This is a genomic window from Rhodococcus sp. NCIMB 12038, from assembly GCF_002165735.1.
In the GTDB taxonomy this organism is placed as follows: Bacteria; Actinomycetota; Actinomycetes; order Mycobacteriales; family Mycobacteriaceae; genus Rhodococcus_F.
In genome coordinates, this window is sequence record NZ_NHML01000014.1 from 1 (window position 1) to 56,927 (window position 56,927).

At 68.1% G+C, this 56,927-nt stretch carries 54 protein-coding genes and 3 pseudogenes (1 of these 57 running past the window's edge); 29 read left to right on the forward strand and 28 right to left on the reverse strand.

From position 1 onward, the window contains the following. Nucleotides 1-150: 150 nt before the first annotated feature. Nucleotides 151-972: a formate dehydrogenase accessory sulfurtransferase FdhD gene (gene fdhD, locus CA951_RS21575; RefSeq protein ID WP_087558766.1), complete on the forward strand. Its 822-nt coding sequence runs from the start codon at nt 151-153 to the stop codon at nt 970-972. Between the two features lie 47 nt (nt 973-1,019). Here fdhD and CA951_RS21580 read toward each other — a convergent pair whose 3' ends face one another. From CA951_RS21580 to CA951_RS21595, 4 genes are all read right to left on the reverse strand, one after another. Continuing rightward, a complete protein-coding gene (locus CA951_RS21580) occupies nt 1,020-2,255 on the reverse strand; it encodes a LuxR C-terminal-related transcriptional regulator (RefSeq protein WP_087558982.1) in 1,236 nt (411 codons plus the stop codon). A 101-nt stretch (nt 2,256-2,356) separates the two neighbouring features. Continuing rightward, nucleotides 2,357-2,848 carry a Clp protease N-terminal domain-containing protein gene (locus CA951_RS21585; protein ID WP_087558767.1) on the reverse strand — a complete coding sequence of 164 codons (492 nt, stop codon included), beginning with the start codon at nt 2,846-2,848 and terminating at the stop codon, nt 2,357-2,359. After that, nucleotides 2,845-3,060, reverse strand: a complete 216-nt coding sequence (locus CA951_RS21590) for a hypothetical protein (RefSeq protein ID WP_087558768.1) — start codon at nt 3,058-3,060, stop codon at nt 2,845-2,847. The genes CA951_RS21585 and CA951_RS21590 overlap by 4 nt, the downstream gene beginning before the upstream one ends. A gap of 60 nt (nt 3,061-3,120) precedes the next feature. Then, nucleotides 3,121-3,891, reverse strand: coding sequence for an IclR family transcriptional regulator (locus CA951_RS21595; RefSeq protein ID WP_087558769.1), 771 nt, complete (start codon nt 3,889-3,891; stop codon nt 3,121-3,123). A gap of 227 nt (nt 3,892-4,118) precedes the next feature. Here CA951_RS21595 and dctA point away from each other — a divergent pair, with 227 nt between their 5' ends. The 15 genes and pseudogenes from dctA (at nt 4,119) to CA951_RS21670 (ending at nt 23,154) form a co-directional block, all read left to right on the forward strand. Continuing rightward, nucleotides 4,119-5,552 carry a C4-dicarboxylate transporter DctA gene (gene dctA, locus CA951_RS21600; protein ID WP_087558770.1) on the forward strand — a complete coding sequence of 478 codons (1,434 nt, stop codon included), beginning with the start codon at nt 4,119-4,121 and terminating at the stop codon, nt 5,550-5,552. Beyond that, entirely contained in the window at nt 5,545-6,327 is a 783-nt protein-coding gene (locus CA951_RS21605; RefSeq protein ID WP_087558771.1) for an MTAP family purine nucleoside phosphorylase, read from the forward strand. The genes dctA and CA951_RS21605 overlap by 8 nt, the downstream gene beginning before the upstream one ends. Before the next feature lie 4 nt (nt 6,328-6,331). After that, entirely contained in the window at nt 6,332-6,739 is a 408-nt protein-coding gene (locus CA951_RS21610) for a gamma-glutamylcyclotransferase (protein ID WP_072951000.1), read from the forward strand. A gap of 26 nt (nt 6,740-6,765) precedes the next feature. Then, on the forward strand, nt 6,766-7,587 hold the full coding sequence (locus CA951_RS21615) for a hydroxypyruvate isomerase family protein (RefSeq protein WP_087558772.1): 822 nt from the start codon (nt 6,766-6,768) through the stop codon (nt 7,585-7,587). 37 nt (nt 7,588-7,624) lie between these two features. Further along, a complete protein-coding gene (locus CA951_RS21620) occupies nt 7,625-8,509 on the forward strand; it encodes a 2-hydroxy-3-oxopropionate reductase (RefSeq protein WP_087558773.1) in 885 nt (294 codons plus the stop codon). Between the two features lie 36 nt (nt 8,510-8,545). Then, complete coding sequence (gene gcl / locus CA951_RS21625) at nt 8,546-10,351, forward strand: glyoxylate carboligase (RefSeq protein WP_087558774.1); 1,806 nt, start codon at nt 8,546-8,548, stop codon at nt 10,349-10,351. 8 nt (nt 10,352-10,359) lie between these two features. Continuing rightward, nucleotides 10,360-11,511 carry a glycerate kinase gene (locus tag CA951_RS21630; RefSeq protein ID WP_087558775.1) on the forward strand — a complete coding sequence of 384 codons (1,152 nt, stop codon included), beginning with the start codon at nt 10,360-10,362 and terminating at the stop codon, nt 11,509-11,511. Next, complete coding sequence (gene alc, locus CA951_RS21635) at nt 11,508-12,563, forward strand: allantoicase (RefSeq protein WP_087558776.1); 1,056 nt, start codon at nt 11,508-11,510, stop codon at nt 12,561-12,563. The genes CA951_RS21630 and alc overlap by 4 nt, the downstream gene beginning before the upstream one ends. Nucleotides 12,564-12,607: 44 nt before the next feature. After that, nucleotides 12,608-14,005, forward strand: a complete 1,398-nt coding sequence (locus tag CA951_RS21640; RefSeq protein WP_087558777.1) for an NAD-dependent malic enzyme — start codon at nt 12,608-12,610, stop codon at nt 14,003-14,005. Then, nucleotides 13,998-15,341: an allantoinase AllB gene (gene allB, locus CA951_RS21645; RefSeq protein WP_087558778.1), complete on the forward strand. Its 1,344-nt coding sequence runs from the start codon at nt 13,998-14,000 to the stop codon at nt 15,339-15,341. The genes CA951_RS21640 and allB overlap by 8 nt, the downstream gene beginning before the upstream one ends. Nucleotides 15,342-15,548: 207 nt before the next feature. Next, a complete protein-coding gene (locus tag CA951_RS21650; RefSeq protein ID WP_087558779.1) occupies nt 15,549-17,069 on the forward strand; it encodes an NCS1 family nucleobase:cation symporter-1 in 1,521 nt (506 codons plus the stop codon). 12 nt (nt 17,070-17,081) lie between these two features. Beyond that, nucleotides 17,082-17,807 (forward strand): aspartate/glutamate racemase family protein, encoded by a 726-nt coding sequence (locus CA951_RS21655; RefSeq protein WP_087558780.1) that lies wholly within the window; start codon nt 17,082-17,084, stop codon nt 17,805-17,807. A gap of 200 nt (nt 17,808-18,007) precedes the next feature. Continuing rightward, nucleotides 18,008-19,348, forward strand: a pseudogene (locus CA951_RS21660) (pyruvate dehydrogenase (acetyl-transferring), homodimeric type); the annotation flags it as partial. Nucleotides 19,349-19,366: 18 nt separating this feature from the next. Then, nucleotides 19,367-20,839, forward strand: coding sequence for a pyruvate kinase (gene pyk / locus CA951_RS21665; protein WP_087558781.1), 1,473 nt, complete (start codon nt 19,367-19,369; stop codon nt 20,837-20,839). 134 nt (nt 20,840-20,973) lie between these two features. Then, entirely contained in the window at nt 20,974-23,154 is a 2,181-nt protein-coding gene (locus tag CA951_RS21670; protein ID WP_087558983.1) for a malate synthase G, read from the forward strand. Nucleotides 23,155-23,222: 68 nt separating this feature from the next. Here the strand turns inward: CA951_RS21670 and CA951_RS21675 are convergent, their stop codons facing one another. The 9 genes from CA951_RS21675 to CA951_RS21715 form a co-directional block, all read right to left on the reverse strand. Beyond that, a complete protein-coding gene (locus CA951_RS21675; RefSeq protein WP_087558782.1) occupies nt 23,223-23,960 on the reverse strand; it encodes an anti-sigma factor domain-containing protein in 738 nt (245 codons plus the stop codon). Further along, nucleotides 23,953-24,531, reverse strand: coding sequence for a sigma-70 family RNA polymerase sigma factor (locus CA951_RS21680; protein ID WP_087558783.1), 579 nt, complete (start codon nt 24,529-24,531; stop codon nt 23,953-23,955). The genes CA951_RS21675 and CA951_RS21680 overlap by 8 nt, the downstream gene beginning before the upstream one ends. Before the next feature lie 98 nt (nt 24,532-24,629). Then, nucleotides 24,630-25,430 carry a DUF1295 domain-containing protein gene (locus tag CA951_RS21685; protein ID WP_087558784.1) on the reverse strand — a complete coding sequence of 267 codons (801 nt, stop codon included), beginning with the start codon at nt 25,428-25,430 and terminating at the stop codon, nt 24,630-24,632. Further along, complete coding sequence (locus CA951_RS21690) at nt 25,427-26,755, reverse strand: cyclopropane-fatty-acyl-phospholipid synthase family protein (protein WP_087558785.1); 1,329 nt, start codon at nt 26,753-26,755, stop codon at nt 25,427-25,429. Before CA951_RS21690 ends, CA951_RS21685 begins: the two co-directional genes overlap by 4 nt. Continuing rightward, complete coding sequence (locus tag CA951_RS21695) at nt 26,752-28,155, reverse strand: class I SAM-dependent methyltransferase (RefSeq protein ID WP_087558786.1); 1,404 nt, start codon at nt 28,153-28,155, stop codon at nt 26,752-26,754. The genes CA951_RS21690 and CA951_RS21695 overlap by 4 nt, the downstream gene beginning before the upstream one ends. Continuing rightward, complete coding sequence (locus tag CA951_RS21700; RefSeq protein WP_087558787.1) at nt 28,152-28,892, reverse strand: DUF1365 domain-containing protein; 741 nt, start codon at nt 28,890-28,892, stop codon at nt 28,152-28,154. The genes CA951_RS21695 and CA951_RS21700 overlap by 4 nt, the downstream gene beginning before the upstream one ends. Continuing rightward, nucleotides 28,889-30,229, reverse strand: coding sequence for an NAD(P)/FAD-dependent oxidoreductase (locus CA951_RS21705; protein ID WP_087558788.1), 1,341 nt, complete (start codon nt 30,227-30,229; stop codon nt 28,889-28,891). Before CA951_RS21705 ends, CA951_RS21700 begins: the two co-directional genes overlap by 4 nt. Beyond that, on the reverse strand, nt 30,222-30,869 hold the full coding sequence (locus CA951_RS21710; RefSeq protein ID WP_087558789.1) for an alpha/beta hydrolase: 648 nt from the start codon (nt 30,867-30,869) through the stop codon (nt 30,222-30,224). The genes CA951_RS21705 and CA951_RS21710 overlap by 8 nt, the downstream gene beginning before the upstream one ends. A 164-nt stretch (nt 30,870-31,033) precedes the next feature. Then, nucleotides 31,034-31,699 (reverse strand): fasciclin domain-containing protein, encoded by a 666-nt coding sequence (locus CA951_RS21715; RefSeq protein WP_087558984.1) that lies wholly within the window; start codon nt 31,697-31,699, stop codon nt 31,034-31,036. 186 nt (nt 31,700-31,885) lie between these two features. On the opposite strand from CA951_RS21715, the gene CA951_RS21720 reads away from it, so the two are divergent. After that, nucleotides 31,886-32,488: a lipocalin family protein gene (locus CA951_RS21720; protein WP_087558790.1), complete on the forward strand. Its 603-nt coding sequence runs from the start codon at nt 31,886-31,888 to the stop codon at nt 32,486-32,488. On the opposite strand, the gene CA951_RS21725 is transcribed toward CA951_RS21720, so the two are convergent. Then, complete coding sequence (locus CA951_RS21725; protein WP_087558791.1) at nt 32,467-33,948, reverse strand: SDR family oxidoreductase; 1,482 nt, start codon at nt 33,946-33,948, stop codon at nt 32,467-32,469. The two genes, CA951_RS21720 and CA951_RS21725, sit on opposite strands and share 22 nt — an antisense overlap. Before the next feature lie 59 nt (nt 33,949-34,007). On the opposite strand from CA951_RS21725, the gene CA951_RS21730 reads away from it, so the two are divergent. After that, nucleotides 34,008-35,360, forward strand: a complete 1,353-nt coding sequence (locus CA951_RS21730) for a TIGR01777 family oxidoreductase (RefSeq protein WP_087558792.1) — start codon at nt 34,008-34,010, stop codon at nt 35,358-35,360. Here the strand turns inward: CA951_RS21730 and CA951_RS21735 are convergent. Beyond that, complete coding sequence (locus CA951_RS21735; RefSeq protein ID WP_043824596.1) at nt 35,341-35,709, reverse strand: MmcQ/YjbR family DNA-binding protein; 369 nt, start codon at nt 35,707-35,709, stop codon at nt 35,341-35,343. The two genes, CA951_RS21730 and CA951_RS21735, sit on opposite strands and share 20 nt — an antisense overlap. A gap of 77 nt (nt 35,710-35,786) precedes the next feature. Next, a complete protein-coding gene (locus CA951_RS21740; protein WP_256974025.1) occupies nt 35,787-36,494 on the reverse strand; it encodes a hypothetical protein in 708 nt (235 codons plus the stop codon). A 429-nt stretch (nt 36,495-36,923) separates the two neighbouring features. Between CA951_RS21740 and CA951_RS21745 the strand changes: the two genes are divergently transcribed. Genes CA951_RS21745 through CA951_RS21755 form a run of 3 tightly spaced genes read left to right on the forward strand, consistent with a single transcriptional unit; the run spans nt 36,924 to nt 40,142 of the window. Further along, nucleotides 36,924-38,156, forward strand: coding sequence for an aminotransferase class I/II-fold pyridoxal phosphate-dependent enzyme (locus CA951_RS21745; RefSeq protein WP_087558793.1), 1,233 nt, complete (start codon nt 36,924-36,926; stop codon nt 38,154-38,156). After that, nucleotides 38,156-39,679 (forward strand): NAD-dependent epimerase/dehydratase family protein, encoded by a 1,524-nt coding sequence (locus CA951_RS21750; RefSeq protein WP_087558794.1) that lies wholly within the window; start codon nt 38,156-38,158, stop codon nt 39,677-39,679. The genes CA951_RS21745 and CA951_RS21750 overlap by 1 nt, the downstream gene beginning before the upstream one ends. A 43-nt stretch (nt 39,680-39,722) precedes the next feature. Further along, nucleotides 39,723-40,142: a carboxymuconolactone decarboxylase family protein gene (locus tag CA951_RS21755; protein WP_087558795.1), complete on the forward strand. Its 420-nt coding sequence runs from the start codon at nt 39,723-39,725 to the stop codon at nt 40,140-40,142. A 9-nt stretch (nt 40,143-40,151) separates the two neighbouring features. Here the strand turns inward: CA951_RS21755 and aztD are convergent, their stop codons facing one another. The 4 genes from aztD to aztB form a co-directional block, all read right to left on the reverse strand. Then, on the reverse strand, nt 40,152-41,348 hold the full coding sequence (gene aztD / locus CA951_RS21760) for a zinc metallochaperone AztD (protein ID WP_087558796.1): 1,197 nt from the start codon (nt 41,346-41,348) through the stop codon (nt 40,152-40,154). Nucleotides 41,349-41,416: 68 nt separating this feature from the next. Continuing rightward, nucleotides 41,417-42,328 (reverse strand): zinc ABC transporter substrate-binding protein AztC, encoded by a 912-nt coding sequence (aztC, locus tag CA951_RS21765; protein ID WP_087558797.1) that lies wholly within the window; start codon nt 42,326-42,328, stop codon nt 41,417-41,419. Between the two features lie 5 nt (nt 42,329-42,333). Then, nucleotides 42,334-43,590 carry an ABC transporter gene (locus tag CA951_RS21770; protein ID WP_087558798.1) on the reverse strand — a complete coding sequence of 419 codons (1,257 nt, stop codon included), beginning with the start codon at nt 43,588-43,590 and terminating at the stop codon, nt 42,334-42,336. A 13-nt stretch (nt 43,591-43,603) separates the two neighbouring features. Further along, complete coding sequence (gene aztB, locus CA951_RS21775; protein ID WP_087558799.1) at nt 43,604-44,458, reverse strand: zinc ABC transporter permease AztB; 855 nt, start codon at nt 44,456-44,458, stop codon at nt 43,604-43,606. A gap of 18 nt (nt 44,459-44,476) precedes the next feature. Between aztB and aztA the strand changes: the two genes are divergently transcribed. Further along, nucleotides 44,477-45,157 carry a zinc ABC transporter ATP-binding protein AztA gene (gene aztA / locus CA951_RS21780; protein ID WP_087558800.1) on the forward strand — a complete coding sequence of 227 codons (681 nt, stop codon included), beginning with the start codon at nt 44,477-44,479 and terminating at the stop codon, nt 45,155-45,157. Here aztA and CA951_RS21785 read toward each other — a convergent pair. From CA951_RS21785 to CA951_RS21795, 3 genes are all read right to left on the reverse strand, one after another. Continuing rightward, the gene (locus CA951_RS21785; RefSeq protein WP_087558985.1) at nt 45,106-45,498 is read right to left on the reverse strand and encodes a VOC family protein; all 393 of its coding nucleotides are present in this window, start codon (nt 45,496-45,498) and stop codon (nt 45,106-45,108) included. The genes aztA and CA951_RS21785 overlap by 52 nt on opposite strands. 26 nt (nt 45,499-45,524) lie before the next feature. After that, complete coding sequence (locus tag CA951_RS21790; RefSeq protein WP_087558801.1) at nt 45,525-45,998, reverse strand: VOC family protein; 474 nt, start codon at nt 45,996-45,998, stop codon at nt 45,525-45,527. Between the two features lie 90 nt (nt 45,999-46,088). Beyond that, nucleotides 46,089-47,366 (reverse strand): aromatic acid/H+ symport family MFS transporter, encoded by a 1,278-nt coding sequence (locus CA951_RS21795; RefSeq protein WP_087558802.1) that lies wholly within the window; start codon nt 47,364-47,366, stop codon nt 46,089-46,091. Between the two features lie 218 nt (nt 47,367-47,584). Here CA951_RS21795 and CA951_RS21800 point away from each other — a divergent pair, with 218 nt between their 5' ends. The 7 genes and pseudogenes from CA951_RS21800 to CA951_RS45155 form a co-directional block, all read left to right on the forward strand. Beyond that, the gene (locus tag CA951_RS21800) at nt 47,585-49,648 is read left to right on the forward strand and encodes an acyltransferase family protein (RefSeq protein WP_087558803.1); all 2,064 of its coding nucleotides are present in this window, start codon (nt 47,585-47,587) and stop codon (nt 49,646-49,648) included. Nucleotides 49,649-49,664: 16 nt separating this feature from the next. Next, nucleotides 49,665-50,402 (forward strand): IclR family transcriptional regulator, encoded by a 738-nt coding sequence (locus CA951_RS21805; RefSeq protein ID WP_087558804.1) that lies wholly within the window; start codon nt 49,665-49,667, stop codon nt 50,400-50,402. A 91-nt stretch (nt 50,403-50,493) separates the two neighbouring features. Then, a complete protein-coding gene (locus CA951_RS21810; protein ID WP_087558805.1) occupies nt 50,494-51,672 on the forward strand; it encodes a 4-hydroxybenzoate 3-monooxygenase in 1,179 nt (392 codons plus the stop codon). A 265-nt stretch (nt 51,673-51,937) separates the two neighbouring features. Next, nucleotides 51,938-52,179: pseudogene (locus tag CA951_RS44425) on the forward strand (hypothetical protein); the annotation flags it as partial. A gap of 111 nt (nt 52,180-52,290) precedes the next feature. Beyond that, on the forward strand, nt 52,291-52,611 hold the full coding sequence (locus CA951_RS21815; RefSeq protein ID WP_087558806.1) for a nucleotidyltransferase family protein: 321 nt from the start codon (nt 52,291-52,293) through the stop codon (nt 52,609-52,611). Between the two features lie 90 nt (nt 52,612-52,701). Continuing rightward, nucleotides 52,702-52,944: a DUF86 domain-containing protein gene (locus CA951_RS21820; protein ID WP_179220269.1), complete on the forward strand. Its 243-nt coding sequence runs from the start codon at nt 52,702-52,704 to the stop codon at nt 52,942-52,944. Nucleotides 52,945-53,110: 166 nt separating this feature from the next. Then, nucleotides 53,111-53,556: pseudogene (locus CA951_RS45155) on the forward strand (type I restriction enzyme endonuclease domain-containing protein); the annotation flags it as partial. A 42-nt stretch (nt 53,557-53,598) separates the two neighbouring features. Here the strand turns inward: CA951_RS45155 and CA951_RS21830 are convergent. The 5 genes in view from CA951_RS21830 to CA951_RS21850 are tightly spaced (at most 10 nt apart) and all read right to left on the reverse strand, a layout consistent with a single transcriptional unit that may run on beyond the window. Next, complete coding sequence (locus CA951_RS21830) at nt 53,599-54,216, reverse strand: TetR family transcriptional regulator (RefSeq protein ID WP_143543083.1); 618 nt, start codon at nt 54,214-54,216, stop codon at nt 53,599-53,601. 10 nt (nt 54,217-54,226) lie between these two features. Beyond that, nucleotides 54,227-55,501 carry an NAD(P)/FAD-dependent oxidoreductase gene (locus CA951_RS21835; protein ID WP_087558808.1) on the reverse strand — a complete coding sequence of 425 codons (1,275 nt, stop codon included), beginning with the start codon at nt 55,499-55,501 and terminating at the stop codon, nt 54,227-54,229. Beyond that, nucleotides 55,498-55,683 carry a rubredoxin gene (locus CA951_RS21840; protein ID WP_012689462.1) on the reverse strand — a complete coding sequence of 62 codons (186 nt, stop codon included), beginning with the start codon at nt 55,681-55,683 and terminating at the stop codon, nt 55,498-55,500. The genes CA951_RS21835 and CA951_RS21840 overlap by 4 nt, the downstream gene beginning before the upstream one ends. 1 nt (nt 55,684) lies before the next feature. Continuing rightward, nucleotides 55,685-55,852, reverse strand: coding sequence for a rubredoxin (locus CA951_RS21845; protein WP_087558809.1), 168 nt, complete (start codon nt 55,850-55,852; stop codon nt 55,685-55,687). Beyond that, nucleotides 55,852-56,927, reverse strand: the 3' portion of a protein-coding gene (locus CA951_RS21850; protein WP_087558810.1) for an alkane 1-monooxygenase. It continues 157 nt past the right edge of the window; the window shows 1,076 of its 1,233 coding nt (coding positions 158-1,233); the start codon falls outside the window, past its right edge; its stop codon occupies nt 55,852-55,854. The genes CA951_RS21845 and CA951_RS21850 overlap by 1 nt, the downstream gene beginning before the upstream one ends.

A 56,927-nucleotide genomic window follows, 5' to 3' on the forward strand; every position in this document is an offset into this window, starting at 1 on the left:
CGGTTGGTGCCCTACCCGACCCCGGTCGGGAATGTGGCCGCCTACTACCCGGAGACGAATCCGCTGATCCCGCTCGATCACGTCGCGCGCAAGTCGAACACCCCGGTGTCGAAGGCGGTCACCATCCGCCTCGAGAAGCGGGGCTGACCGGTGGGGCGGGTGACGACCCGGACCCCGGTCACCCGGATCACCGACACCCGGCACTCGACCCGCCCGGACACGGTGGTGGTGGAGGAACCCCTCGAGATCCGGGTGAACGGCACACCGTTGGCGGTGACGATGCGGACCCCCGGCTCGGATGTGGAGTTGGCGCAGGGGTTCTTGCTGACCGAGGGCATCATCACCGGGCGCGCCGATATTGCGTCGATCCGGTACTGCAACAGTGTCGACGAGCACGGCGTCAACACCTACAACGTGCTGGATGTGGACCTGGCGCCGGGAGTGTTCCTGCCGGACATGGGCATCGAACGCAACTTCTACACCACGTCCTCGTGCGGGGTGTGCGGGAAGGCGTCCCTCGACGCGATCCGGCAACGGACCCGGCATTCCCCGGCCACGGACACGGTGCGGGTGGAGGCGGCGACCATCGCGGAGTTGCCGGACCGGTTGCGGGCGGCGCAGAAGGTGTTCGACACCACCGGGGGTTTGCACGCGGCGGGGTTGTTCACCCGGTCCGGGGAACTGCTCGCGGTCAAGGAGGACGTCGGCCGGCACAATGCCGTCGACAAGCTGATCGGGTGGGCCACCGAACAGGATCGGGTGCCGCTGCGCGGGACGGTGTTGCTCGTCAGTGGTCGGGCGTCGTTCGAGTTGGCGCAGAAGGCGGTGATGGCGGGGATTCCGATTCTCGCGGCGGTGTCCGCGCCGTCGTCGCTGGCGATCGACCTCGCCCACGACACCGGGCTGACCCTGATCGGGTTCCTCCGCGGCACCACCATGAACCTCTACACCCACCCGGACCGCATCACCTGACGTGAGTGGCACGGTGTGCTCCCGCACACTTTGCCACTCACCTGGGGTCAGTGCCTGCCGGTGGTGTCGGCGCGGACGCCGGCCTCGAGGGCGATCGCACCCGCCTCGCCCCGGGACGCCACCCCGAGTTTCTTCAGCACACCCGCGACGTGGAACTTGACCGTGCTCTCGCTGATGCCGAGGCTGTCGGCGATCGCCTTGTTCCTCTTACCGGTGGCCAGGTGACCCAGGACCTCGAGTTCGCGGGGGTTGAGGTCGGCGAGTTGCTGTTCGTCGGGTCGCGCCGCGGGGACGTCGAGGGGGATCGCGACCGCCACCCGGGACCCCCACCCGTCGACCGACTCGACGTCGATCCGGCCACCGAGCGTGTGCACCCGTCCGGACAGTTGCCGCACCAGCGTGTCTGTGTCGAGTGCGCCCTCGGCGTCGTCGCGGACTTCGACGAGGAGGTTGGAGCCGTCGCAGTCCCAGGCGATGCGGATGCGCTCCAGGGTGGACTGGGTCGCGAATGCCAGGACGGCGCTGCGCACGACGGCCCGCGCGGCGCTGGCCACCTCACCGGGGAGCGCGCGGCCGTCCACCGGCGGGTCGACGTAGTCGACGCGCACGGGCCGGTGCTGGAGCAGTGGTCGGAGTTCGCCCTGCAACCGGGCGAACGCCGTGGTGACGGCTTCCTCCGCGAGGATGCGGTCGGACTCGCCCGCCGACCGCAGGGTGATCAGCGCCGACGACGCCGTCTCGCTCGCCGTGATCCGCGACCGACGGTCGTCGAGGTCGTTGGACCGCAATGTCGACAGGATCGATTCGAGCGTCGCGGCGTGCAGGTCCGTCAACTCCACGATCGTCCTGGCACGCTCGCTCGACGCGGCCCGCGATTCCGCCAGGTACGCCGGGCTCGCTTGCGCAACCTGATGCCGGATCGACACGGCGACGACACCGAAGGCGCCCGCCACCAGCGGGACCTCCCGGATCTGCTGCCGCGGCTTCGGCAGGACGAGTAGAAGGGTGCCCGTCGCGTCGAGGAGTGCCCACACCTTCCGCTTCGATCCGGCCACCACGGTCTGGTCGTCGAACGGCGTGCCTTCCGTCATCCGGGTGCGCAACGCGTCCAGTTCGGCGATGGTGACCCGTTCGACGACCGCGGGGTCGCCGCTGACCTTGCGGGGACGCCCCGTGCATTCCCGGGTGAAGATCACCAGCGCGGTGTGCGGCCAGATGTCGGCGAGGAACTTGGAGAAGCGGACGGCGATGTCGGGCAGGGGACCGTCGATGACGTCCCGCATGGAACCGAGAACATCTGCCGGTGACACCGAAGTCGCGCTGGGAAGAACCACGTGTCGAGCCTATCCGCGCAGGCGGCGATCACCGATCCTGGGCCGTCCGCTCATCGTGCCGGCTCCGCCCGCGCGGCGTCGGCGACTGCGGACCGGACGAGCCCCAGCGATTCCAGTGCCCGCGCCGCGGTGCCGTGGGTGACGGTGGCAACGGCCGCGACGATGTCGGCGCCGACGATCGGCCTGCGTTCCGATTTCGCGAGAGCCACCGCGTTGCGGAACGCGCCCTGGGCCGGTTCGGTCAGCCGCAGCGGACCGGTGCGGGGGCGGGTGAGTGCGCTGGTGGCGGCGCCCACGTCGGTCATGCCTGCCGCCGCGAGGGCCTCGCCGTGCACGTGAATGATCTCCTCGCGCAGTGCGGCCCGGTTCGATCCGAGACGGTCGAACACCCGGCCCGTCGTTCCGTCCGGCAGCGCGAAAGACGCGAGGAGCAGGTGCTCGAGGCCGGGATCGCGGTCGCCGAGCCGGTCGGCTTCGGCCTCCGTTTCGGAGAACAGGGTCTTCATCGTGCGCATGTCGCGCCAGGCCCGGGTCAACTTCATCGTGGTCCCCTCGTCTTCTTGTCGGCGGATCGCCCCGGGCCGAGGCGTTTGTGCGCCGCCTGACCCGAGACGCCGAGAGCCTGACCGATGTCCGCCCAGGTCCAGCCGGCGGACAGTGCGTCGGCGACGGCGTCGCGCTCGAGCTGATCGGCCTGCCGCCGCAGCGCGACGACGGCAGCGAACGCGGTGGCCGGGTTCGGATCGTCACTCACAGGTATCAACTTAAGTTGATGGGAACTACCTCGTCAACCTTTGTTGATGGGAGGGCGCGCCTAGAGCGCCGCGTTCTTGTCGAACTCCGTGCCGAGTTCCTTCGCGACGCGTTTGAGTAGCGGCACGATGTGGTCGGCCGATTCGAGGGTGACGCGGGCCGCGGGCCCGGAGACGGAGATGGCGGTGGGCGTCGGAGCGTTCGGCACCGGCACCGAGAAGCAGCGGACGCCGATCTCCTGCTCGCCCTCGTCGATGGCGAAGCCGCGGTTCCTGCTCAGCTCGAGATCGGCGATCAGCAGGTCGGGGTCGGTCAGGGAATTCTCGGTATAGGTCGTCATTCCGGTCCGGCCGACCAGTGAGCGCACGGCGTCGTTCGACAGTTGCATGAGGATGGCCTTGCCGACGCCGGTGCAGTGCGGGTAGACGCGGCGGCCGACCTCGGTGAACATGCGCATGGAGTGTTCGGACGGCACCTGTGCCACGTAGACGGCCATGGTGCCGTCGAGGACGGCCATGTTCGCGGTCTCCCCGGTGCCTCGCACCAGTTCGGAGAGGTGCGGTCGGGACCATGCGCCGATCAGTTGTGTGGCGCTCTCGCCGAGCCGAATGAGCTTGGGGCCGAGCGCGTACCGGCGGGTCGGCAGTTGCCGGACGTATCCGCGGTTCATCAGCGTGCGGATCAGCCGGTGGATCGTCGGGAGGGGGAGTCCGGCCAGTTCGGCGAGTTCACTGACGCCGATGGACCCACCGGCGCTCGCCATGATCTCGAGTATGTCGAAGGCGCGCTCGACCGACTGCACGCCGCCGGCCGCGTTCTGACCGTTCGTCATGTCTGGCTCCATCCTCTGACTGCCTCGGGGTGCCTCCCCCGGGAGCCCCCCATTCTTTCCGTCAGGCGGAAAGGGCGCTCCGTATGACGATAGCGCGGTTGTGGCGGATCGCGCCGATTCCTTCACTACATCGGTTGACAAAACGCGGTGTGACGGCGTTCACTATATCGAGATACGAAATACAACTTCCATAATATGGAAAATACCAAGCCCCGAGGGAGGGCCCCGTGTCTGAAGTCGAAATCGCTGCAAAACCCAAGAAGCAGCGTTGGTACAGATCGCTGTTCGTCCAGGTCCTGATCGGAATTGCCCTGGGCATCGCCACCGGCATCCTGTTCCCCGAGTTTTCGCATCACCTGGCCCCACTGGGCGAGGGCTTCATCAAGCTCATCAAAATGGTGGTCGCCCCGCTGATCTTCCTGGTGATCGTCACCGGCATCGCGAAGGTCGGCAGCATGAAGGCGCTCGGCCAGATCGGCGCCAAAGCACTGCTCTGGTTCATGGGCGCGACGATCTGCGCGCTGGGGCTCGGCCTGCTGGTCGGCAACCTCGTGCAGCCGGGCAGTGGCCTGAACATCGACCCGGCCACGCTGGACACCTCCGCGTTGGACGAGAAGACGCAGGGCGGTCACATGCCCGGCGGCGTCGAGTTCGTCATGCACATCATCCCGACCAGCGTGTTCGACGCGTTCGCGACGAACAGCCTGCTCCAGGTGCTGCTGTTCTCGATCCTCTTCGGCGTCGCTCTCGCGTCCTTCAGCGAAACCGCTCCGCCGGTCCTGATGGACGTGATCGACCAGTCGCTGCACGTCATCTTCCGCATCGTCGGCTACATCATGTACCTGGCGCCGCTCGGCGCGTTCGGTGCGATGGCCTACACGGTCGGCAACTACGGCGCCGGTTCGCTGAAGTCCTTCGGGATCCTGGTGCTCTCGGCGTACGGCGCGGCCCTGTTCTTCATCGTCGTCCTCGCCACTGTGGTCAGGCTCCTGACCGGCCTCAATCCCTGGAAGTTCGTCAAGTACTGCCGCGAAGAGTTCATGCTCGCGCTGGGCACGGGGTCGTCCGAGGCCGTCATGCCGCGCATCATCAAGAAGCTCGACAATGCCGGCTGCGACCGCGCCGTCGTCGGTCTGGTGATTCCCACCGGGTACTCGTTCAACCTCGACGGTGCCGCCATCTACCTGTCGCTCGCAATGATGTTCCTCGCGCAGGCTGTGGGTGTCGACCTCGGATTCGGGGAGCAGCTCGCCATCATGGGCATCCTCATTCTCAGCTCGAAGGGCATGGCAGGCGTGCCGGGCTCCGCGTTCGTCGCACTCTCGGCCACCGCCGCCGCGATCGGCGCGTTCCCCGTGGCCGCCGTCGCGCTGCTCCTGGGCGCCGACCGGTTGATGGACTCCATGCGGGTCTTCACCAACCTGTTCGGCAACTGCATGGCCACGTTCGTGGTCGCGAACTGGGAGGGCCTGCTCGACAAGGACAAGATGCGGGCGGTTCTCGACGGGACGGTCACGCCCGACGATCCGGACGACGTCGTCGCCCACCCGCACCCCGGGCACGAACACCTCGCCACCACCCCGGCCAGGCCGGCGATCGAGAAGCCCGAAGCGCTGTCCGTGAGCAGGACCCCGGAAGGAACGGTGAACCACCATGCCTGACACTCAGCCCACCGTCGGCCTGCTCGGTACCTGGGGGTATCACGGTCTGCTCGACGACGCCGAACAGGTCTCGGTCGACACCCCGTACGGTCCCACCTCCGACAACATCGTCCTGGGATCCTCCGGGGGCCGTCGGCTCGCCTACCTGACCCGCACCGGGCGGCACCGCAACATCCCGCCGCACCGGATCAATGCCCGCGCGAACATCTGGGCACTGCACAGCCTGGGTGTGCGGACGATCCTCGCTCCCACCCCGTCCGGCTCGCTGCGACCGGCGATCGGTGTCGGATCGGTCGTAGTCCCCGACCAGTTGGTCGACCGCACCGGCCGCACCGACGACACGTTCCACGACGACGACGTCCACATCTCCTTCGCGGACCCGTTCTGCGTCCGCGGACGGCAGGCGGTGGTCTCGACGCTCCGCAGGAGCGGCTGGGTGGTCAACGACGGCGGCGTGATGGTCGCGATCCGCGGCCCCCGGTTCTCGACCCGCGCCGAATCCCGCTGGTACGCCGCCCAGGGCTGGGACCTGATCAGCATGACCCCGTATCCCGAAGCTGCGCTGGCCCGGGAACTCGGCATGTCCTACACCTGCATCGCCCTGGTCACCGATCACGACGTCATCAGCGACACCCCGTGGCCGGTCACTCAGGGCCTGGTGCGTGAAGGACTCGACGCCAACACCAAGCGACTCCGCGAAGCGCTGCTTCAGGTCGCGATCGAATTGGCAGACACGCCTGAAACGACGGCTACTGCCCATGGAAGAAGGAGCTGACAAGATGGCCGAATTGTTCTGCAACGGTGGAGCGATGCGTGGCGGAAACCTGCATCACAACGTGTCTGCGCACACGTTCCTCGGTACGGTGCGAACTGCGCCGAACTATCGATTCTTCTCCGTACGTGACGAATTCCCGGCCCTCCTGCTGACGGAGACCGGAGGTGCCTCGATCGAGGGCGAACTCTACGACGTGCCGATCGGCGACATTCGCACCGACTTCCTCCCCGAGGAGCCCGAGGAACTCGAGCTCACCGTGATCGAACTGTCCGACGGCCGTTCGGTTCTCGCGGTGGGGCTGCGACCGGGCCTGCTCGAGAGCAAGGCCGGTGAGCTCACCGAGATCACCGATCACGGCGGCTGGCGACGCTACCGCGGCCTGCCCGAGCCCGACAACACCACCGTCTCCTGAACACCTCGAAAGCGAAAGAACAGCCGATGGACACCTTTGCCTACACCCTGAACTGCTCGATCCTGCTCACCGACGTGCCGCTCCTGCAGCGCCCGGAGGCCGCCCGGGACGCCGGATTCGACGCTGTCGAATTCTGGTGGCCGTTCGACACCGCCGTACCGAAGGACAGCGACGTCGACACCTTCGTGGCCGCGATCGAGAACGCCGGAGTGCAGCTCACCGGATTGAACTTCGCGGCGGGCAACATGTCGGCGGGGGATCGCGGACTGCTGTCCGACCCGGCGCAGGTGTCGGCGTTCCGCGACAACATCGACATCACCATCGGTATCGGAGAACGGCTGGGCACCAAAGCTTTCAACGCCCTGTATGGTAATCGTATCGACGGCACGGATCCGAAGATCCAGGACGACACGGCCACCGAGAACCTCGCCCAGGCGGGCAAGGCGGCAGATCGTATCGGTGCGGTCGTGCTCGTCGAACCGGTCAGCGGCACACCGGCGTACCCGCTGAAGACCGCGGCCGAAGCGATCGCCGTGATCGACCGGGTGAAGGCCGAGCACGGTGTCGACTCGCTCCGGCTCCTCGCCGACCTCTACCACCTCGAGGTCAACGGCGACGACGTCGGCGCCGCGATCGACACCTACGCCGACCGGATCGGGCACGTGCAGATCGCGGATGCGCCGGGACGCGGCGAACCCGGCACCGGAACCCTCGACATCGACGGCTACCTGAAGCAACTGGCCGGGCACGGCTACCGCGGCTACATCGGCCTCGAGTACAAGGCGACGCGGCCCGACACGTTCGACTGGTTGCCCCGCGAGCAGCGCGCGACCCGCGCCGGCCGCTGACACCCACCACCACACTTCGACGGAATCGAGGAGACTCGTGAGCACAATCGCATTCATCGGACTCGGAATCATGGGCAGCCCCATGGCCGTTCATCTCACCAAGGCCGGCCACCAGGTGGTCGGATACAACCGCTCGCCCGAGCGCACCGCGGCGCTCGTCGAGGCCGGGGGCACCGCGGCCGACTCCATAGCCAAGGCCGTCGCCGGTGCCGACGTCGTAGCCGTCATGGTCCCCGACTCGCCGGACGTCCAGGCCGTACTCGCCGGTGAGGACGGTGTGTTCGCGCACGCCCCGGCCGGTGCCCTGATCATCGACTTCTCCAGCATCCGGCCCGACGTCACCACCGCACTCGCCGCGCAGGCGGCCGAGCGTGGCTTCCGGCTGATCGACGCCCCCGTCTCGGGCGGTGAGGCAGGCGCGAAGAACGCGGCCCTGTCGATCATGGTCGGCGGCAAGGACGAGGACTTCGCCGCCGCGAAGCCGATCCTCGACGCCGTCGGGAAGACCGTGGTCCACGTGGGCCCCAACGGCTCCGGGCAGACGGTCAAGGCCGCGAACCAGTTGATCGTCGCCGGCAACATCCAACTCCTCGCCGAGGCGATCATCTTCCTCGAGGCCTACGGTGTCGACACCGCGGCCGCCGTGGAGGTACTCGGTGGCGGGCTCGCCGGATCGGCCGTCCTCAACCAGAAGGCGCAGAAGATGTTGGACCGGTCGTTCGAACCCGGATTCCGCATCGACCTGCACCACAAGGACCTCGGCATCGTGACCAGCGCCGCCCGCGAGGCCGGTGTCGTGACACCCCTCGGCGCCGTCGTCGCCCAGCTGATGGCCTCCGCCCGTGCGAACGGCGATGGCGGCCTGGACCATTCGGGCCTGCTGCGTGGAGTGGAGCGGCTGTCCGGCCGCCCCTCCCAGTGACCCGTTTCAACTCGTAATCCTCGATGGAGAAGTGATATGCCTCGTATGCGCGCCGCTGACGCAGCGGTCAAGATTCTGGAACTCGAAGGCGCCACCCAGGCGTTCGGTCTCCCCGGTGCGGCGATCAACCCGTTCTACTCGGCTATGCGTGACCACGGCGGGATCAAGCACGTCCTCGCCCGCCACGTCGAGGGTGCCTCGCACATGGCCGAGGGATTCACCCGCGCCAAGGCCGGGAACATCGGGATCTGCATCGGCACGTCCGGGCCCGCAGGCACCGACATGATCACCGGCCTGTACTCGGCGATGGCGGACTCGATCCCGATCCTCGCGATCACCGGCCAGGCCCCGGTCGCGCGCCTGCACAAGGAAGACTTCCAGGCCGTCGACATCGCGTCCATCGCGGGCCCGGTCACGAAGATGGCGATGACGGTGCTCGAGCCGGCCCAGGTTCCGGGAGCGTTCGCGCAGGCATTTCACCTGATGCGGTCCGGTCGGCCGGGACCGGTGCTCATCGACCTGCCGATCGACGTGCAGTTGGCGGAGATCGAGTTCGATCCCGACACGTATCAGCCGCTGCCCGTGTACAAGCCGGCCGCGTCCCGTGCGCAGGCGGAGAAGGCGCTCGACATGCTGGCTGCCGCCGAACGCCCGCTGATCGTCGCGGGCGGCGGCATCATCAACGCCGACGCCGCGGACCTGCTCGTGGAACTGGCCGAACTGCTGGACGTTCCGGTGGTGCCGACGCTGATGGGCTGGGGCACGATCCCGGACGACCACCGTCTCGCCGCCGGCATGGTCGGACTGCAGACCGCGCACCGGTACGGCAACGCCACCATGCTGGCGTCCGACTTCGTCCTCGGCATCGGCAACCGCTGGGCCAACCGGCACACGGGAGGCCTCGACACCTACCGCAAGGGACGCAAGTTCGTTCACGTCGACATCGAGCCCACCCAGATCGGTCGCGTGTTCGCGCCCGACTACGGCATCGTCTCCGACGCCAAGGCGGCGCTGGAACTGTTCGTCGCCGTCGCGAAGGAGCGCAAGGCCGCCGGAACGCTGGCAGACCGCAGGACCTGGGTGGAGGACTGCGCCACCCGGAAGCGGACGATGCAGCGCAAGACCCACTTCGACGACGTGCCCGTCAAGCCGCAGCGGGTGTACGAGGAGATGAACCGCGTCTTCGGCCGCGACACGCGGTACGTCAGCACGATCGGGCTCTCGCAGATCGCCGGCGGCCAGTTCCTGCACGTCTACAAGGCCCGCAACTGGATCAACTGCGGGCAGGCCGGCCCGCTCGGCTGGACGATCCCGGCCGCACTGGGAGTTGTTGCGGCGGAGCCGGAGACGTCGGTGGTGGCGCTGTCGGGTGACTACGACTTCCAGTTCATGATCGAAGAACTGGCGGTGGGCGCGCAGTTCAACCTGCCGTACATCCACGTGGTGGTGAACAACTCCTACCTGGGACTGATCCGTCAGGCGCAGCGCGCGTTCGACATGGACTTCTGCGTGCAACTGGGCTTCGACAACATCAACACCCAGGAGCGGAGCGAGCACGAGACGCTGCCCGCGGTGCCGAAGGGGTACGGCGTCGACCACGTCAAGGTCGCCGAGGGGCTGGGCTGCAAGGCGCTGCGGGTCACCGAGCCCGGCGAGATCGCCGGCGCCCTCGAGAAGGCCCGTGAACTCGCCCGCGAGCACAAGGTCCCGGTGGTGGTCGAGGTCTTCCTCGAGCGTGTCACCAACATCGCGATGGGCACCGAACTCGACAACGTCGCGGAGTTCGAGGATCTGGCGGAGAGCTGGGAGCACGCCCCCACAGCCCTCATGCTGCTGGACTAGGGGACGCCGTGACACGCGTACTGGTCGCACCCGACAAGTTCAAGGGGTCCCTCACCGCAGCGGAAGTCGCGGACGCTCTCGCCGACGGGCTCGTCGCCGGTGCCCCGTCCTGGGTGATCGATCGCGTTCCGGTGGCGGACGGCGGCGACGGCACGGTCGCGGCCGCCGTCGCCGCGGGGTGGACCCCGGTGACGGTCGACACGACGGGACCGACAGGGCTTCCCGTGACCTCGTCGTACGCGGTGCGCGGTTCGACCGCGGTGGTGGAGCTGGCGTCGGCGGTAGGCCTGGTCCTGCTCCCCGGTGGAGATCCGGACCCACTGGGTGCCAGTACATTCGGACTCGGCACCGTCGTCAGGCACGCACTGGAGGGGGGAGCCCGCGAGATCATCGTCGGTCTCGGGGGCAGCGCGTCAACCGACGGCGGTGCCGGCTTGTTGCAGGCCCTCGGCGTTGGTGTTTTCGACGCCGACGGCAGGGACGTCGCACCGGGCGGGGCGGCACTGCGCCACGCCGCCCGGGTCGACCTCACCGGCCTGCACCCGGCGGCGCGGGCGGCGCACTTCCGGCTCGCCTGCGACGTCGACAACCCGCTCCTCGGCCCGAGCGGCGCCACCGCCGTGTACGCGGGCCAGAAAGGCGCAGCAGCCGGACAACTGGTCGTTCTCGAAGACGCGATGACCCGGTGGGCGCAGGTCGTGCGCGCCGCCACGGGCCGCGACGACAGCCGGACCGTGGGGGCGGGCGCCGCGGGCGGGGCGGCGTTCGGCGCGATCTCGGTTCTGGGTGCGGACATCCGGCCCGGCATCGACACGGTCCTCGGCCTCGTCGACTTCCGCGGGCGACTCGCCGACGCCGACCTCGTCATCACCGGTGAGGGGTCGCTGGACGCGCAGAGTCTGCACGGCAAGGCCCCCATCGGCGTCGCGACCGAGGCGCGGACCGCTGGAATCCCCGTCCTCGCCGTCTGCGGTCGAAACCTGCTCAGCGACACACAATTACACAGCTCCGGCATCTCCGCGGCCTACGCGCTCGCGGACCTGGAACCGGACCTCCACCGATCGATCAGACATGCCGCGGAACTCCTGCGCCGGATCGGCCGCACGATCGCCGCATCGTCCGACGAACTCGCAACACTCAGCACACGAGGAGAATCATGACTTCCGACTTCACCGCCCTGCCCGACCTCGCCTCCCGAGCCCTCGGCGGGAGCGTCTCCGCCGCCAACGACGAACTGTTCGCCCAGCGGGAGAACCTCATCAAGGCGGAGGCCCCGTTCTTCGACCCCGCGGACTTCGGGCACAAGGGCAAGGTCTACGACGGCTGGGAGACCCGCCGCCGCCGCGACGACGGCCACGACTACGCGATCGTCCGCCTCGGTTCCGCCGGCATCATCCACGGCGTCGTCGTGGACACCGCGCACTTCAAGGGCAACTACCCGCCCTTCGTCTCCATCGAGGCGGCGTCGATCGAGGGCTACCCGTCCATCGAGGACGTCATGAAGGCGGACTGGCAGACCATCGTCGAGAAGTCCCCGGCCGAGGGACACAAGGAGAACACGTACACGGTCGCGGACCGGCACCGCTGGACCCACGTACGCCTCTCGATCTACCCCGACGGCGGCGTCGCGCGTCTGCGCGTACACGGTGAGGTCGTGCCCGACCCCCGATTCCTGGACGGGACCGTGGACCTGCTGGCCGCGGAGAACGGTGGCCGCCTCGTCGGCTGCTCCGACGCGTTCTACGCATCCCCGGCGAACATCATCCTTCCCGGCCGGGCCCGGAACATGGGGGAGGGCTGGGAGAACTCCCGGCGTCGCGGGGGCGGCAACGACTTCGCCGTGTTCTCGCTCGCCGCGGCAGGCCGCCCCCGGCACGTCGAGATCGACACCAGTTACTACGTGGGGAACGCGCCGGGCTGGGTGCGGCTGAGCACCGCCGACGCGCGCACCGCCGACATCGCGGACGAGGGCGCGTGGACGGAACTGCTGGCGCGCACCGCCGTGCAACCCGACACGCGGCACCGGTTCGTGCTGGACGCCGCCGCCGCGGCCACCCACCTGCGGCTCGACGTCTACCCCGACGGTGGCCTGTCCCGGTTGCGGCTGTTCGGCGATCTCGACGAGACGGCACTGGCGGAGACGCGACGCACCTGGTGGGACGCGCTTCCGCAGACCCATCAGGCGCTCGTCGCCGACCAGGCGCCCCGCTGACCGAGAGCACTCCCTACCCCTTCGACGAACCCGAGGAAACACCCATGCCCAATCCCAGTCCCGGTTACTCCATCACCGTTCGCGTCACGGCCCCGGTCGGCGCAGGCACCACGTCGACCCTCGCGGGGGCGGTGGCCTCCGTGAAGGGCGCCATGACCGCGTTGGACGTGGTCGAGAGCCACCCCGACCACATGGTCATCGACGTGACCTGCGACGCGTCCGACGTCGAGCACGCCGAGCAGATCGCGTCCGCGATCGCGGACGTGCCCGGAGTCGTGGTGGGCAAGGTCAGCGACCGCACGTTCCTGCTCCACCTCGGCGGGAAACTCGAAGTGGTGCCGAAGGTTCCGCTCAAGCACCGCGACGACCTGTCCCGCGCGTACACCCCCGGTGTCGCCCGGGTCTGCACCGCGATCGCCGAGAACCCCGAGGACGTACGACGGCTGACGATCAAACGCAACACCGTGGCCGTCGTCTCCGACGGTTCGGCGGTGCTAGGGCTGGGCAACATCGGTGCCGCCGCGTCGATTCCGGTGATGGAGGGCAAGGCGGCGCTGTTCAAGCAGTTCGCGGACGTCGACGCGTGGCCGGTCTGCCTGGACACCCAGGACACGAACGCCATCGTCGAGATCGTCCGGGCCCTCGCCCCGGTGTACGGCGGAATCAACCTCGAGGACATCTCCGCCCCGCGCTGCTTCGAGATCGAGGCCCGGCTCCGTGAGATGCTGGACATCCCGGTGTTCCACGACGACCAGCACGGCACGGCCATCGTGGTCCTCGCCGCGCTGACCAACGCCCTGCGGGTGGTCGAGAAGAGCCTCGACACGGTGAAGATCGTGGTCTCCGGTGTCGGCGCCGCCGGGCACGCGATCATCCGCCTGCTGGTCGCGCAGGGTGCGACGAACATCGTGGCGTGTGGCCGCAGCGGAATCCTCTCGCCAGACGACACGTCCGACTCGTTCCGTTCCTGGATCGCGAACAACACCAATCCCGAATCCCGGTCCGGGTCGCTGCGGGACGCCCTGGCCGGCGCCGACGTGTTCATCGGTGTGTCGGCACCGGACATCCTGACGGGCAGCGACATCGAGACGATGGCGGAGCGGTCGGTCGTGTTCGCGCTCGCCAACCCGGTGCCCGAGGTCGATCCCGTCGCGGCAGGCAAGCACGCCGCCGTCGTCGCGACCGGGCGGTCCGACTTCCCGAACCAGATCAACAACGTGCTCGCGTTCCCGGGTGTGTTCCGGGGTCTGCTCGACGCGCACGCCGTCGAGATCACCGACGACATGCTCATCGCCGCCGCCCGCGCGATCTCCGATTCGGTGTCCCCGTTGGAGCTCAACGCCACCTATATCGTGCCGAGCGTGTTCGACGCAGCCGTCGCCCCGGCCGTTGCGGCAGCGGTGCGCGGGGTCGCGGGCGCAGGTCGTGACGACGATGCCTGATCCGCTCGATCTGCTGTTCCGCGCCCCGCGGGTGATCACCGCGGCGGGGGAGGTCGCGCGCAGTGTGGGCGTGCGGGACGGCCGGATCGTCGTCATCGAACCGTACGGTGCCCAACTCGACGCCGAGGTCGTCGTCGAACTGGGCGACGACGAGGTGCTGATCCCCGGTCTCGTCGACACCCACGTGCACGTCAACGAGCCGGGCCGCACCGAATGGGAGGGTTTCGCGAGCGCGACCCGCGCGGCAGCCGCCGGCGGGGTGACGACGATCGTCGACATGCCGCTCAACAGCATCCCGCCGACCGTCGACGCCGCGGCGCTGGACGTCAAACGCCGGGTCGCGTCGGATCAGGCGTACGTCGACGTCGGGTTCTGGGGCGGCGCCGTGCCGGGCAACGTCCCGGACCTGCGTGCCCTGCACGACGCGGGCGTGTTCGGGTTCAAGTGCTTCCTGCTGCACTCCGGCGTCGACGAGTTCCCGCCGCTGGATCCGGCCGAGCTCGAACTGGCGCTGAAGGAGATTGCCAGTTTCGGCGCGATGATGATCGTGCACGCGGAGGACGCACACGCGATCGACCGCGCGATGTCACCGGGCGGTGAGAACTATGCCGACTTCCTCGACTCGCGGCCGCGGGGCGCCGAGAATCTCGCCATCGCGGAGGTCATCGAGCTGGCGCGGTGGACGGGGTGCCGGGTGCACATCCTGCACCTGTCGAGCTCCGACGCGCTGCCGATGATCGCGTCGGCCCGCAAGGACGGCGTGAAACTCACGGTGGAGACTTGCCCGCACTACCTGTCGTTCGTCTCCGAAGAAATACCCTCGGGAGCAACGCAATTCAAGTGCTGCCCGCCGATCCGTGAAGCGGGGAACCGGGAACTGCTGTGGCAGGGCCTCGCCGACGGCGTGATCGACTGCGTCGTCACCGACCACTCTCCGTGCACGGTCGACCTCAAGCGATTCGACATCGGCGACTTCGGGGTCGCGTGGGGCGGCATCGCGTCGCTGCAGGTGTCGCTGTCCGCGGTGTGGTCGGAGGCCAAGCGGCGGGGACACAGTCTGAACGACGTGGTCCGGTGGATGGCGGAGAACCCCGCCGAGCAGGTCGGCCTGAACACGAAAGGGCACATCGCGCTGGGATACGCGGCGGACTTCGCGGTGTTCGCGCCGGAGGAGGCCTTCGTCGTCGACGTGGCCGCCCTGCAGCACAAGAATCCCGTCTCCGCGTACGACCGGCGTGCTCTCGCCGGCGTCGTGCGCAGCACCTGGCTGGCCGGAAAACGGATCGACCTCGACGAGGCGCCCCGCGGACGGCTGCTCAGCCGCGGACTGGCCTGACCCCGCCGCGACCCCGCCCGCTGCCGCACCGGATCCGAAATATCCAGTGCGGCAGCGGGTTTGTCGTGTTCAGGGTGGTGCCCCACCAAGATATATCCTGCGGAAATCATTGACCGGTCACTGTTGCCTGGCTCACACTTGGAGGGACCAATGGAACAAGCTTTCCGTGATACGGAAGTTAGTTCGCCGCCACGCAAGGACAGGCACATGCTCATAGACGACACAGTCTCGCGGCGCATCACCACCGTCGACCACACTGCCGCCGCCCGTCACACGACGACGAGTCCGAAACTCTACAACGCGGACCTGGCACCGACGAAGGCCGCAGGCCGTCGCTGGGGTTCCTACAGCATCTTCACGCTGTGGACCAACGACGTCCACAACATCGCCAACTACTCGTTCGCCATCGGCCTGTTCGCACTCGGGCTCGGCGGCGGCCACATGATCCTGTCGCTCATGATCGGCGCGGTCATCGTCTGCGTCGCCATGACCTACGCCGGATTCATGGGGCAGAAGACGGGCGTGCCCTTTCCCGTGATGAGCCGGATCAGCTTCGGCATCCGCGGCGCCCAGATCCCAGCGGTCGTCCGCGCGATCATCGCGATCGTCTGGTTCGGAATCCAGACCTACCTCGCGTCGATCGTCTTCCGGATCTTCCTCGTCGCCGTGGCGCCGTCCCTCGGCCGCTTCGACCAGAACTCGATCCTCGGACTTTCCAGCCTCGGATGGATCTGCTTCATCGGGATCTGGGCGATCCAGATCGTCGTCCTCGTCTACGGGATGGAGGCCGTGCGCAAATTCGAAAGCCTGGCAGGCCCGCTGATTCTGGTCACCGTCGGCTCCCTCGCGCTGTGGATGCTGTTCCGCACCGACTTCTCCGTCGCCTGGGCATCCGACAAGCCCGCCTCGGGTGGGGAGATGTGGCGGCAGGTCTTCGCCGGCGCAGCCCTGTGGATGTCGATCTACGGCACCCTGATCCTCAACTTCTGCGACTTCTCGCGGCGCTCCCCGTCGAAGACCGCCGTCGTGCGCGGCAACTTCTGGGGCCTGTTCGTCAATGTTCTCGCGTTCGCCGTCATCGCGTTCATCCTGTGCGGCGCCCAGTTCCAGATCGACGGGACGATCATCGACAGCCCCACCGACATCGTCGCCGCGATCCCGAACACCCTGTTCCTGTCGCTGGCCTGCCTCTCCCTCGTCATCGTCACGATGGCCGTCAACGTCATGGCGAACTTCGTCGCACCGTCCTACGTACTGTCGAACCTCGCCCCCGAGAAGATCAGCTTCCGTAAGGCCGGCATCATCAGCGCCTGCATCGGCGTGGTCCTGCTGCCCTGGAACCTCTACGACAGCCCGGTGGTGATCAACTACTTCCTCGGTGGCCTCGGCGCCGTCCTCGGACCGCTGTTCGGCATCATCTTCGTCGACTACTGGTTCATCCGCCGCACCAAGGTCGACGTGCCCGCCCTCTACTCGGACAGCCCGACCGGAACCTACTACTACCGCAAGGGATTCAACCTGCGAGCGGTGTACGCCCTCGTACCCGCCGCCACCGTCAGCACCCTGTTCGCGATCGTCCCCGCCTTCCATCTTTTCGCCCCCTTCTCGTGGTTCATCGGAGCCGGCCTGGCGGCAGCCATCTACGCCGTCGTCGGCGACCGCACCCGGCAGTACGTGGACGTCTCCGGCGAGTCGATCGCCGTGGACAGCGGCCACGGCGACCACTGACAGGAGATTTCGATGCGTATTCTCGTCGTCAACGTCAACACCACCACGTCCATCACGGACGCCATCGCCAAGCAGGCCGAGGCCGCGGCAGCACCCGGAACCGAGATCGTCGGGCTCACACCGGAGATCGGTGCCGAATCCGTCGAAGGGAACTTCGAGAGCTACCTCGCCGCGATCGCGGTGATGGACCGGGTGCGGTCGTACCCCGAACCCTACGACGCGGTGATCCAGGCCGGATACGGCGAACACGGCCGGGAGGGTCTGCAGGAACTGCTCGACGTACCCGTCGTCGACATCACCGAGGCCTCTGCGAGCATCGCGATGATGCTGGGGCACAAGTACTCCGTGGTCACCACCCTCGACCGCACCGTGCCGCTCATCGAAGACCGGCTCCGCCTCGCCGGCCTCGACGCCAAGTGCGCGAGCGTGCGCGCCAGCGGTCTGCCCGTCCTCGCACTGGAGACCGACCCCGAACGGACGATCGAGGCGATCGTCGACGAGGCTGAAGACGCCGTGCGCGAAGACAAGGCCGAGGTGATCTGCCTCGGCTGCGGCGGCATGGCCGGACTCGACGATCGAATCCGCGAACGCACCGGCGTGCCGGTGGTAGACGGAGTCAGTGCCGCTGTGAAATTGGCGGAATCTCTTGTAGGGTTGGGACTCTCGACCTCGAAGGTGCGCACGTATGCGCCCCCGCGTCCCAAGCGGATCACGGGATGGCCGCTCGCGAAGCCCTAGCTTGCGAAAAACGAGTCATTCACACCGCCCTCACCCCGGGCGGACACCCAGGCGCCCGACCCCGCGCCCACAATGATGGAGTATCCCTTGCTCGAACAGACCACCACCTCCGCCGACCGCCCCGCGCGGGCTCCCGCGTCATCCGTGAGGGTGTTGCGTCGTATCTGCCGGATATCGATCCGGATGAGACCACGGAGTGGTCCTATGACGTGGTCCGCAAGGGCTCCGGCAAGCAGCAGGTCGCGACCACCATGGCGTTGGTGCGGATCATGAAGGAGCTGTTGCGGGACAAGGAGATCGGGAAGCGGATCGTGCCGATCATCCCGGACGAGGCCCGCACCTTCGGGATGGACTCCTGGTTCCCCTCGCTCAAGATCTACAACCGCAACGGGCAGCTGTACACGGCGGTGGATGCGGAGCTGATGCTGGCGTACAAGGAGTCCGAGATCGGGCAGATCCTGCACGAGGGCATCAACGAGGCCGGCTCGACGGCCTCGTTCACCGCGGTCGGCACCTCCTACGCCACCCACGGTGAGCCGATGATCCCGCTGTACATCTTCTACTCGATGTTCGGGTTCCAGCGCACCGGCGACGGCCTNTGGGCGGCCGCCGATCAGATGGCCCGCGGCTTCGTGCTCGGTGCCACCGCCGGCCGCACCACCCTCACCGGGGAAGGGCTCCAGCACGCCGACGGGCACTCCCTGCTGCTGGCCTCGACCAACCCCGCCGCCGTGGCCTACGATCCGGCGTTCTCCTACGAGATCGCGCACATCGTCAAGGACGGGCTGCGCCGGATGTACGGCGGCACCGAGGGTGTGGACGGGTTCGGTGGNGAGGACATCTTCTACTACATCACCCTCTACAACGAGCCCTACTCCCAGCCCGCCGAACCGGAGAACCTGAACGTCGAGGGCCTCCTCAAGGGCATGTACCTGTTCAAGAAGTCCGAAGCATCGGGCGGCTCCGCCCCATTGAACGGGCATTCCGCAGGCTCCACGCAGTCCAACGGGCATTCCGCAGGCTCCACGCCCAGGGCCCAGATTCTGGTCTCCGGTGTCACCATGCCCGAGGGCTTGCGGGCGCAGGAACTGCTCGCCGACGAGTGGGGTGTGGCCGCCGACGTGTGGTCGGTCACCTCCTGGGGTGAACTGCGCCGCGAGGGCATCGAACGCGAACAGCAGGCNCTGCGNGACCCGGGCACCGACGCCCCGCTGCCCTACGTCACCCAGGCNCTGTCGGATGCGGCCGGCCCGTTCGTGGCGGCCTCGGACTGGATGCGCGCCGTCGCCGACCAGATCCGCCAGTGGGTNCCCGGNTCGTACACCACCCTCGGCACCGACGGNTTCGGGTTCTCCGACACCCGCCCCGCCGCCCGCCGGTACTTCAACGTCGACGCCGAATCCATCGTCGTCGCCGTCCTNTCCGCCCTCGCCGGCGAAGGCACCCTCGACCGCTCCAAGGCCGTCGAAGCCGCCACGAAGTACCGCATCGACGACGTCCGCGCCGCCGCCGTCTCCTACGCCGACACCGGCAGTGCCTAGAACGGAATCGAAAATCCTATGACAGCACCAGTTTTCGAACATCTCGATACCCCGGGTCTGCAGGGCGCCGCGTCGGCCCGGCGCGCGAAGATCGTGTGCACCCTCGGGCCCGCGACGGCCACCGGCGATCGCATACGCGAACTCGTCGACTGCGGAATGGACATCGCCCGGCTCAACTTCAGCCACGGCGAACATGCCGATCACGAGGCGAACTACAACCGGGTGCGCGACGCATCCGAACGTACCGGCCGGGCGGTGGGCATCCTCGCCGACCTCCAGGGGCCCAAGATCAGATTGGGGCGCTTCGCGGAAGGCTGCACCGTCTGGGCCGACGGCGACGTCGTGCGGATCACCGTCGACGAGTGCGAGGGCACCCACGACCGCGTGTCCACCACCTACAAGCAGTTGGCCGAGGACGCCAGACCGGGCGACCGGTTGCTCGTCGACGACGGCAAGATCGGACTGATCGTCACCGGCGTCGACGGCAACGACGTGGTGTGCCGGGTCACCGAGGGCGGTCCGGTCAGCAACAACAAGGGGGTGTCGCTGCCGGGGATGAACGTGTCCGTTCCGGCCCTGTCGGACAAGGACATCGCCGACCTCGAGTTCGCACTGCGTCTCGGTGTCGACCTCATCGCCCTGTCGTTCGTGCGGTCGGCGGCAGACATCGAACTCGTCCATGCCGTGATGGACCGGGTCGGCCGCAGAGTCCCCGTGATCGCGAAACTCGAGAAACCGGAGGCCGTCGACAACCTCGAGGCCATCGTGCTCGCATTCGACGCGGTGATGGTCGCCCGCGGCGACCTGGGCGTCGAACTACCCCTCGAACAGGTGCCGCTCGCGCAGAAGCGGACCATCCAGGTCGCCCGCGAGAACGCGAAACCCGTGATCGTCGCGACGCAGATGCTCGAATCGATGATCGAGAATTCGCGGCCGACCCGCGCCGAGGCGTCCGACGTGGCCAATGCCGTCCTCGACGGTGCCGACGCCGTGATGCTGTCTGGCGAAACGTCCGTCGGCAAGCATGTGATGGAGACGGTCCGCACCATGGGCCGCATCATCAGCGCGGTGGAGGAGAAATCCACGCACGTTCCGCCGCTGGGGCACGTACCCCGCACGAAGGGCGGAGTGCTGTCCTACGCGGCCCGCGACATCGGGGAACGATTGGGCGCCGCGGCCCTCGTCGCGTTCACGCAGTCGGGCGACACGGTGCGCCGGATGGCGCGCCTGCACACCCCGTTGCCGTTGCTGGCGTTCACCCCGCTCCCCGAAGTGCGTGCTCAACTCGCGCTGACGTGGGGGACCGAGACGTTCCTCGTCGACCCCGTCGCGTCGACCGACGAGATGATCCACCAGGTCGACCACGCGCTCCTCGGCCTGGGCCGGTACCAGCGGGGCGATCTGGTCGTCATCGTCGCGGGGTCACCGCCTGGCACCATCGGTTCGACCAACCTGATCCACGTCCATCGAATCGGCGAGGAAGACCACTGATCGGATGGGAAATTTAACCGTACGGCCGTCCGCTATTGACAGAACTCGATGGACACGGTTTTCTCTATGTCAAGATACGAAACTGTGTTTTCGCATCGTGGAAGTTTTGCCAAGTGCGGAAGGTGAGTCATTTCATGACTGAGCGTGTTGAGGTCGGCGGTCTGCAGGTCGCGAAGGTGCTCTANGACTTCGTGAACGAGGAGGCGTTGCCGGGGACCGGGATCGACGTCGACGGTTTCTGGTCGGGTGCGGTGAAGGTGTTCGAGGACCTGGCACCGAAGAACCGGGCCCTGCTCGCCACCCGCGACGAGCTGCAGGCGCAGATCGACCGGTGGCACCGCGACCACNCCGGCACCCCCGACCCGGCCGAGTACCAAGAGTTTTTGACCTCCATCGGCTACCTGGTGCCCGCCCCGGCCCCGTTCACGGTGTCNACGGCGAACGTGGACACCGAGATCACCTCGACCGCCGGCCCGCAGCTGGTGGTCCCGGTCCTCAACGCCCGCTTCGCCCTGAACGCCTCCAACGCCCGCTGGGGGTCGCTGTACGACGCCCTGTACGGCACCAACGCCATTCCCGAGGACGGCGGCGCGGCACCGGGCACCTCCTACAACCAGGTCCGCGGCGACAGGGTCATCGCCTGGGCCCGGACGTTCCTCGACACCGCCGCCCCCCTCACCGGCGGTTCGCACGCCGACGCGGTCCGCTACACCGTCGACGGGGACACGCTGCGGGTGGAGTTGGCCGACGGCACCGTCACCNCCCTCACCGACCCCGAAAAGTTCGTCGGCTACCTCGGCGACCCGGCCACCCCCACCAGCGTGCTGCTGCGCAACCACGGCCTGCACGCCGACATCCAGATCGACCCCACCTCCCCGATCGGGTCCACNGACCGGGCCGGGATCAAGGACGTNGTCCTCGAATCCGCGGTCACCACCATCATGGACTTCGAGGACTCCGTCGCCGCCGTCGACGCCGACGACAAGGTCGTCGGCTACCGCAACTGGCTCGGCCTNAACCGGGGNGATCTGACCGAGGAGATGACCAAGGGCGGCNAGGCGTTCACCCGCCGGCTGAACCCGGACCGCACCTACACCGCCCCCGACGGGTCGGATCTGACCCTGCACGGGCGGTCGCTGCTGTTCGTCCGCAACGTCGGCCACCTGATGACCACCCCGGCGATCCTGCACCCGGACGGCACCGAGGTCCCCGAGGGCATCCTCGACGCCCTCCTCACCTCCCTNNGCGCCATCCACGGGCTCAGTAGGTCGGAGGCGTCGGGGCCGCTGGACAACTCCCGCACCGGGTCGATCTACATCGTCAAACCCAAACAGCACGGCCCCGACGAGGTCGCGTTCACCACCGAACTGTTCGGCCGCGTCGAGCAGGTCCTGAACCTGCCCGCCAACACNTTGAAGGTGGGGATCATGGACGAGGAACGGCGCACCACCGTCAACCTCGCCGCCTGCATCCACGAGGCCCGCGAACGGGTGGTGTTCATCAACACCGGGTTCCTCGACCGCACCGGCGACGAGATCCACACCTCGATGGAGGCCGGGCCGATGATCCGCAAGGCCGAGATGAAGCAGCAGACCTGGATCACCGCCTACGAGGACTGGAACGTCGATGTCGGTCTGGCCGCCGGGCTGCAGGGCAAGGCGCAGATCGGNAAGGGCATGTGGGCGATGACCGAACTGATGGCCGAGATGCTCGAGCAGAAGATCGGCCACCCCAAGGCCGGCGCGAACACCGCGTGGGTGCCGTCGCCGACCGGGGCNACCCTGCACGCCACCCACTACCACCAGGTCGACGTGTTCGCCGTCCAAGACCGGCTCAAGGGGGCGCCGCGGGCCACCCTCGAACAGATCCTCACCATCCCCCTCGCCCCCAACACCGACTGGACCGAGGAGCAGAAGCAGGAGGAACTCGACAACAACTGCCAGTCCATCCTCGGGTANGTGGTCCGGTGGATCGACGCCGGCGTCGGCTGCTCCAAGGTCCCCGACATCCACGACGTCGCCCTGATGGAGGACCGCGCGACCCTGCGCATCTCCAGCCAACTGCTGGCGAACTGGATCCGGCACGGCGTGGTCACCGCCGACCAGGTCGTCGCCTCCCTGCAGCGGATGGCGCCGGTGGTGGACCGGCAGAACNAGGGNGACCCGACGTATCGGCCGCTGGCCCCGGACTTCGACACCAACATCGCGTTCCAGGCCGCCAAGGAACTCATCCTCGACGGCACACGGCAGCCCTCCGGCTACACCGAACCGATCCTGCACCGCCGCCGCCGCGAATACAAAGCCGCCAACGCCTGACCGACAGCGCCCGACAGACCGACAGGTGAGTGGCAAAGCGTGCGGGAGCACACTTTGCCACTCACCTGTCAGGTGAGGTTCACCGTCGCGAAGATGTCGCCGGTGGGCTGGGTGGAACCGCCGGGCGGTTCCACACTGAACCCGAGCGCCGTCGACTGGTCGATGTCGTTCACGACTGCGGTCGTCGACGGTGCCACGTCGTCGGCCTCCATGATCCCGGCCGACACCGGTTCGTGGGACGGCCCGAGCAACCACATCTGATAGACCGAACCGGGCTCGGGCGGTGGGACGTCGTTCATGACCAGCAGTCCGGCGTCGACGTCCTTGGAGTACACGACGGTCGCCGAACCGCCACCGGCGATCGGCGCTGCCGCCGTGCGGACGTCGTCGGCCGCGAGGATCTGCGCGGGAACGGGTTGGGTTTCGTCGCTCTGCAACTGCTGCGCGACGGTGATGCCACCGACGGCGAGGACGATCACGGCGGCCGCCGCACTCAGAGCGCCGAGGAGGCGCCTGCGCCTGCGCGCACGAACCTCGTCCAGCGCCACCGGCGCGGGTGCCGAGGCGGTGCCGGGCAGGGCGTCGAGGATGCGTCCGAGCAGGTAGTCGGGCGGGTCGACCGCGGTGGACGCGGACTGGGCGGCCATCGTCTCCTGCACCCCGCGCACAGCGTTGTCGAATTCGAGCCGAATGTGCGGCGGTGCGCTCTGGATCGCGGTGTCGATCTCGTGGCGCTGCTGATCGTCGACGGCGTCGAGTGCATACACCTGAGCGAGGTCGAGGATGTCGTGCTGGGATTCATCCATCGAACTGCACCCCCAGACATTGCTTGAGCCTGATCAATCCGTCTCGAATTCGTGATTTCACCGTGGGAAGCGCCACGGACAACCGCTCCGACACTTCCCGGTAGGTCAGCCCCCCGTAATACGCGAGGACCACGGTCCGCTGCTGGACTTCGGTGAGCGTGCCGAGGCAGTCGACGACGTCGCTGGTGTCGCCCCGCCGGGTGACTTCCTCCGACACCGCGTCGAACGGTCCGTACCAACTCGAGGCGCCGTAGGCGGCTTCGCGTTCGGATCCGGACTGCTCGGACCGCACCCGGTCGACGGCGCGGCGGTGGGCGAGGGTGATCAGCCACGACAGCGGCGACCCCTGCTTCGGGTCGAATTTTGCCGCGTTGTTCCAGACCTGCAGGTATACCTCCTGCGTGGTTTCCTCGCTGTATCCGGGATCGCGCAGCACCCGCAGCACCATGCCGTACACCCGCGTGCTGGTGCGTTCGTAGAAGTCGCTGAACGCATCCCGCTCGCCGCGCGAGATACGCGCCAGCAACGCCGTCAGCGTCACGTTCTCCGTGTCCCTGTCGACGCCGGTCATCGGCCCATTCCGCTCATCGATCCACAGCTTAATAGCAGGCTGCGGCCGGTGTGACCAGGACAGGACCCGGGGAGGCGCGAGCGATGCCGGCACGGTGCTCACCGCTTCGGCGGCAGGGGAAGGAAGTAACTGGTTCGCTGCTGGTATTCGGGGTAGCCCGCGCGCTGCGACATCGACTTTTCGAGCAGCCTCGCCCCCGTCGCGAACACCAGGAAATACGTCATGACCACGGGGGACAGCACGGTGACGGCGCCGGGCCACACGCTCGCCGCGATCAGCCACAGCCCCCACCACACGCAGGAGTCGCCGAAGTAGTTCGGGTGCCGCGTCCACGCCCACAGGCCGACATCCATGATCTCGCCCTTGTGGGACGGGTCGGCCTTGAACGTCTTCAACTGGTGGTCGCCGATCGATTCGAACACGACGCCGAGCACCCACAGGAGCAGACCGAGCACCACGGCCACCGCGCCGATTCCGGACGCCGGACCGAGCACGGCCGACACCTGCAGGGGTAGCGAGACGAACCACTGCGCGAGGCCCTGGGTGAGGAAGATCTTCCTGACGACGACGCCCGGCGAGTCGCCGCCGGCCCGGTCGAGCATCTCCTCGTACCGCGGGTCCTCGCCCTTTCCGGCGGACTTGGTGTACATGTGCCAGGTCAGCCGCAGACCCCACACCGCGACGAGGACGAACATCAGCCACCGGCGGAGTGTGTCGCCGTCGCCGAGGACGGCCGCCACGAACGCCACCAGCACGAAGCCGAGGCCCCACGTCACGTCGACGACGTTGTAGCGCCCGATCCGGCGGCCGACGAGGAACGTCGCGGCTTGCAGGACGGCGAGCACGAGCAGGCTCGCCGCCGTGACGGCGCCGAAATCCGACCAATCGAATCCGTTCATCGGAGCACGCCGGAACCTGTGACGTCGGCCTGCACTGCGGGGGTGGCATCGCCCCGCACCGCCGGCATCAGCGACTGGCCCGCCGCGGTCGGCTTCACGGCCAGGATCTGATCGACACCCATGCGGCCCTGCGCGAAGCTCATCCCGCCGCCGACGAGGTACAGCCGCCACACCCGGGCCATCTCCAGCCCGACCATCGCGACGACGTCGTCCCAGCGGGACTCGAACTGCTCCAGCCACGCGTCGACGGTCCAGACGTAGTGCTCGCGAAGGCCATGCACGTCGCGCACCTCGAGCCCGGCTCGTTCGAGGTACGCGACGCTCTCGCCGACCGGACGCATGGTCATGTCGGGAGCTATGAACGACTCGATGAACGGGCCGCCGCCGGGATGGCGTCCGGTGCGCGACATCTGCTGGATCAGCACCCGCGCACCGGGCTTCGCGTTGTCGTAGAGGGCCTGCGCGTACCGGGCGTAGTTCTTCTCGCCCACGTGCTCGCCCATTTCGAGGGAGGCGACGGCGTCGAACGGCCCGTCGGGGACCTCCCGGTAGTCCTGCAGTCGGATCTCGACGCGGTCCTGCAACCCGCGTTCGGCGATCCGCGCGTCGATGAAGGCCTTCTGCTCCCGGGAGATCGTGACCCCGACGACCCGGGCGCCGTACGCGGATGCGGCGTGCAGGCTCAGCGACCCCCAGCCGCAGCCGACGTCGAGCAACCGCATGCCGGGTTCGAGCCCGACCTTGCGGCACACCAGGTCCAGCTTGTCCCGCTGCGCGTCCTCGAGCCGGTAGTCCGGATCCTGCGGCGCGCCCGGCGCGTTCCGGGTGAAGTACGCGCAGGAGTAGGCCATCTGCGGGTCGAGAATCAGCGAGTAGAAATCGTTGGAGAGGTCGTAGTGGTGGCTGATCGCGGCGCGGTCGCGGAGCACGCTGTGCAGCCGGCCGCGGATGTTCGCCTGCGTGGCGGGTGCGGGCAGGGGGCCGCCCACGACGCCCAATTTCGCGGCGACGCGCAGCACCTTCGCGATCGTCGACGGGCTCGGCCGCACTCCGCTCAGCCCACGCTCGCGGCCCACCGCCCACACGTGGGCCAGGGCCTCACCCAGGTCGCCCTCGACGTCGATCTCACCCGTCACGTAGGCCTGCGCGGCCCCGAGTTCACCCGGGCTCCACAGCAATCGACGCAGGGCGTCGGGGCTGCGCAGCACCACCTTCGGCGCCGTCGCCGGGCCGGCGGTGCTGCCGTCCCACGCGGTCAGGTGCACGGGCAGTTCGCCGCGGACGAGCGGACGTAACGCCTTGTCGAGTTCGGCGGCAACGGTCACGGTCGTGCTCCCGTCTTGTCGAGGACGAGCTGCTGGACGTCGATGTAGCCGGAGCGGAACCCGGCTTCCGAGTAGCAGAGGTAGAAATGCCACATCCGGCGGAACGTCTCGTCGAATCCGAGTTCCTCCGCCTGCGCGCTGTGCGCGGCGAACCGCTCCTTCCACAGCCGTAGCGTCTCCGCGTAGTGTTGTCCCATGCTCAGGCGTTCCCGCACCCGCAGCCCGGTGTGTTCGGCGGTGACGGATTCGATCGCCTCGGTCGACGGGAGGAATCCGCCGGGGAAGATGTACTTGTGCACCCAGGTATAGGTGTTGCGGGTCTGCAGCATCCGATCGTGCGGCATGGTGATCGCCTGCAGCGCAACCCTTCCGCCCGGGGCGAGCAGCTTGTCGAGCACCCGGAAGTAAGTGGCCCAGTACTGGTGCCCGACGGCTTCGATCATCTCGACGGACACGATGGCGTCGTATTCGCCGTCGACGTTGCGGTAGTCGAGCAGATCGATCTGCACGGCGTCCGAGTGTCCGGCCTCGGCGACGCGCCGGCGGGCCAGGCTCTGCTGTTCGCTGGACAACGTCACGGAGCGGACCACGGCGCCGCGTTCCGCCGCCCGGATGCACAACTCTCCCCAGCCGGTCCCGATCTCGAGCAACCGGGTGCCCGCGCCGACGCCGGCCTCGTCGAGCAGCCGATCGATCTTGCGGCGCTGCGCGTCGGCGAAGTCGTCCCACTTCGGGGTGACTTGCGGGACGGGCGCCCGCAGGATGGTCACGTCCCGGACCTGCCCCACGCGCGTCGGCGTCGAGGAGAACAGTGCGCTCGAGTACGTCAGCGTCTCGTCGAGGAACGTCTCGAACAGCTCGTTGGACAGGTCGTAGTGCCGGGAAATGTTGGAGCGAGTGTTCTGCTCGGTGTTACGTTCCTGCGCCGGGTGTTTGGCGACATACAGTGCGCGCAGACGCTGCAGCGGGCGGGGAATGAGCGTCGCCATCCGGGAGGCGAACACGCTGAGCACTGCGGCGAGGTCCGGCGACGTCCAGTCGCCGGCCATGTAGGACTCTCCGAAACCGATCAGGCCGCTCGTTCCGACCCGCCGGGCGAACGCGTCGGGATTGCGGATGATCATGCGGGGCAAGATTTCCTGCTCCCGGTGTGCCCCAACCAGGGTGCCGTCGGGATACTCGATGCGGACGTCGAGGTCGGCGGCCGCGCGGCGGAACAGCCGGTCGGCGACCTTCGCCGACGCCGCGGCACGCACACCGGTCGGCACGTCGGCCAGCCCGGGCCAGATCCGATTGTCGATCCGCGGGTCCTCACCGGTGAACTCCTCGTCGGCGAATCCCTGGCCGGCCGTGCTCACGGCAGGCGACCCGTCCGTGCCGGTGTCCTTGTTCCTTCTCACTGAACTGTCTCCTTCTGACGGCCGTCGGGCCGGGCCATGACGGGGAGTCCACGGGCCCACAATGTGATTCCCTGGATGCGGATACGAGCCGACACCACGAGAGGTGCCAGGGGAGTGCGTAGTTGAGTCTTCAGAACGGTCCGGCTGGTGGCCGGTTGCCGCGATCCCCGCACCGTCGCGGTGAACGGTCCGTGCCCGTCGCGGTGGAGAACCACGTTCAGGGAGAGGGTGTCGCCGGGCTCGGGGAACCGCATGTCGTAGCGCCCGCTCACGTCGTTGAACGGTGAGACGTAGAACTGCTTGTCCACCTCGGCGCGGTCGTCGCCGTCGGGCCGGATCAGGTAGCTGTGCCGTTGACCGTACGTGTTGTGCACCTCGGCGATCACGCATCGCAGGCTGCCGTCGGCGTCGTGGCACCAGTACACGCTGAGCGGGTTGAACACGTAGCCGAGCACCCGCGCGTTGACGAGAGCCGTGACCCGGCCGCCGCGGAGGTCGACTCCGTGCCCTGAGAGGAACGCATCGACCCTGCTGCGCAGCGTGTCCGCGGCGGCGGCAGGATCCGGTTCGAAGTGGTCCTCGGCGCGGAAGCGGGCGAACGGTCCGAGCCACCGGGGGAGGCGCGGAAGGGCGTCCACGTCGACGTACCAGCTGTAGCTCGTGTACTCGAAACTGTTGCGGACCGGTTCGGTGCGCGCGTGCCGGATCCTCGTCGAGTAGATCGCCGGCGCGGTCATGACACCGTCTCCCGTTCGTGCGGTCGGGCCGTCCGCGCATCCCACGAGCCACCGACACGTTCGGCGGCGCGCAGTCCCGAGAGCGCCCCGTCTTCGTGGAACCCCCAGCCGTGGTAGGCGCCGGCGAAAGCGAACGTGCCGGAATCGAGTTCGTGCAACCGCGATTGCGCCGCGACGGAATCGGGGGTGTAGACGGGATGCTCGTACGTCATCTCCGCCACGACCTTCGACGGGTCGACGAGGTGCTGCCCGCCGAGCGTGACGAGGAACCGCCGGTCGCGCACCGTGTCGAGGCGCATGAGCCGGGTCATGTCGTAGGTGACGACGACACCTGCCGCGTCCCTGCCGTCGGCAGGTGTCAGGTAGTTCCAGGACGCCCGGGCGTGCTCGGCGCGGGGGAGCAGTGACACGTCGGTGTGCAACTGCGCGTGATTCACCGAATACGGCATGGCGCCCAGGATCTCCGCCTCGAGATCGGAGGCGTCGCCGAGCATGGCGAGCGCCCGACGCGGGTGCACGGCCACCACCACGGCGTCGAAGTACCGGACGTCGCCGCGGCCGTCGACGACGCATGCGCCGCCGTCCGGGGTGCGCTCCACCTGCTGCACGGGCGTGTCGAGAAGGATCTCGTCGATGTGTGCCGCCACCTTCTCGACGTAGCGGGCGGACCCGCCGGTCACGGTGCGCCAGGTGGGTGAGCCGAAGACGGTGAGCATTCCGTGATGGTCGAGGAAGGTGAACAGGTAGCGGGCTGGGTACTGCGCGGCCGTCGCGGGATCGCACGACCACACCGCCGCGACGAGCGGGGTCATGAAGTTCTCGACGAAGTACGGGCTGAAACCGTTGCGGCCCAGGAATTCACCCAGCGGTTCCTGCCCGCCGGACTCACCGGCGGGGGTGTCGAGCACGGTCCGGGCGCAGCGGTGGAACCGGAGGACCTCGCCGAGCATGCGCCAGTAACGTGGCCGGGTCAGATTGCGAGCGGTCGGGAACAGTCCACGCAGGCCTTTCGCGCCCGCGTACTCGAGCCCGGTCACGTCGGACCGGATCGACATCGACATGTCCGAATCCTGGGTGGTCACGTCGAGTTCGGCGAACAGTCGCAGCAGGGTGGGGTAGGTGCGGTCGTTGTGCACGATGAAGCCGGTGTCGACGTCCACCTCCACACCCGTGTCGAGCGTCAGGTGGTGGGTGTGGGCGTGGCCGCCGAGACGGGCGTCGGACTCGTAGAGGGTGACGCGGTCGTGGCGGGACAGAACGTAGGCGGCGGTCAATCCCGCGACGCCGCTGCCGATCACGGCGACGTTCCTGCGTTCCAGCTTCTCCGAATCATGCATGGCGACCTGCTTTCCGGTCTGTCGGTGCGGCGACGACGCCTTCCGCGACGAAGGCGTCGAGAACGAAATCGGCGGTGATGCGATGCCACCACCACGGCCGGGTGAGCATGAAGTGGCCGGCTCCGGAGAGCGGATGCCAGGAGGCGTTCACGCCGCGCGCCAGTGCCTGTTCGGTCTGGGCCCGGGAGGCGACGGGGTCCGTCCAGCGGTCGGCGGTTCCGTGCGCGACCATCAGGCTGCGGTCGGCGGGCACCCGGTCGCCGTCGGATTCGGGCCACCAGGGTGCGAGGGCAGCGATCGCCCGGACGTTCTCATTGTCGGCGAGGTGAGCGGCGACGCGGCCGCCCATCGAATGCCCCACGACGGCGACGGGGACGTCCCCGAACCGCAGTCGGGCGCGCTCGAGGGCGATCCGGGCGTCGTGCACCGGGCTGGCCTCGGGGGCGTTCCATCCGCGGACCCGGTACTGCAGCCGCTGCACGGCGATGCCGTGGGGTCCGAGCGTCGACCTCAGCGACCGGGCCAACCAGATCATGCGCAGGTTCGACAGGTGCCAGCAGCGCGACGGGTCCTGACTGCGTGGTTTGCCGCCGGGCAGCACGAGCACGTATGCCGGGGCGATGGGTGAGCCTCTGTCCATATCAATTATTCGGAGCTGACTTTGCATCGGATGGGCGGACCCCGCACCCCCACGTGAGTGGGAAAGCGTGCCGGATCACGCTTTCCCGCTCACGTGGGGCAGCCCGGCGACATCGGTGTGGAACCGATGCCGCCGGGCGCGGTGAAACCGTGAGACGTGCGTGCCTACTGGGGCATCAGGACGGAGTCGACCAGGTACACCGTGGCGTTGGCGGTCTGGACGCCGCCGCAGATGACGCCTGCGTCGTTGACCTTCAGGTCGTCACCCGAACCGGTGACGGTGACCGTGCCGCCCTCGACGGTCGTGTGCTCGCCGGCGATGTCACTCGGCGCGATCTGGCCGGGAACCACGTGGTACGTCAGGACCTTGGTGAGCAGTGCGGCGTCGGTCTTGAGGGTCTCGATTGTGGCCGGGTCGACCTTCGCGAACGCGGCATCCACCGGCGCGAAGACCGTGAACTGCCCGCTGTTCAGCGTGTCGACGAGGTTGACCTGCGGATTGAGCTGACCGGACACCGCGGCGGTGAGCGTGGTGAGCAGGGGGTTGTTGGATGCGGCCGTCGCAACCGGATCCTGCGCCATGCCGCTGACCGAACCGGCACCGTCCGGCACCGTCTTCGCGTACTCGGCGCAGCCCGGGCCGACCAGGTTGGCGGCGGGATCGGCCATCGCGGACGAGGTCATCGAACCGGACGACATCGACTCGGACGTCATCGCCTCCGAAGCGGAGCCGCTGCTCGACGAGTCGCTGTCGTCGGACGAACACGCCGCGCCCAGCAGGACCAGGGACGTACTCGCGGCGACTGCCAGGACTCGTGTGGTGATCTTCATCAGAAATTGCCTCTCTCCGGTGTGGGTGCGGGGGAGCACCATCGACAGGCATTCGGAGCAGTCTCCGAAGCGGATGGGTCGAAGGTTTTCCCCGTATCGACCCATCCGATCCGGGAGCGGCGCCGAATGCCCTATCGCGGAGCGGTAACGAATGCTCGGATAGGGCACGAACGCGAAAGGACAGAGATGACATTCTCGAAGGCACGTGGATTCGCCGCAGGACTGTTGACGGCCGCAGCGGCGGCGGTGCTGGTAGCCACTCCGGCACAGGCGCAGCCCGGTGCGCTCGCACCCGTTCCGTCCCTCGACGTCCAGAGGTACCTGGGCACGTGGTATCAGTTGGCCGCTGTGCCACAGCCGTTCAACCTCGACTGCGCGTGGGATACGAGGGCGACGTACGGACTGCTCGACCCGTCGAACGTCAGCGTGGCCAACTCGTGCACCACGTGGGCGGGTGGGCCGAACGGAATCAGGGGCAACGCGCGCGTCAACGATCCGGTCACCAATGCGCAGCTCCACGTGAGTTTCCCGGACGTGCCGTTCCAGAGTGCGGCGGACGGTCCCACCAATTACGTGGTTACGTACATCGCCGACGACTATTCGTGGGCGCTGGTCGGTGACCCGGCCCGGCTGTCGGGATTTGTGCTGTCCCGCACCCCGGCGGTCGACGACGCGGGGTGGCAGCAGATCCGGCAGGTGGTGGAATCGCGGGGCTACAATTCGTGCCTGTTGCTGACGTCCCCGACCAGCGGTGGCAGAGAGGGGATTCAGCCGCTCTGCACGGTCTGACGGGCTGCCGACCCGGTGATGTTCTCCATCATTCCTTTGAAGATGATTCCGTGGAACGGCAGGATCGAGTACCAGTACAGCCGCCCGGCCAGGCCTTTCGGGAAGAAGATGGCGCGCTGATCGAGCCGGGACCGGTCGGGATCCACACTGTGGACGGTCCATTCGAGCCACGCCCCGCCCGGTGCCCGCATCTCGGCGCGTAGCCGGAGTAGCGACCCCCGGTCGATGCGTTCGACCCGCCAGAAGTCCAGGGGGTCACCGGTGTTGAGCTGCTTGGGGTTCCGGCGTCCGCGGGTGAGTCCGACCCCGCCGACGACGCGGTCGAGCCAGCCGCGCACGGACCACGCGAGTGGAAAGGAGTACCAGCCGTTCTCGCCGCCGATGCTCTCGACGACGGTCCACAGCGTTGCGGCGTCGGCGTCGCAGTCCTTGGTGCGTTCGTCGGTGTAGACGACCTCACCTGCCCAGTCGGGGTCGGACGGCAGCGGATCGGAGGGGGCGCCGACCGGGGACGCACTGGCCCACGTCGTTTCCACCTCGCCGTTGTCGATGCGCCGCAACGCCAGTCGGACGGCGTCCCGGTACGTCGTCAGCCCCGCCTTCGGCGGCGGGATCACGTTGTCGATGTCGTGCTCGCCTGCGACGGCGTCGTTGTGGAGCGATTCGATCAGTGCCCGCCCGAGTGAGCGGGGGATCGGGGTGACCAAACCGATCCACAGGCCTGCGAGTTTCGGGGTCAGCACCGGGAGGACGAGGATGCGACGCTGCCGCAGACCGGCGACCTCGGCGTACGTCTGCATCATCTCGCCGTAGCGGAGGACGTCGGGACCACCGATGTCGAATGTCCGACTGTGCGGCAACGGCGCGTCGGCCGCGGCGACGAGATAGTGCAGCACGTCGCGGACCGCGATCGGCTGGATCTTGTTGTTCACCCACCGCGGCGTCGTCATTACGGGGAGCCGGTTGGTGAGGTGGCGGATCATCTCGAACGATGCCGAACCGGAGCCGATGACCACCCCGGCCTGCAGAACCATTGTGGGGACACCGGAGTCGACGAGGATCCGTCCCACCTGGGTGCGGGACCGCAGGTGCGGCGAGAGATCCGCCGAATCGGGATGCAGTCCGCCGAGGTAGACGATCCGGCCGACACCGGCCGTGCGGGCCGCCTCGGCCACGTTCTCCGCGCTGATGCGTTCGGCCTTCTCGAACTCGTCCGACCCTCCCATCGAATGCACGAGGTAGTAAACGACGTCCATGTCCGCGAAAGCGGCAGAAAGGGATTCGGGGTCACTCAGATCGCCGCGGGCGATTTCGACGTCGGACGCCCAGGGAACGTCGGTCAGTTTCTCCGGTGAACGCACCAGCACCCGCACCCGGTGGCCGGCTTCCGAGAGCCGGGGAGCGAGGCGTCCGCCGATGTATCCGGTGGCTCCGGTGACCAGTACACGTAACTGCGTCATTCCCACACGCTACCCGTCGTTGTCACCGCCGCGCGGCCTGTCGCGACTATGGTCGGGTCATGGGCATCGTGCATTCGAGTGTGGTCGAGGCCGCGCGGGACGAGTTGTTCGCCTGGCACACGAGGGCCGGGGCGTTCACCCGGCTCTCGCCGCCGTGGCAGCCGCTCAGTCTCGCGAAGGAATCCGAGTCTCTGGAATCGGGTCGTGCCGAACTGCGCATGCCCGGTGGCCTGAAGTGGGTCGCGCAGCACGACGCGAAGGAATACGACCCTCCGCACCGGTTCGTCGACTATTCGGCCGCCCTGCCGCTGCGCCTGCTGGTGCCGTGGCGGCACACGCACACGTTCGACGTCGTGTCGGAGGGCCGGACCCGGGTCACCGACCGCGTCGACACCGTCGTGCCCGGTCAATTCCTCCGGTCGACGTTCGTCTACCGGCACCGCCAACTCGCCGACGACCTGGCCCGGCACCACTGGGCGTCCACGCTCCTGCCCGGTCCCCTCACCATCGCGGTGACGGGAAGTTCGGGGCTCGTCGGCTCCGCCCTGACCGCGTTCCTGAGCACGGGCGGGCACCGGGTGATCCGTCTCGTGCGCCGCGCTCCCAGTACCCCCGACGAGCGGCGCTGGAACCCGGATGCGCCCGCCGCGGATCTGCTCGACGGCGTCGACGCGGTGATCCACCTGGCAGGCGCGTCCATCGCGGGGCGGTTCACCGACGGTCATCGCCGGGCGATCAGGGACAGTCGTATCGAACCCACGCGGCGACTCGCGGAGGTGGCGGCCGCGTCCGGGAGGGGACCGAAGACGTTCGTCAGTGCGTCGGCGATCGGGTACTACGGGCCCGACCGCGGCGACGAGGTGCTGCACGAGCAGGATGCGCGGGGCGACGGCTTCCTCGCCGACGTCGTCGCGGACTGGGAGGACGCGACGACGCCGGCAGCGGACGCCGGACTGCGGGTGGTGCACGTCCGCACCGGGATCGTCCAGTCCCCGAGCGGCGGTGTGCTGCGCCTGCAGCGGCCGCTGTTCGAGGTCGGACTCGGAGGTCGCCTGGGCGCCGGAACCCAGTGGCTGTCGTGGATCGACATCGACGATCTGATCGACGTCTACCACCGTGCCGTCGTGGATTCGGGGTTGAGCGGCCCGGTGAATGCGGTGGCACCGAATCCTGTTCGCAACGAGGAGTACACCGCCGTCCTGGCGTCGGTGCTGCACCGACCGGCCTTCCTTCCGGTACCCGATTTCGGCCCGAAACTGCTGCTCGGGGAGCAGGGTGCGCGCGAACTCGCCCTCGCCGATCAGCGCGTCACCCCCGGCAAACTCGAGGGCCGCGGCCACCGGTTCCGGCGGCCCGACCTCGACACGGCGCTGCGCCACCAACTCGGCCGGTTCAAGACGGACGAGGGGTAGCGCGCCCCGCGTCGTACGCCGCCACGACCCGCTTCGGGGCGGTGAGACGCCACGCCTCCTCGACGAGTTCGGCCAGTTCTTCGGAGTCGACGCGGTCGAGGACTACGTCGATCCAGCCCCACCGTCCGAAGAACGGTGCGACCAGGAACACGTCGGGATCCTCCTGCAGCAGCGCGGCCTGCGTTTCTTTCGTCGCTTTGAGGCAGACGGTGGGGGCGCCGTACCCGACGAGGCCGAACATCTTCTTGCGCACCCGGAACGTCGGTTGGTCGCCCCAGTTCGCGATCACCACCTCGTGCGCCTCCGGCAACGCCAGCATCATCGCGCGAACGTCGTGTTCGGTGGGCATCACAGCTCCTGGTCCGGCGGTCGGTGGTTCGGAGACCTTTATAGTCCCGATCACCGACAGCCCGGGCCGCGGCACGCTCAGACGAAGGCGAACTCGTCCCCGGCGTGGAACTTTGCGAGCGATTCGGAGACCGACCGCCGCGACGGCGGGTGGAACGCGAACGCGTGGACGGCGGCGGTGAGGTAGCCGATGTCGGAGGACTTGATGAACGCGATCCCGCCGAGCGACTCGACGGCCGCCGAGGACGCGCGGACCAGGGCGTCGCGAATCGCGATGCGCGAGAGGAGGAGACGCACCGAGATGTCCTGTCCGCGTTCGCCCTCGTCCACCGCGCGGGCGATGTTCTCGACGGCGCCCATGGCGTTCTCGACGTCCGCGGCGGCGCGCACGTACCCCTCGTAGTCGTCCTTGCCTGCAGCCAGCAGTCGTTCGAGCAGCGCGCTCGCCGCACCCAGGTAGTTGGCGGTGACGAGCATCCCGAACCACAGGTAGCCGGTCATCTCGTGTTGCCCGTCCGGGTCGTCGGCGCCGTTGAGCAGGACGAGGTCGGCCGGGATCTCGACGTCCTCGAGGTGTACCTCGTCGCTTTCGGCGCCGGCGAGGATCCAACTCTCCCAGAACGGCCGCACCGTGATCCCCGGCGTGTTGGCCGGGATCAGTGCGATCGCCCTCTCCCCGGTGTCGACCTCGACGCTCGCGGTGAGCAGGTCCATCGACCCCGACAGACTGCACGGCTTCTTGCTGCCGTTGACGATGTAGCTCGAGCCCTTCTTCCTGGCGGTCATCGCCGAGCGAGGGTGACCTGCTGCCGATGGCCCGTTGGACGCGCACGGACTCCAGCGCGGTGGCGCCCAGCCCACCGGACTCCTTCGGGATGGTCAGCGCGGTACCGCCCGCTTCCCGGAAACGCCTGATCGCCCCGCTGTCTCTGCCTTCCAGTGTGAGCAGTGGTGTCTCGTCCAGGTAGGTGGCGAGGTCGGGCAGGTAGGACTTCAGCGCTGCGTGTTCGCGGGCCATCAATGCGGTCATGACACTCCTCGAATGTATTCGCGGACATTTCGGATTTCCCGAAACATCGATGGAACAGGGATATCCATAGGGACATTCGGAGCGAGGTGTGGTCGTGGTTTGGTCGGCGCCACCAAACCGCATCGGCCACCGCTCCGAATCAACGGAGTAATCCCGATCATGCACACCGCGAGGAGTTGGTATCGATGGCTCTGAACAGGTTGATCAAGAGGCTGGGTGGCGACGACCGGGTGGATCTACTCCGGGCAGTTCGCGAGTCCGACGTGAGTCCGTACTTCCGGGTGATGGAGTCCGTCACCGCACCCGTCGTCCAGGTGGAAGGCGCCGACCGGATCATGCTCGGTTCCAACAACTATCTCGGTCTCGCCGATCATCCCGCCATCCGTCGGGGAGCGCAGGACGCCCTCGACACGTTCGGCGGCGCGATCACCGGAAGCCGGCTCCTGAACGGCACCATGGACCTGCACCTCGACCTCGAGTCGGAGATCGCCGAATGGCACGGCACCGAGGACGCGATGGTCTTCACCACCGGCTATCAAACGAATCTGGGCACCATCAGTGCCGTCGTCGGGAAGGGTGACGTCGTCGCCGTCGACGCCGCCGCCCACGCGTCGATCCGGGACGGCTGTGCTCTGTCCGGCGCGACGATCCGCAAGTTCCGTCACAACGACGTCGCCCACCTGGAGACCATTCTCGGGGAAACAGCGGATGACGACGGCGCGGTGCTGGTGATCGTGGACGGGTTGTATTCGATGGAGGGCGATCTCGCCCCACTCGGCGCGGTCTCCGAACTCTGCGACCGGTACGGCGCGGCCCTGATGGTGGACGAGGCGCACAGTCTCGGCATCTTCGGCGAGCAGCGGACCGGCGCCGCCGAACTGCTCGGCATCGACGGCCACACCGACATCCGGATGGCCTCGCTGTCCAAAAGTCCCAGCTCCACGGGAGGATTTATCGCGGGGTCCCGCGATCTCCTCGACTCGTTGCGGGTGAACGCCCGCGCCTTCCTCTTCACGACGTCCGGTGTTCCCGCCGCGGTGGGAGCGTCCCTCGCCGCGGTGCGGCTGATCCGCAGCGAGGAGGGGGAACAACGCGCGCGGCGGGCGCTGGACAACGCCGCCGTCCTCCGGTCCGGTCTCGCGGACAACGGTCTCGAGGTGGGCGCGCTGTCTCCACTTCCCGGCGGCCGTGAGACGGTGACGCCCATCGTGTCCGTTCACATCGGCGACGACCTCGAGGCGATGGGCCTCTGGCGCACGTTGTTCGACAGGGGCGTGTTCACCAGTGCCGCACTCTATCCCGCCGTTCCCCGATCGGGTGCGATGCTCCGGCTCTGCGTCATGGCCACCCACACCGACGCCCAGTTGCGGAGGGCGGTGGACGTGATCTCCGAGACCGTCACGGAAGCCGCGGCCTGATGAAGGTGGCGGTCACCGGGGCGACGAGCGATTTCGGCGCCGCGATCCTGCCCGTGCTGCTGGACGATCCGGAAATCGACACGGTGATCGGGCTCGGCAGGCGGGAACTGCCCATCGAGCATCCGAAACTCGAGTTCGTCCGGATGGACATCCGCGACCCGGGCATCGAGGACGTGTTCCGCGGCTGCGAGGCCGTCGTGCACCTGGCGTTCGTGGTGGAGGAGATCTGGGACAAGGCGGTCACTCACGACATCAACCTGAGGGGTTCGCGCAACGTCGTCGACTCCGCCTACCGGGCGGGAGTGCTCCGCGTCGTGATCGCGTCGAGCATCAACGCGTACGGACCGGAGCTGCGACCGAAGCCGGTGACCGAAGATGTTTATCCCGCAGGGGATCCCGACCGGTACTACTTCCACGACAAGGCGGAGGTCGAGCATTACGCCGAGTGGTGGCTGCGCCGCCATCCGGGGGAGATGGCGATCTCGATGCTGCGCCCCACCTACATCATCGGACCCGCGTTCTCCAACGACGGCATCGACCAGCTCACCGGTCCGGTCGGCGCGTTCCCACGCGCCGACGAAGCGGCATATCAGTTTCTGCACCAGCGGGACATGGCCGACGCGTTCCATCGCGCGGTGAAGCAGGATCTGGTGGGACCGTTCAACCTCGGTCCGAGGGACTGGGTGGGGGTCCGCGAACTCGCGGCGATGCAGGGACAGCGGATGTTCGACGTGCCCGAGCGACCGGCGGTCGTGGCCGCAAATGTCCTGTTCCGGCTCGGGCTCACCGCGTTCTCCGGTCAGTGGGTGACCGCGGGCGAGACCGTCGTCGATTCGACGCGGCTCACCGAGGCGACGGGCTGGACGCCCTCGCTGACGGCCCGGGAGTCGGCGGCCGTCATGATCCTGCTGCAGGGGAAACCCCTGTTGCGCAGAGAGGATGCCCTGGAACGCCGCATCGCCTGCGAGGCGGCGCTCGAGCCGGCGTCCGAATTCGTCGGCGTCGACGGCCGCGGGCTCGAACACGTCCAGATTCCCGCGGCGACCGGAGCCGTGCACGCCGAGGTCCACTCCGCAGGGTCGGGCGGCGCAGCCACCGTCGTACTGCCCGCGCCGCCCGGACTCCACGCGCGGTACCTCACGCCGCTCGCCGTGGAGTTGGCGGAGAACGGCGTGAACGTCGTCGTCGTGGACCTTCCCGGGCACGGGTTGAGCACCGGGAAGCGTGGTCTTGCGACGGCGGCCGGGGTGCACGACGCCCTGGCGGTCGCGCTCGGCTACGCCAGGATCCGGTTCGGCGGCACGCCGCATGTGGTCCGGGTGGGCGACGCGACCCCGCCCGTGTCGCGGCCCGGACGCTGGCGGTCGTGGGTCGCCCGGTCCCGGACTCGGGTGGTCGTCAATCCGGCCGACGGACTGCTCCCGCGCAAACTGGATTACCAGGGTGGGCTCGAACACCTCCCGCACGCATACTCCGCCCGCGACGTCACCTCGGTCGTCCACACCGATCGAGTCGACTCGTAGAGTGACTCCTGACCACGTCGACGCCGTGAACAGGAGTAAGCCGATGACCAGTGAAGTGCCCCCGACACGGAGCCCCGCCGTCGAGGCAGGCCTGACGGTGCGGCGTGAGGTGATGGGTCCCGACTTCGTCGAGCGGGCGCTCACCCGGACCGCGGGCACCGACAGCGAGCAGTTGCAGGAGTTCGTCACCGAGCACGTCTGGGACGCCGTGTGGAATCGGCCCGGGCTGGACCGGCGCAGCCGCAGCCTCCTCAACCTCGGCATGCTCATCGCGCTGCGTGCGCACGGAGAGCTGAAGGGGCACGTGCGGGGTGCACTGCGAAACGGTCTGACCCGCACCGAGATCGTCGAGGCGGTGATCCACGCGAGCGCCTACTGCGGTGCCCCCGCCGGCCTGTCGGCGATGACCGTGGTGCAGGAGGCGCTCGACGCGGAACTGGGACCGCTCGAATCCCAGGACTGACGACCCGGCTCAGCCCGTCACGCCGGTGATCTCGTTCGGGGTCTCCGGCAGGTCGGCCTGCCCGGACACGGCCCACGTGTCGAGGTCGATCGTGTGGATCTTCTTGTTCGCGGGATCGGTCACGTAGGCCGTGTGGTCCTGCACGTACAGCGCGGGACGCGGCGACTGCCACTTGTCCGGCTCGGTCCACGGATCGAGGACGTCGACGGTGCGGCTCACGGCCTTGGTGTTCGGGTCGATCACGTGCAGGGCGCCGTCGGTGCCGAGGACGAGGGCCTCACCGTTTGGGGCGCGCCCGAGCGACCGGAACGTGTAGCTGGTGCCCAGGTCGACGAGGGTGAGCTGTCCCGTGGCGGTGTCGGTGAGGGAGACCCGTTCGGGGCGTTCGAGTTCGGCGTCGGGGTCGGTCTTGTAGTCGCCCAGCAGGATCGGGGAGTTCTCGTCGCCGGCCTGGTTGCCGATGCGACCGTAGGGGTCGGGGCTCGTCACCTTGGTGATGACGCCGTCCCGGTAGATCAGCAGGCCGTTCTGGCATCCCACGACTACTGTCTCGTCGGCGGCGACGGCCTCCCCGTGCACGCCGGGGCAGTCCTCGTTGCGCGCGATCTCCTTGCGGGCGCGGTCGAGTACGACGATGCCGGTGCGCTTGTCCTCGTTGCCGACGGTGGTGAGCAGGCTGCCGTCGGAGAGTTCCACGGCCACACCGTGATGCGCTTCCGGGGTCGTGAACTCGGTGGTGGCCGGGGTGCCCTGGGCGAGTGCGGCCGGGTCGAACACGCGCACCAGTCCGGTGCCGTCGTCGAACAGCACGGTCTTGCCGCCGTGCCGGACCACGTGCCCGGGCGTCTTCGCCTCGAACGCGACGTCGGTGAGTGCGGGTGCGGCGGTGTAGTGGCTGCCGCCGTCCGTCCAGGTTCCCGTGTCGAGGGCGGTGAAACTGTTGCCGGTGCTGATCAGCACGTGCCGGTCGTCGCCGGCGGGGTTGAGCCGGGTGAAGCCGTCCATCTCGGCCGAACCGACCACGTCGAGGCTCTGCGCGTCGAGGACGAGCACCCCGCCGTCGTAGCTCAGCGCGAGTCGCGGCGTCGCCGAGTCGGTGGTGGACGCTTCGGCCGTGCCGGAGTCGGTGGAGCAGGACGTGAGAAGTGCCGCCGAGAGTGCAACGGCGGCAACGGCGGTGGGTCGGGGTTTACGAAAAAGGGTCACCCATGAGAAGTACCCCCTTGTTGCAAACGGTTGTCAAAGTCGTAAGTGTGCATGTGGCGATGCATCGATCACGTCAACCCCTGCACGATCGCCACGGAATTCGCATCCATCATCTCGATGTACGTGCCCGCACCCGAGCCGGGCTCACCCAGCGACTCCGTGAACAGCGAGACGACGTCCACCGGAACGCGGGCTTCCGACGCCAGCACCTGTGCGAGCCGATCGGGCTGGGAGGAGTCGACGAAGATCGCAGGGACCTTCGCCGCCGTGACGGTCGCGGCCAGGTCCGACAGATCCGACGCACTGGGGGACGCCAGGGTGGTCCCGCTGGGAATCACCGCCCCGATCGTGTCGAAGCCGAAACGCTCTGCCAGATAACCGAACACGTGATGGTTGGTCACCAGCTTGCGCCGATCGGGCGGGACGGTTGCGAATCTGTCCGTCATCCGGGCGGTGAGTTCCGCGAGTTCCCGGGCGTAGCCCTCGGCGTTCGTGCGGACGGCATCCGCGTCGATGTCCGGCACGTGTTCGATCACCGCGTCGCGGATCAGGGCGACGGCGTCCCGCATGCGGTCCGGATCGGTCCAGACGTGCGGATCCATGGTGCCCGAAGACTTTCCGGAGCGATACTCGATCGGCCGCACCGCCTCGCCGATCTGCAGGATCGGGACGCCCTCCGCGCGCGCGGTGTCGACGGTGTTGCCGATTCCCTCCTCGAGGCCGAGTCCGTTCGACACGAGGAGGTCGGCGCGTTCCACCCGCGCGGCGTCCGAGGCGGAGATCTCGAACGAATGGGGATCGGCGCCCCTCGGCATCAGCACCGTCACGTCGGCCCGGTCGCCGACGACGTTCTGCACCACGTCACCCAGAATGTTCGTGGTCACCACGACGACGGGCCCGTCGGACGAACCCGGCATACACGCGGTCACCGGCAGCGCCGCGAGCGCGGCCAGGAGGGCCAGCGGCAGCAGGCGCCGCATCCTCGTCACAGCCCGACCACGCCGAGGGTGGACGCGGCGACGCCCACGTCGAGGGTGCGCGCGATCCGGGCATCGTCCCGGAAGTCGATCTCGGCCACCGTCTTCGACGCGGGATCCGACACGTACGCGCGGGTGCCGCCGACGGCGATCACCGGTGGGGTCGCGGACGCGTCGCTCGTGTCGTAGGGGCGTGCCAGGACGCGGGACGACGCGGTCTCCGCGCCGGACTGCGCGTCGTACACGCGGAAGGTGCCGTCGGCGAGGACGGCGAATACCGAGCGTCCGTCGCCCGCGAGCGCGACGTCCAGCGCCCGATCCGGGGTCCGGACGTGCGTCCACCCGCGGGTGCGCACATCGAAGACCAGCAGTCCGTCGTTGGTGGCGGCGGGCCCCGCGGTGGCGACGTGGAGCGGCAATCCGTCGTGTCCGCGGAGCGCGGTGGGACGGGTGGCGGCACCGACGCCCGCCGGGTACGCAACCTTCTCCGACGTCCAGGTGCCGTCGGCGGTGGTCGCGAGGAAAAGTCCGTCCTCGCACGCCCCCAGGACGTGTGTGTCGGACACGGCCGCGCCGTTCAGGTTCGGGCAGGCGGTGTCGAAGCTCTGCTGGAACCCGCCGTCCGCGGTGTGGAGGTCGAGCGGGCCGGTGCCGTCCGCCGCCGAGATCACGAGTCCGTCGGCGATCGGCAGCGCGACACCGTGGTGCGGGGCGTCGGCCTCCACGACCGTGCCGACGTCGATGCCGTCCTTGCGGAGCGCGGCGAAGTCGATCACCCGGGCGACGCCGTCGCCGTCGAAGAACGTCGCGACCTTGTCGTCGCCTACGATCACCCGCCCGGGGCCGTCGCCCTCGAGGGCGCCGAGTTCGACCGGTTCCTTGGTGTACGAGTGGGTGTGGTCGCCGTGGTCGATGGTCCAGGTGCCGGCGTCCACGACGTGCACGGCGCCGCCGGTACCGTCGACGGCGAATGCGTAGCGGTCCTTCACCGTCGTCACCTGTGCCGGGTTGTCGAACTCGAACGAACGGAGGGTCTCGCCGGTCGTGAGGTCGAGGACGTTCACGCGGCCGGAGTCGGCGTCCGACACGACGAGGCGGGGTTCGGGCCCTTCCACCTCGGTGGATCCGGCCTCGGCGGCGAGGTCGCTACCCGGTTGGCCTCGGCCGCCGGGGGAGGTCGCCTCCTCCGGTGGGGACGCACAGGCGCCGACGGTCAGTGCGGCCACCGCGGCTACCGCTGCGCGGGCAAGGGTCGTGTTCGGCATTCGGGCTCTCCATCTATCGAACGGGTATCGGGGTGGGTGACACGGCAGGTCGGAGTCGTCGCGTTGCCGACCGGATGACGGCGGCGACGAAGAATTGGAGGACGGCGATCCCGGCGATCGTCGCGCCCGCGGCGGTGTCGGCGTTCCACGACACGATCAGTCCCGTGAGTGTCGCGGACCAGCCGAGCAGTACGGCAATGGCCATCGTGGCGCCGATCGACCTGCCGAACAGCGCCGCGGTGGCCGAGGGCGCGACGAGCAGTCCGAACACGAGCAGGGTGCCGACGATGCGGAACGACGCCACCACGGCGAGGACCACCAGCGCGAGCAGGGCGAGGTGCGCCCACCGCGGCCGCAGCCCCAGGGTGTGGGCCTTGCGTTCGTCGAAGACGAGGGCGACGAACGGGCGGTACGCGATTACCGAGACGATCCCGGCGACAGCGGCCGCCGCGGTGAGCCAGACCAGGTCGCCGAGCGTCGCGGACAGGACGTCACCGAAGAGGAAGGCGGTGAGATCGACCGCGAACGATCGTGCGCGCGAGACGATCACGACGCCGAGCGCGAGCATGCCGACGAACAGCAGGCCGATCCCGGTGTCCTCGGACAGTCGCGAGTTCTTCGAGACCCACGCGACGCCGAGGATCATGACGACCGCGCTGGCGGCCGCGCCGGCGAGGAGATTGGCGCCCGCGAGATAGGCGACGGCCACGCCGGGCAGCATGCCGTGCGAGATGGCCTCGCTCATGAAGGCCATGCCCCGCAACACGACCCACGTACCCACTAGTCCGCAGAGGACGGACACCAGCATGCCCGCGAGCAGTGCGCGCTGGACGAAGGACACCGTCAGGGGGTCGAGTAGCCATTCCACTCTGCTAATCTAACGATAATGATTGTCGTAAGCGAAATCGCGGTTCGATACGGTGCGACCCCGGCGTTGAACGGTGTGAGTGTGTGCCTCACGCCGGGCACCGTCACGGCCGTCGTGGGGCACAACGGTTCGGGGAAGTCGACCCTCCTGCAGTGCCTCGCCGGCATCGCGCGGGTCACGTCGGGGCGGATCGACGGCACGGACGGGCTGCGCACGGCGTATGTGCCGCAACGGAATGCGGTGAGTGAACAGCTACCGTTGACCGTGCGTGAGGTGGTGGCCATGGGGGCCTGGCAACGGCGCGGATTGTGGCGGCGGCTCACCCGCGGCGACCGGGACGCCGTCGACGCGGCGCTGCACAGGCTGGGTCTCGCGGATCTCGCTGCGCGGCCGATCGGCGCGCTGTCGGGTGGGCAGCGTCAGCGCGCCCTGCTCGCGCAGGCGCTCGTGCAACGCGGCGACCTGCTGCTCCTCGACGAGCCGACAACCGGACTCGACGCGCACGCCCGCGCGGTGATCGGCGACGTCGTCGAAGAAGAGGCCGCGCGGGGTGCGATCGTCGTGACGGCCACGCACGAATCCCGCGACGCGGACCGTGCCGACCACGTGCTCACCCTGTCGTCGGGGGTGCCGGTGCCGAGCGGAACTCAGCCCACTTCGACGATGACGAGTCTGTTGCCGTCCGGATCGCGGAAGTAGAACATGGGCGGCACGTAGTCGCCCATCCGCAGGACCTCCGCATCCACGTCGACGCCGCTCGCCGACAGGGTGGCATGGTCGGCGTCGGCGTCCGACGTGGTGAGCCGGATGCCGGTTTCGACGCCCGCCGGGACACCGTCGCGGGTCGGCACGAGCGCGATCGACGTGGCCGAACCCGGCGGTGCCACCTCCACCCAGCGCTGGCCGGGGCTGAACTCCGCATCCATGCGACGCTCGAAACCGAGTGTGCCCACATAGAATTCGAGTGCACGATCCTGGTCGGTCACGGGAACCGCGACCGTGTGCACCCCGTTGATGTGAGTCTTTCCGTCTTCGGTCATGCCGTCCACCTCCCCGTCGGCAGGCGTCACGCCTGCTCGGCTGCCTTCTCGAGTTCGGCGACGTCGAGTTTGCGCATCTTCAGCATCGCCTGCATGGCACGCTGTGCCTTCGCGTCGTCGGGGTCGCGCATGAGTTCGTACAGCCGCTCCGGGACCACCTGCCAGGACACCCCGAAACGGTCCTTGACCCAACCGCATTGGCTTTCCTCGCCGCCGTCGGTGAAGGCGTCCCAGTACCGGTCCACTTCTTCCTGATCGGCACACAGGATCTCGAAGGAGATGGCCTCGTCGAACGTGAACTGCGGGCCGCCGTTGAGCGCGATGAACGGCTGTCCGTTGATCTCGAAGGACACGGTCAGCACCTGTCCCTCCGGGCCGGGAGTGTTCGGACCGTAGTGGGTGACCTCCGTGATCCGCGAGTTCGGGAACAGGGAGGTGTAGAACTTCGCGGCCTCTTCGCCGTTTGTGTCGAACCAGAGACAGGGGGTGATGGGTTTCATGGCGCATTCCTCTCGCGGGTCCTCGTCGGTTCATCCTCGCCGATATAGACCGCACCTACGCCCGAAACTCATCGGACCGCTGTCAGGAGTTCAGCGCACCGTCCTGGTGGACGAGATGGCGATCGCTCCGAACAGCCCGACCAGGGCGAATGCGTAGAAGCCCCACGGGACCGCGTAGCCGGCGCCGAGCAGGACACCGCCGAGGATCGGGCCGCAGATCGCGCCGACCCGGCCCACCCCGGCCGACCAGCCGAGGGCGGTCGCACGGATCTGCGGCGGGTGGTTGGCGCTCGTGAACGCGTAGACGAGAACCTGTGCGCTGAACACAAAGCAGCCGGCGAGGAACACCAGGGCGTAGATGCCGAACGACACCTTGACGCTAAGCAGGGCGAGGAACACTGCGGCACCCGCGAACCAGATGATGGCCGCGGTGCGCGGACCGATCTTGTTGGCGACGCCGCCCGCGATCAGCAGTCCGACCACCGCGCCGGCGTTGAGGATCAGCAGGAACGTCAGCGACGCGCCGAGGTCGTAGCCCGCCTCGCGCATGATCGTCGGCAGCCACGTGTTGAGGCCGTAGACGAGCAGAAGTCCCATGAACGAGGTGACCCAGATGGCGATGCTGTTGCGCAGGAACGGCCGCGAGAACAGGGCGCGCACCGGGTTGGCCGAGGCGGCGGCGGGGGCGTCGGCGGCGGGGGCCGCTTCCAGTTCCAGGCCGTACTGCTTCGCGATGGCCTCGGCCTCGGCGCGCTTGCCGTGCGACAGCAGGTAGGAGGGCGACTCGGGGAGGTACCGCAGCATCAGCGGAATCAGGACCACCGCGGGCAGGGCGCCGACGACGAACATCGAACGCCAGCCGAACGGTTCGATCAGGACGATCGCCAGCGCCGCCGTCGCGACCGCACCCACGTGATATCCGGTCATCAGCAGAGTCGACGCGGAACCGCCGCCCTGCTTCTTCGAGAATTCGTTCACCAGGGCGAGCGCGGTCGGCAGCGCGCCGCCGAGACCGACCCCGGCGAGGAAGCGGAACAGTCCGAACAGGAACGGGTTGGGCGCGACCGCGCAGAGGAGTGTGAGGACCGAGAACGCGGCCACCGCGTACAGCAGGGCGCGCCTGCGTCCGATGACGTCGGTGAGCGTGCCGATGACGAGCGCGCCGATGGTCATGCCGACCAGGCCGAACGTCGAGATGAACGTGATCGCACCCGTCGACAGATTCCAGTCGCTGTATTCGCGGAGCGAGGGGATGACGGCGCCGAGGACGACCAGGTCGAAACCGTCGAGCAGCACGGCCACCCAGCAGAGGGGCGCGACCCAGAGGGCGGTGGAGGCGCGGGCGGCGCTTCGTTGGGAAGTGGTCATGATGTCCTCGACTCGAGCGGTGTTCGCGATACGAACCCTGGTTCTGTAGGCGCACTCATTGTGTGGCGCGCCATAGTTGCCTGTCAAACACGGCTACTCCACATGGGGCGGTCCGGCGACCTTGGGCGTGCGCCCAAAATCACCGCGGGTTGGTCAAGGCTTGGTAAACACCGTGTGGATAATCGACCGGGTACCGAGTCGATGAGCCAGGACGGACTGTGAGAACCAACCACCAGGTGGCTACCGGCCGTCCGCGCGGCGCCGCGTCACCGTCGCCGGCCGGCGCCTACCGGTACGACCTCGACGGACTGCGCGGTATCGCGATCGCGCTCGTGGTCGTCTATCACGTGTGGTTCGGGCGGGTGTCCGGCGGCGTCGACATCTTCCTGGTGCTCTCCGGCTTCTTCTTCACCGGCATGCTCGTGCGCCGGGTGGGCGCGGATTCCGGCCCGTCGATCCCCGCCGTCCTGCGGCGCACCGCCCGGCGACTGCTGCCCGCCCTGGTGGTGGTGACGGCCGCGACGGCCGTCGTCACCGTCGTGCAACGGCCCTTCACCCAGTGGTCCGGGATCGCCGATCAACTCCTCGCGTCGCTGCTGTACATGCAGAACTGGCAACTGGCCCGGACGGCGTCCGACTACGCCGCCGCCGACGCCTCCGTCAGTCCGCTGCAGCACCTGTGGTCGATGTCCGTGCAGGGGCAGTTCTACGTGCTCGCACTCGCGGTGGTCGCGTGGGTGGCCTGGACGTGCCGGCGCCGGATCGGTCTCGTGCGGCCCCTGCTCGGCGGCATCCTCGGTGCGGGGTTCCTGGTGTCGTTCGGGTACGCCGCGGCGCTGTCGCAGGACCGCCAGTCGTGGGCGTACTTCGACACGTTCGCGCGACTGTGGGAGTTGCTCGCGGGTGCGCTGCTCGCGCTCGTCGTGCACCGGGTCGACCTGCCCCGAGGGTGGCGGGTGGTCCTCGCGGTGTCGGGATTCGCCATCGTGCTCGGGTGCGGATTCCTCGTCGACGGCGCCGCCCTGTTCCCCGGACCGGCGGCCCTGATCCCGGTGGTCGCGGCGGTCGCGCTGATCCTCGCCGGAACCGGCCCGTCCGACCAGCCGGGGGTCGTCACGATGCTGGCGTCCCGGCCGTTCGTCGAACTCGGTGGCCTCGCCTATTCGCTGTACCTGTGGCACTGGCCGATCCTCGTCTTCTACCTCACCTGGCGGGAGCGGCCCGCGGTCGGAGCGCTCGGCGGGCTCGCGGTCATCCTCGTGTCGCTCGTGCTGGCGTGGCTCACCCAGCGGCTGATCGAGGCGCGGTTCCAGGGCGGGGCCCGTCCGGGACGCGCGCTCACCGCCCTGGTCGCGGTCCTCGGCGTCGCCGTCGTCGGCTCGGCGTCCGGGTGGCACGCGTACCTCGTCCGCAACCCCGAGACGACCGCCCGGGTCGGGGCGCTGGACCCTTGGCTGTACCCCGGCGCGGCGTCGCTGACAGACGGTCTGTTCTCGCCGCGCGCGGACATGCGGCCCACCCTGCTCGAGGCGCCGGGCGACCTGCCGCAGCCGACCCTCGACGGCTGCATCTCCGATCTGAGCACCCGCGACGTCGTCACCTGCGTGTACGGCGACGTGTCCGCCGATCGGACAATCGCGGTGGTGGGCAGTTCCCACGCCGAACACTGGGTGCCCGCGCTCGACCGCATCGGACAACAGCGCGGCGTCCGCGTCGAGACGTACCTGAAGATGGGGTGCCCGCTGACCGTCGCGGACGTCCCGTTGCTCGCCGGCGAGCCGTATCCCGACTGCGGCGACTGGTCTCGCGACGTCCTCGACCGGCTGCGTGATCACCGGCCGGACTGGGTGTTCTCGACGTCCTCGAGGCCCAACGACGAGGGGGCAGGCGACGTCACCCCCGACGACTACGTGGGCCTGTGGGAGCGGCTCGCCGATTTCGGGCTCCCGTTCCTCGGCATCCGCGACACCCCGTGGCTACACCACGACGGCGTCCCGTATTCGGCCGTCGACTGCCTGGCCGGCGGCGGCGACCCCGACGGTTGCGGACTGCCCCGCGACGACGTACTGGCCCCGGACAATCCGACGGTCGAGGCGGCCCGCGACCTGCCGTCGGTGCATCCGCTCGACCTCACCGACGCCGTCTGTGACGTGGCGATCTGCCGTGCGGTGCAGGGAAACATCCTCGTCTACCACGATTCGCACCACCTCTCGGCGACGTACGTCCGGAGCCTCGCCCCCGAACTCGACCGGCAGGTCGGCATGGCCACCCGCTGGTGGTGACCGGGATACTGACGGCATGTCCGAAGACGACCGGAGCATGCTGGGACGGGCCTTCCTGGTGCTGGGGTCGTTCACGTCGGAACGCCCGCGGCTGTCGCAGTCGGAGCTGAGCCGTCGCACCGGACTGCCGCTGCCGACCGTGCACCGGCTGTGCCGTCAGCTGGTCGCGAACGGTGCGCTCGAACGCGTCGACGACGGGCACTACGAGATCGGGGTGCGGCTGTGGGAGTTGGGTGCGCTCGCGCCCCGCGCCCACGGGCTGCGGCAAGTGGCGTTGCCGTACCTCGAGGACCTGTACGAGGCGACACGGGAGAACGTGCAACTCGTGGTCCGGGAGGATCTCGAGGCGCTGTACATCGAACGGCTGTCGGCGCGCGGGGCCGTGACCGTCGTCGGCAGGGCAGGTGGCCGGTTGCCGCTGCACGCGTCGAGCGGCGGTCTCGTGCTGTTGGCGTTCGGTGGCACGGCCCTGCTCGACGACGTCCTCGCGGCGGGCCTCGAACGATTCACCCCGTCGACCATCACCACCGAACACCGCCTGCGCAGCACCCTCGACGACATTCGCCGGACCGGGTGGGTCACGTGCCGCGAACACCTCAACGTCGGAACGCTGGCCGTGGCTGCGCCGGTGTCGCGGTCGACGGGGGAGGTGGTGGCCGCCGTGTCCGTCGTGGTTCCGGCGGAGAAGGATCCCGCACCCCTGATCCCCGCCGTGCGGGCGGCGGCGCGGGGCATTTCCCGGGGCGTCGCGTAGCTCGTCTTTCACTCAGTGAAAGCGGGGGTGTTGCGATCACACGCCGCGCAGCACAGTGACTGGTGTCACGAACTACGCGAGGAGTCAGCTCATGAACACACAGGTCGGGATCGTCGGCGGGGGCCCCGCAGGACTGATGCTCTCCCATCTCCTGCACCTGAAGGGCATCGATTCCGTCGTGCTCGAAAGCCGCACCCGCGAGGAGGTGGAGGGCACCATCCGGGCCGGTGTGCTCGAGCAGAACACCGTCGACCTCATGGTCGACACCGGACTCGGCGACCGCGTCAAGCGTGAAGGGCTCACCCACCACGGCATCGAACTGCGATTCGGCGGCCGCGGCCACCGCATCGACTTCGACGAACTGACGAACGGCCGCGCCGTCACCGTCTACCCGCAGCACGAGGTCCTCAAAGACCTCATCGCCCGCCGACTCGACGACGACGGCGACATCCGCTTCGGCGTCTCCGACGTGCAGGTGCACGCCCACACCACCGACAACCCCAAGATCACCTATGTCGACGCCGACGGCAACGAGCAGACCCTGACGTGCGCACTCGTCGCCGGCTGCGACGGCTCCCGCACCTCCACCCGCCGCCTCATCCCCGAGACCACCGTCCGCACCGACCACTTCCGGCAGTACCCGTTCGCCTGGTTCGGCATCCTCGCCGAGGCCCCGCCGTCCTCCGAGGAACTGATCTACGCCAACCACCCGCGCGGCTTCGCCCTCATCAGCACCCGCACCCCCGACGTCCAGCGGCACTACCTGCAGGTCGACCCCGACGACTCCGTCGACAACTGGTCCGACGACCGCATCTGGTCGGAACTGCACGCCCGCGTCGACGGCGAAGGCGCGGAAATCAAGGACGGCAAGATCTTCCAGAAGTCGATCCTCCAGTTCCGCAGCTTCGTGTGCGAACCCATGCAGCACGGCAACCTCTTCCTCGCCGGCGACGCCGCCCACACCGTGCCCCCCACCGGCGCGAAGGGCATGAACCTCGCCATCGCCGACGTCTACTTCCTGTCCGAGGCGATGTCCGAGTACTTCGCCACCCGCAGCCGCGCCGGACTCGACGGCTACACCGACAGCGTCCTCCCGCGCGTCTGGCGGACCCAGCACTTCTCCTGGTGGATGTCCTCGATGCTGCACCGCCTCCCCGACGACACCGGATTCGGCCACAAACGGCAGGTCGCCGAACTCGACATGGTCACCCGCTCCGCCGCAGGCCGCGCCCTCATCGCGGAGAACTATGTCGGCACTCCTTTGCGCTGACGCGCCCGTGAGTACTTATTAACCGCCCGACGTTAATAAGTACTCACGGGTGGCGGAGCCGCACGCGCGAATCCTCCTGCTGCTGAATCCAAGTGACGCGCGCAGGGTGCTGAGACTTGTCGGACCCAGAACGGCGGCGAGTAACTGGTTCGTGCTCCTACCCGGACGCGACTTCTGCAGTAGCAACGTGTGAATGAGATCGCGTCGATCAAGTGCCGCCAACCATGCTTGCTGTGCAAATGTGGATCGCGGCGAGCATTCGGATTCGGCTTCGCTCGCTGAGATCAAGGAAGCTGACTACGCGCTGACTCCCGGACGGTACGTCGGTGCTGACGCGGTTGAGGACGACGGCGAGCCGATTGGCGAGAAGATCGAGCCTTTGTCGACTGAACTCCTCGCTCATTCGACGAGTCAGTGCGGTTGCAGGCCCTCGCGTGCGAAAGTTGGGGTGCCGGGAATCGCACCATCGGCACAGTGCACGACTTTCGCGCCGGATGCACGTGGTGAACTGGAACGGCGCATCCGTTCGAGAGTAGGTCGAGTGCGGTGAAGACGTAGTCACAGTCGCGTGGATGAAAGTACCGTGGAAGCGGGTGCCTACTGTGGAAGGACGTCGACATGGCTGGACCGACCCCCCACAGTGAACGGCTGCGAGCAGTCTTGACCGCACATCGCGACGAGGTGCGGCGGGTCTTCGCGAAGTACGGTGCATTCGATGTCAAGTTGTTCGGGTCCGTTGCACGAGGCGACGCGGGGGCTGACAGTGACATCGACTTGATGGTCACTATCGATGCTCCAGACTACGAGCAGGTTGTTTCGATGCTCGGCCTAGCCGACGAACTGTCCGGTTTGCTGGGAACCAAGGTGGACGTCGTTGCGCGTGGGGTAGCCAAGGACGCAGTTTCCGATACGGCGCGAACCGACATGGTCGACGTGTGAGTAGGGCAGACCGCGACCACTCCAGGACATCCTTGGCGCCATCGGGGCAGCGATGCGGTACTACCCAAAATGTCGGGTGACGACCGCGACATGGCGCACGACGCGATCGTGCGCCAGCTCGAGGTCATCGGGGAGGCCGCCAATCGACTCGATCCGGAAACGAAGGCGAAGACGCCGGAGATCGAATGGCACAAGATCTCCGGAGTTCGAAACCTCGCGATCCACGAGTACTTCCGGGTGAATCAGTCGATTGTCGAAGGCATAGTCATCAACTATTTGCCTCAGCTGCGCGAGGCAATCGAGCGAATCCTCGACAGACAAACTGACGTTTGAAGGCGGGGTGACGCAGCGAAACTGCTGCCACTTCCCTCGCTGACTGCGGTCGAGGACTCCACCCCGTCGCCCACCGGAGCTTGTTCCAGATCGGCGACGTCGAGCCGGCGGGTGAATCGAATCCCGCGTGGGGCAGGGCTTCCCGAGTGCGCTGTGCGAGCGTGGTTTCCGCAAGTTCTCGTCCCAGCTGTGCCGCGTGTGGGTAATCTGCGGTGATCGTGAGGAACTGCGGGAGCCGGCATCCGCCGCCTCCTTCGAAGAAGTGCGCGTATACATGGCGAAGTGGGACGCGGAGGCGCGGAATGCCCGCGGCGAGGCGTTGCCGGAGGACGTCCGGCGGGCACTGCGCCAGCTCATGGCTGCCTCCGTCGAATCAGGTGAGGTTCTCACACAAACATTCAGCTCACTTCCGCGGAAGTGATCGCGGCGCTCGTCGAGGTCGCGAAGGAAGTGGTGGCGGAGTCGGACCGGGGAAAGAACTTCTCGCCCCCTCTGGACGAGAACGAACTCGCGTTCTACGACGCTGTCGCGCAGAACGAGTTCGCGGTAGAAGAACAGGGCGAAGGCAAGCTGGCCGAGATCGCCCGCGACCTGGTCGCGGTGATGCGCCGCGCACCCGTGAGTACTTATTAACCGCCCGACGTTAATAAGTACTCACGGGTGGCGGAGCCGCCGTAGGAAGGGGGCGAAGAGCCGGGCGGTGTTCGCCGATGCCGTCGCGGTGTCTTCCGGCGGGTTGGCGATGAAACTCAACGCAAGCCGGACGATGGCGTGCGCGAGGATGTCCGCGTCTTCGGGGGAGGCGTTCACCCACGACCGCTGCAACGTCTCGGCGAGCCGCTCGGCCGCGGGACGGATGATGATGTCGCTGTCCGTGGTGATCAGGCGCAGCAGATCCTCGGGCGCCTGCCCCTGGTGCAGCGACAACACCAGGGGATCGGCGCCGCTGAGTGCGAAGAACGTCGCATAGCCTTGCCGCAGAGCGGTTGTCACGTCGTCGGGGTTGTCGTACAACGCGGACTCGATGACGGTGACGAGGCTGTCGGTCAACCGCAGGGCGTATCCCTCCGCAAGGCCGCGCCGCGAGCGGAACTCCTTGTAGATCGTCTGCCTGCTCATGCCTGCAGCGGCCGCGACGTCGGTCATGGTGATCGTCGGCCACGGACGTTCGAGGAGCAGTTCCCGCAGCGCATCGAGGGTTGTCTCCCGCATCAGCGACGTCGCGGCGAGCCGGTACCGGCTCTGTCGTTCGGCGCGATCGTGTGCGGACATGAGATCGATGCTAGCGGGCGGGTGTTACCAAGCCTTCCCGCTCACGGGCGGGCACGTCCGCCAGGGCGACCGACTCGTCAGCCAACGCGGCGCGGTCGACCGTGCCGCCCCGGGCGATCATCGTGCGCAGGGTCCGGAGGTCTTTCGGACGGCCCACGGCGATGGCCCCTACCGGTGTGCCCTCGCGCATCGCGACCGCCGTGAAATCGCGGTCCGCGATCGAACCGCGGACCACATAGTCGTCGTCGACACGGGTTGCGCCTGCGAACTGCACGGTGTGGCCGTACTGCGTGGACCACCCCCACGGAACGTCCGTGAACGGTGTGGGATTGCCGAGGATGGAGTGCGCGGCGGCAATCCCCTGTGCCTGAGCGCCGTTCCAGTGTTCGGAGCGATACCGTTCGGTGTCACGCGCGCCCGGTATGTTGGCTGCGTCGCCGGCGGCGAAGACGCCGTCGGCCGACGTGCGGAACATCCCGTCGACGGTGATGCCGTTGTGGACGCGCAGTCCCGCCGCGACGGCAAGCGACACCTCGGGAACGGTGCCGACCGACACGAGGACGGTCCCGGCACTCCAGGTGCGACCATCGGCCGCGGTGGCCAGGGCGGCGCCGTCGTCGCCCACGTCGAGCGAGGCGAGCGCGACGTTCGTGCAGACGTCCACGTCGTTCTCGGAGTGTAGGGAGGCGATCATCGTCGAGACGTCCGGCGGCACGATGCGACTGAGGAGCGACGGGTCCCGTTCGAGAACGGTGACGTCCGCGCCCAGCGACCGCGCCGTTGCGGCGACCTCGCATCCGATGAGGCCTCCGCCGATCACGAGCAGGGAACCGGTGCGTCGAATCGACTCCCGGAGCGAATCCGTATCAGCCATCGACCGAAGGGTGAAGACATTTGCGCCGGAGACGCCGTCGAGTCGGCGCGCCCGGCCACCGGTCGCGAGCAGCAGAGCACTGAAATGCAGTGTCTCGCCGGACGAGAGCGTCAACACCTTCCGTCGTACGTCGAGTTCGACCGCCGTTGCCCCGGTAACCAATTCGATGTCCTGCTCTGTCCAGAACGAGTCCGGCTTCAGCGCGGTCTTCTCCGCGGCCGTGGCACCCGACAGGAGGTCCTTCGACACCGTCGGGCGCCGATACGGCGGCGAGGGTTCGTCTCCGATCAGGACGACGCGCCCGCGGAAACCTTCCGAGCGGAGCGTCTGCGCGGCGCTTGCCCCCGCGACACCCGACCCGACGATGACCACCGTCGACAGTTCGGTGGACGGATTCGGCACCGCACTCATGCCCGGCTGACCTCGACCATGTCGAAGTCGGCCTTGGCGGCGCCGCAGTCGGGGCACGACCAGTCGTCGGGAATGTCGTCCCACCGGGTGCCCGGCTCGATGCCGTCCTCCGGCCAGCCCTCGGCCTCGTCGTACTCGAATCCGCACTGGGCACAGCGAAAAAGCTTGAAATCGGTACTCATGTCATGCCACCTTCGTTTCGAAATCGATCTTCTCGCGGACCCCGCAATCGGGGCAGCACCAGTCGTCGGGCACATCGGCCCACGGGGTGCCGGCGGGGAATCCTTCACGGGGTGCGCCGGACGCTTCGTCGTAGACGTAGTCGCAGACCGGGCACTGGTAGGCGGCCATCACCGAACTCCGCCGTCGTACTTGGCCAGAACCTTCTCGCGTTTGCCGGGTTGGATGTTCACGCGGGTGATGTCGCCGTCGTAGTGGTCGAGCACCCGATGGTCCATCACCTTGCGCCACAGCGGCGGGAAGTACGCGAGCGTGATCATGCTGGCGTAGCCGCTGGGCAGGTTGGGGGCGCCGTCCATGCTCCGCAGCGTCTGGTACCGCCGAGTCGGGTTCGCGTGATGGTCGCTGTGGCGCTGCAGGTGGTACAGGAAGATGTTGGTCACGATGTGGTCGGAGTTCCAGCTGTGTACGGGCGCGCAACGCTCGTAGCGGCCGCTGGCGGTCTTCTGACGCATCAGGCCGTAGTGCTCGAGGTAGTTGACCGTTTCGAGGAGCGAGAAACCGTAGACGGCCTGGATGATCAGGAACGGGATGACGACCGGACCGAATATCGCGATGAGTGCGCCGAACAGCACCACCGACATGAGCCACGCGTTGAGCACGTCGTTGTGAATGCTCCACGTGCTCTTGCCGAGTCGGTGCATCCGGGTCTTCTCCAGCTCCCACGACGACTTCAGGCTGCCCCACACGCTGCGGGGGAGGAACGCCCAGAAGCTTTCTCCGAACCGGGAACTCGCCGGGTCCTCGGGGGTCGCGACCCGCACGTGATGGCCGCGATTGTGCTCGATGTAGAAGTGGCCGTAGAAGGTCTGCGCGAGAGTGATCTTGGCCAGCCAGCGTTCGAGGTCGGTCTTCTTGTGACCCATCTCGTGGGCGGTGTTGATGCCGATGCCGCCCATGACGGCGACGCTGAACGCGACACCGATCTTCGAGACCAGTCCGAGGCCGCCGTCGATGCCGAGCCAGGACAGGCTGTCCGCCGACCAGAGGTAGCACGCGAACACCAGGCTCGCCAGCTGGAACGGGATGAACACGTACGTGCAGTACCGGTAGTACCTGTCGTTCTCGAGCTGTTCCATCACTTCCTCTGGCGGGTTCTGACCGTCGGGTCCGAAGAACCTGTCGAGGATCGGGAGCACGATGAACAGCAACAGCGCGCCGATCCACCACCACACCGGAGCCACCG

Coding starts and splice junctions, on each gene's coding strand:
- CA951_RS21845 (WP_087558809.1), bottom strand. CDS start 55,852: ATGGCCGCCTACCAGTGCCCGGTCTGCGACTACGTCTACGACGAAGCG.
- CA951_RS21655 (WP_087558780.1), top strand. CDS start 17,082: ATGCGTATTCTCGTCGTCAACGTCAACACCACCACGTCCATCACGGAC.
- pyk (WP_087558781.1), top strand. CDS start 19,367: ATGACAGCACCAGTTTTCGAACATCTCGATACCCCGGGTCTGCAGGGC.
- CA951_RS21755 (WP_087558795.1), top strand. CDS start 39,723: ATGACCAGTGAAGTGCCCCCGACACGGAGCCCCGCCGTCGAGGCAGGC.
- CA951_RS21820 (WP_179220269.1), top strand. CDS start 52,702: ATGGCGCACGACGCGATCGTGCGCCAGCTCGAGGTCATCGGGGAGGCC.
- CA951_RS21830 (WP_143543083.1), bottom strand. CDS start 54,216: ATGTCCGCACACGATCGCGCCGAACGACAGAGCCGGTACCGGCTCGCC.
- CA951_RS21730 (WP_087558792.1), top strand. CDS start 34,008: ATGGGCATCGTGCATTCGAGTGTGGTCGAGGCCGCGCGGGACGAGTTG.
- CA951_RS21750 (WP_087558794.1), top strand. CDS start 38,156: ATGAAGGTGGCGGTCACCGGGGCGACGAGCGATTTCGGCGCCGCGATC.
- aztA (WP_087558800.1), top strand. CDS start 44,477: ATGATTGTCGTAAGCGAAATCGCGGTTCGATACGGTGCGACCCCGGCG.
- CA951_RS21835 (WP_087558808.1), bottom strand. CDS start 55,501: ATGAGTGCGGTGCCGAATCCGTCCACCGAACTGTCGACGGTGGTCATC.
- CA951_RS21720 (WP_087558790.1), top strand. CDS start 31,886: ATGACATTCTCGAAGGCACGTGGATTCGCCGCAGGACTGTTGACGGCC.
- CA951_RS21815 (WP_087558806.1), top strand. CDS start 52,291: ATGGCTGGACCGACCCCCCACAGTGAACGGCTGCGAGCAGTCTTGACC.
- CA951_RS21735 (WP_043824596.1), bottom strand. CDS start 35,709: ATGCCCACCGAACACGACGTTCGCGCGATGATGCTGGCGTTGCCGGAG.
- CA951_RS21795 (WP_087558802.1), bottom strand. CDS start 47,366: ATGACCACTTCCCAACGAAGCGCCGCCCGCGCCTCCACCGCCCTCTGG.
- CA951_RS21685 (WP_087558784.1), bottom strand. CDS start 25,430: ATGAACGGATTCGATTGGTCGGATTTCGGCGCCGTCACGGCGGCGAGC.
- CA951_RS21680 (WP_087558783.1), bottom strand. CDS start 24,531: ATGACCGGCGTCGACAGGGACACGGAGAACGTGACGCTGACGGCGTTG.
- allB (WP_087558778.1), top strand. CDS start 13,998: ATGCCTGATCCGCTCGATCTGCTGTTCCGCGCCCCGCGGGTGATCACC.
- CA951_RS21610 (WP_072951000.1), top strand. CDS start 6,332: ATGGCCGAATTGTTCTGCAACGGTGGAGCGATGCGTGGCGGAAACCTG.
- CA951_RS21790 (WP_087558801.1), bottom strand. CDS start 45,998: ATGAAACCCATCACCCCCTGTCTCTGGTTCGACACAAACGGCGAAGAG.
- CA951_RS21805 (WP_087558804.1), top strand. CDS start 49,665: ATGTCCGAAGACGACCGGAGCATGCTGGGACGGGCCTTCCTGGTGCTG.
- CA951_RS21705 (WP_087558788.1), bottom strand. CDS start 30,229: ATGCATGATTCGGAGAAGCTGGAACGCAGGAACGTCGCCGTGATCGGC.
- alc (WP_087558776.1), top strand. CDS start 11,508: ATGACTTCCGACTTCACCGCCCTGCCCGACCTCGCCTCCCGAGCCCTC.
- CA951_RS21715 (WP_087558984.1), bottom strand. CDS start 31,699: ATGAAGATCACCACACGAGTCCTGGCAGTCGCCGCGAGTACGTCCCTG.
- CA951_RS21710 (WP_087558789.1), bottom strand. CDS start 30,869: ATGGACAGAGGCTCACCCATCGCCCCGGCATACGTGCTCGTGCTGCCC.
- CA951_RS21740 (WP_256974025.1), bottom strand. CDS start 36,494: ATGACCGCCAGGAAGAAGGGCTCGAGCTACATCGTCAACGGCAGCAAG.
- CA951_RS21595 (WP_087558769.1), bottom strand. CDS start 3,891: ATGACGAACGGTCAGAACGCGGCCGGCGGCGTGCAGTCGGTCGAGCGC.
- CA951_RS21585 (WP_087558767.1), bottom strand. CDS start 2,848: ATGAAGTTGACCCGGGCCTGGCGCGACATGCGCACGATGAAGACCCTG.
- CA951_RS21675 (WP_087558782.1), bottom strand. CDS start 23,960: ATGGATGAATCCCAGCACGACATCCTCGACCTCGCTCAGGTGTATGCA.
- CA951_RS21580 (WP_087558982.1), bottom strand. CDS start 2,255: ATGCGGGACGTCATCGACGGTCCCCTGCCCGACATCGCCGTCCGCTTC.
- CA951_RS21785 (WP_087558985.1), bottom strand. CDS start 45,498: ATGACCGAAGACGGAAAGACTCACATCAACGGGGTGCACACGGTCGCG.
- CA951_RS21605 (WP_087558771.1), top strand. CDS start 5,545: ATGCCTGACACTCAGCCCACCGTCGGCCTGCTCGGTACCTGGGGGTAT.
- CA951_RS21615 (WP_087558772.1), top strand. CDS start 6,766: ATGGACACCTTTGCCTACACCCTGAACTGCTCGATCCTGCTCACCGAC.
- CA951_RS21745 (WP_087558793.1), top strand. CDS start 36,924: ATGGCTCTGAACAGGTTGATCAAGAGGCTGGGTGGCGACGACCGGGTG.
- CA951_RS21700 (WP_087558787.1), bottom strand. CDS start 28,892: ATGACCGCGCCGGCGATCTACTCGACGAGGATCCGGCACGCGCGCACC.
- CA951_RS21725 (WP_087558791.1), bottom strand. CDS start 33,948: ATGACGCAGTTACGTGTACTGGTCACCGGAGCCACCGGATACATCGGC.
- CA951_RS21810 (WP_087558805.1), top strand. CDS start 50,494: ATGAACACACAGGTCGGGATCGTCGGCGGGGGCCCCGCAGGACTGATG.
- gcl (WP_087558774.1), top strand. CDS start 8,546: ATGCCTCGTATGCGCGCCGCTGACGCAGCGGTCAAGATTCTGGAACTC.
- CA951_RS21640 (WP_087558777.1), top strand. CDS start 12,608: ATGCCCAATCCCAGTCCCGGTTACTCCATCACCGTTCGCGTCACGGCC.
- aztC (WP_087558797.1), bottom strand. CDS start 42,328: ATGCGGCGCCTGCTGCCGCTGGCCCTCCTGGCCGCGCTCGCGGCGCTG.
- CA951_RS21770 (WP_087558798.1), bottom strand. CDS start 43,590: ATGCCGAACACGACCCTTGCCCGCGCAGCGGTAGCCGCGGTGGCCGCA.
- CA951_RS21840 (WP_012689462.1), bottom strand. CDS start 55,683: ATGAGTACCGATTTCAAGCTTTTTCGCTGTGCCCAGTGCGGATTCGAG.
- CA951_RS21650 (WP_087558779.1), top strand. CDS start 15,549: ATGCTCATAGACGACACAGTCTCGCGGCGCATCACCACCGTCGACCAC.